This is a genomic window from Nocardioides sp. Z38_18 (genome assembly GCF_058215695.1).
In genome coordinates this window covers 846,190-902,971 of the sequence record NZ_JBZAJE010000001.1, presented here as the reverse complement: position 1 = coordinate 902,971, position 56,782 = coordinate 846,190, and the positions used below count along the sequence as shown (strand labels likewise).

Genomic DNA, 56,782 nt, shown 5'->3' with positions numbered 1-56,782 from the left:
TCCCGGCTGCGCTCGGTGCTGGTGGCGTTCGCGGCGCTGGTCGGAGCGACGGTGCTGCTCAGCGCGGCCGGGCTCACCGCCGCGGACGTGGCCGCCAACCCGTACCGCTACTCCGACCGCGGGATGATCTGGCTGGCCGCGGCCCTGGTGATGGGGGTCGGGGTGCCGGTGCTGGTGCTGGCCGCCACCGTCGGGCGGCTGTCCGCCGGGTTGCGCGGCCGACGCCTGGCCAACCTCCGCCTGCTCGGTCTCTCCCCCGCGCAGACTCGCGCGGTCGCCACGGCCGAGACCGGGGTCGCGGCCCTCGCAGGATCCTTGGCCGCCTTGGTCGTCTCCGTCGCGCTGAGACCACTGCTGACGCTGGTGCCGGTGTGGGGTGCGTCCTACCCAGCAGGGGCGATCGCTCCCCCGGCGGCCGTCACCGCCACGATCGTGCTCGGCGTCCCCCTCGTGGTGGTGGCGGTCGCCGCGCTGCCCGAGCGGCTGGGACGCGCACAGCTGTTGGCCGGCGTACGCCGGGCCGAAGCGCGGCGACCTTCATTGTGGCGGCTGCTGCCACTGACAGCCGGGATCGCCTGGTGCGCCGGGTTCTCGTGGCTGCTCCGGTTGACGGGCATCGAGAGCGACGCCTGGCTGTCGGTGAACCTGATCGGCTCGATCACGACGCTGGGCCTCGGGGTGCTGCTCGTGGTGCCGGTCGCCGTCCGCCTGGTCGGCGACGTCCTGCATCTGTTCGGTCGGTCCCCGGCGGTGTTGCTGGCGGCGCGCCGCATCCAGGCACAGCCGGCGACGATGACGCGGGTGGTCTCCGGGCTGCTGATCGGGCTGTTCGTGGTGACCGGCGCGCGGTGCGTGGTGGTGGCTTTCGAGTCGACGCCGCAGTACCAGGCCGCCGAGAAGAACATCCAGTTCCAGCAGGTCGCCAGCCTCCCGGTCGACGGAGCCGACCGCGCAGCGGTGCGGCAGCGGATCGAAGACCTGCCGGGCGTGCGCGCGGCCATCGCGACGTACGTCGCCGAAGCCGGCGACTGCCAGACCGGTCCCACCTGCTTCCAAGGGCAGGTGCTGTCGTGCGGCGACCTCGCCCGGCTCGCACCGTCCGCGCAGGGCTGCCGCGACGACGAGCCGATGTGGCTGGGCAGGCCCCTCGAGGCACCGGACGAGCTGGCCTGGAACGCAGCGGACCGTGGCACCCTGCGGCTGCCGGCGCCCACGCGCCAGGTCGCCGGGCTCACCGACGCCGACTACGGCAGCCTCAGTGGCGAGATCCTGCTGCCTCCGGGCCTTCCCGGGGTGGAGCGGCTCACCGACGAGACCGTCACGATGATCGTGCTCGCCGATCCCGGGCGCGACCTCATCGAGGTCCTGCTGAGGTCCGGCCTCGCCGAGGACGGAGTGAGTGGCTTCGGCGTGGAGGACTACGACTACGTCGCGACGCTGCGGGCCCTGGTGTGGTCGATGGGGGCGCTGGTGATCTCCCTGGGTCTGCTGTCCTTCGGCATCGCGGCGATCGACCGTGCGGTGGAACGACGGCGCGAGGTCACCGCGCTGCAGCTCGTGGGCGTGCCCGCCTCGGTGCTGCGCAAAGGCCAGTGGATCGAGGTCGCAGCCCCCCTGGTGATCGGTTCGTTGCTCGCGATCGGGGCTGGCCTCGCGGCGGGGGCCACCTACCTCACCCTTGACGAGTCCCGGGATCTCCCGTGGAACGCGGTGCTGCTGCTGGCGGCCCTGGGGTGCGCCGGGGGCGTACTGCTCGCCGGCATCACCGTGATCGCCTCCGCGCCGCGCATCCGCCCCGAGCTGATCCGGGCGGAGTAACCGTCCGGGTAGCGGTCCGCAGAACCGGGCCGCGCTTACCAGGGAGCTGGGGCGCTGCTAGTTTCGAGGCGTCCGTCACGTCGCAACTCAGGAGATCTCGTGAGCACCCAGCCCCCTCTGAAGGTCGCCGTCACCGGCGCCGCCGGCCAGATCGGCTACAGCCTGCTGTTCCGCCTCGCGAGCGGAGGCCTGTTCGGGCCCAACCAGCCGATCGAGCTGCGGCTCCTCGAGATCGAGCCCGCGCTCAAGACGCTCGAGGGCGTCGTGATGGAGCTCGACGACTGCGCGTTCCCGACGCTCGCCGGCGTCCAGATCGGCGCTGACGCCACCAAGGTCTTCGACGGCGTCAACCTCGCCCTGCTCGTCGGCGCCCGCCCCCGCGGCCCCGGCATGGAGCGCGGTGACCTCCTCGAGGCCAACGGCGCGATCTTCACCGCCCAGGGCAAGGCGCTCAACGACGTGGCGGCCGACGACGTACGCATCGGCGTGACCGGCAACCCCGCGAACACCAACGCGCTGATCGCGATGACCAACGCGCCCGACATCCCCCAGGAGCGGTTCTCCGCGCTCACCCGCCTCGACCACAACCGGGCGATCTCCCAGCTCGCGGCGAAGACCGGCGCCTCGGTGACCGACATCAAGAAGATGACGATCTGGGGCAACCACTCCGCCACCCAGTACCCCGACATCTTCCACGCCGAGATCGCCGGCAAGAACGCCGCCGAGACCGTCAACGACCAGGGCTGGCTGGAGAACGACTTCATCCCGACCGTGGCCAAGCGCGGTGCCGCGATCATCGAGGCCCGCGGGTCCTCCTCGGCCGCCTCCGCGGCCTCGGCGACGATCGACGCCGCCCACGACTGGCTCGCCGGCTCCGCCGAGGGCGACTGGGTCTCCATGGCCGTGCGCTCCGACGGCTCCTACGGCGTCCCGGAGGGCCTGATCTCCTCCTTCCCCGTCACCACGAAGAACGGTGACTGGGAGATCGTCCAGGGCCTGGAGATCAACGACTTCTCGCGCGGCCGCATCGACGCCTCCACCAAGGAGCTCGCCGAGGAGCGCGACGCCGTCAAGGAGCTCGGTCTGATCTGACCCGGCCCGGCAACAGGCACCCAGCGATGCCGCCCACGCCGATCGTCCTCGACGTCGACACCGGGGTGGACGACGCCTGCGCGCTCCTGCTCGCAGCGCTGCACCCGGAGCTCGACCTCAAGGCCGTCACCTGCGTGGGCGGCAACGCTCCCCTGCCCGACGTGGTCCGCAACACCCTGACCGTGCTGGACACGTGCGGCCGCGCCGACGTGCCGGTCGGCGCGGGGGCGGCCCGGCCCCTGCTCGAGGAGCCGTCCGATGCTCGCCACGTGCACGGCGACGACGGGATGGGCGACCTCGACTGGCCGGTGTCGGTGCGTACGCCGGACCCGCGGCACGCCGTGGAGCTGCTCCGCGACGTGCTCCTGCAGGCGGCCGAGGCCGGCGCACCCGTCACGCTGGTGCCGCTCGCACCGATGACCAACATCGCGCTGCTCCTGCGCACCTACCCCGAGGTGGCGCCCGGGATCGAGCGGATCCTGTTCATGGGCGGTGCCGCCAACGTCGGCAACGCCACCGCCTCCGCGGAGTTCAACGTCTTCCACGACCCGGAGGCGGCCGCGATCACCCTGGACGCGTGCGCCGACCTGGACATCGAGCTGGTGATGTACGGCCTCGACGTGTTCTACGGTCCCCGGGTCCACCTCGAGGACGCCGAGGCGCTCGTCGCCGCCCACGACACCGGGCCGGCGGGACTGGGCGGCCGGCTGATCTCCTTCCAGTGCGGCCGCTTCGGGACGAGGTCCGCCACCATCGGCGACGCCGGCGCGGTGTGCGCCGTGATCGACCCCGGCGGCCTGGAGACCCAGCGGCTGCCCGTACGCGTCGAGCTGGCCGGCACCTGGTCGCGGGGACGCACGATCGTGGACCGCCGCGACTGGGACGGCGACCTCGCGCACGACCCGCACGGCCAGGCGCCCACGACGATCGAGGTCGCCCTCGAGGTCGACGGCGAGCGCTACGCGCGGCTGTGGCTGGACACGGTCAGCGCGTCCCGATGACGGACCTGCGCGGGGACGCCTGATGGGACGGGTGCTGGTGCTCGGCTCGCTCAACGTCGACCTCGTCACCCACGTGGAGCGACACCCCGCGCCCGGCGAGACCGTGCTCGGCCGGGGACTCGACCGGCTGGCCGGGGGCAAGGGCGCCAACCAGGCCGTGGCCGCCGCTGCCGCGGGCGCCGAGGTGGTGATGGTCGGCGCCGTGGGCGACGACGAGGCGGGCCGCTCCTACCTCGCCCGGTTGCGGGACCGTGGCGTGGACGTCACCGGGGTCGGCGTACTCCCGGACTCGCCGACGGGCACCGCCCTGATCGTGGTCGACGAGGCGGGCGAGAACACGATCGTGGTGGCCCCTGGCGCCAACGCCCACGTCGGGTCGGATGCCCTGGCCCTGATCGACACGATCGCCCCCGGTGACGTGCTGCTCACCCAGCTCGAGGTGCCGGTCGACACCGTTGCCGCCGCGTGCTCGCTGGCCCGGGAGCGGGGCGCTCGGGTGGTGCTGAACATCGCGCCGTACGCCGACCTCCCGGCCGGCCTGGTCGCGCTCTGCGACCCGGTGATCGCCAACGAGCACGAGGCCGCCCTGCTGGCAGCGACCGGAGCGACCCCCGGCTCGCTGCTCGTCACCCTGGGCGCCCAGGGCGCCGACTGGGACGGGCGACGGCTGCCGGCCGTCGAGGTCCCGGACGCCGAGGTGCTCGACACCACCGGTGCCGGGGACGCGTTCTGCGGAGCGCTGGCCGCCGCCCTCGCGCGCGGCGAGGACCGCGAGCAGGCGCTCGCCTCGGCACTACAGGCAGGCGCGAGAGCCGTCCGCCACCACGGCGCCCAACCCGACCCCGCCCTGGACTGAGGGGTCAGGCTGGCTGGTTCGGGATCACGCTGGCTGGTTTGGGATCACGCTGGCCAGCACGATCAGCGTCGTACCCACCCCACCGAGCATGATCACGTCGACCCACCGGTTGCGGCGCACGCGCAGCATCCCGGCGTCACGGTCGGAGAGCACCGCCCGCATCACCGCCCCGAGCAGCAGGGCCGCACCGATCAGCAGCACGCCGCGCCGCCACGGGCCCAGCGCCACCACCAGCACGCCCAACGCGCTGACCGCGACCACGATCAGGTAGACGAGGCCACCCGGCGTGGACGGGATCTGGCGCGGTTCCTGCGAGGGGGTCACGAGCCGACGCGCTGCCCGTCACTGGTCTGGCCGTCATCGAGCTTCAGGCCGGCCTCGGCACGCTCGACCACGTTGGAGAGCAGCATCGCGCGGGTCATCGGGCCGACGCCGCCGGGGTTCGGGGACACCCAGTCCGCGACGTCCCACACCGAGGCGTCCACGTCGCCGGCGAGCTTGCCGTCGACCCGGGAGACACCGACGTCGAGCACGGCCGCACCGGGCTTGACCATGTCGCCGGTGATGATGCCGGGCACCCCGGCCGCGGCGACCACGATGTCGGCCTGGCGCACGTGCGCGGCGAGGTCACGGGTGCCGGTGTGGCACAGGGTCACAGTGGCGTTCTCCGAACGCCGGGTGAGCAGCAGCCCGAGGGGCCGCCCCACGGTGACGCCACGTCCCACGACCACGACCTCGGCGCCGCCCAGCTCCACGCCGTGACGACGCAGCAGCGTCACGATGCCGAACGGCGTGCACGGCAGCGGCGCCGGCTTGCCCAGCACCAGCCAGCCGAGGTTGGTCGGGTGCAGCCCGTCGGCGTCCTTTTCCGGGTCGATCTCACCCAGGACGGCGTTCTCGTCGATCCCCTTCGGCAACGGCAGCTGCACGATGTAGCCGGTGCAGGCAGGGTTCTCGTTGAGGCGTCGTACGGCGGCCAGGATCTCGTCCTGGGTCGCGGTGGCGGGCAGGTCCTCGCGGATGGACTCGATGCCGACCTCGGCGCAGTCCTTGTGCTTGCCGTTGACGTACCAGGTCGAGCCCGGGTCCTCCCCCACCAGCACGGTGCCCAGCCCGGGAGTGACACCGCGCTCGCGCAGCTTGGCCACGCGCTCGGTCAGCTCTGCCTTGATCGCCTTGGCGGTGGCGGTCCCGTCGAGCCTCTGTGCAGTCATGTGGTCATCCTGTCATCGGGAGGTTGTGCGCGTCGTGCGTGTTCGTTGTCGCCTCTGCTTGTCCGTCGCCGTGCCGGCTGTGGCGCCCTCTGCTTTGCGCCTCAGCGGTGTCTCGACACGCTCCACCACCCTCATCAGGTCCGCTGGCGCGTCCCTGATCAGTGCGCGAAATGGCGCGTGGCGGTGAAGTACATCGTCACGCCGGCCTTCTTGGCTGCCTCGATGGTGAGCTCGTCGCGCACCGAGCCGCCCGGCTGCACGATCGCGGAGACACCGGCGTCGATGAGGATCTGCGGGCCGTCCTCGAACGGGAAGAACGCGTCCGAGGCGGCCACGGAGCCGGCGGCCCGGTCGCCGGCGCGGGTGACCGCGAGCCGGCAGGAGTCCACCCGGTTGACCTGGCCCATGCCGATGCCGACCGAGGCGCCACCGGAGGCCAGCAGGATCGCGTTGGACTTGACGTAGCGGCACGCCTTCCACGCGAACGCGAGGTCGGCGAGCACCTCCGGGGAGGCGGCCTCGCCGGTGGCCAGCGTCCAGTTCGCCGGGTCGTCGCCCTCGGCGTCGACGTGGTCGACACGCTGGACGAGCACCCCGCCGCTGATCGCGCGGAACTCGACCGGGTCCGGGTTCTGGTCCACCGGGCAGCGCAGGATCCGGATGTTCTTCTTGCCCTGGAGCACCTCCACGGCGCCGTCCTCGTAGTCGGGGGCCACGATCACCTCGGTGAACACCTCGGCCACCTGGCGCGCCATCTCCACCGAGACCGGACGGTTCACCGCGATCACGCCGCCGAACGCGGAGACCGGGTCGCACTCGTGGGCCCGGCGGTGCGCCTCGGCGACGTCGGCACCGACCGCGATGCCGCACGGGTTGGCGTGCTTGATGATCGCGACCGCCGGGGCCTCGAAGTCACCGGCGGCCCGGCGGGCCGCGTCGGTGTCGACGTAGTTGTTGTAGGACATCTCCTTGCCGTGCAGCTGCTCGGCCGAGGCGAGGCCGCCGCGCCAGTGCCGGTAGAGCGCGGCCGGCTGGTGCGGGTTCTCCCCGTAGCGCAGCACGGCCGCCTTCTCCCAGGTCGCGCCGGTGAACTCCGGGAAGCCGGTGCCGTCGCTGGTGTCGGTGAGCACGCTGCCCATCCAGCTCGCCACGGCCACGTCGTAGGCGGCCGTGTGGGCGAACGCCTCGGCGGCCAGCCGCTTGCGCTGCTCGAGGGTGAAACCGCCCTCGGCGAGAGCGGCGAGCACGTCGGCGTACCGCTGCGGCGAGGTGACGATGGCGACCGAGGGGTGGTTCTTGGCGGCGGCGCGCACCATCGACGGTCCGCCGATGTCGATCTGCTCGACGCACTCGTCCGGGCCCGCGCCCGAGGCCACCGTGTCGGTGAACGGGTAGAGGTTGGAGACCACCAGGTCGAACGGCTCCACGCCGAGCTCGGTGAGCTGGGCGACGTGGTCCGGCAGGCGCCGGTCCGCGAGGATCCCGGCGTGCACCCGCGGGTGCAGCGTCTTGACCCGCCCGTCGAGGCACTCGGGGAACCCGGTCAGGTCCTCCACCTTGGTGACCGGCAGCCCGAGGTCGGCGATCAGCTTCGCCGAGCCGCCCGTGGAGACCAGCTCCACACCGGCGTCGTGCAGCCCGCGGACGAGCTCCTCGAGCCCGGACTTGTCGTAGACCGAGACCAGGGCACGCCTGATCCCGACCCGGTCGGGGGTGTTCTGGGGGCTGTGAGTGTCGGGCTGTGTGGGGTGGCTCATGAGCCGATCCGCACCTTCCTGTCGGTGATGGTGATGCCTTCACGGGCGATGCGCCCCACGCTGTCGACGAGCATGGTGCGCTCGGCGACCTTGATCCGGTCGTGCAGGGACTCGACGTCGTCGCCGTCCTCAACGGGCACGGTCGTCTGGGCGATGATCGGTCCGGTGTCCACGCCCTCGTCGACGACGAACAAGGTGGCGCCGGTGACCTTCACGCCATAGGCGAGCGCGTCGGCCGGCCCCGTCGTACCGGGGAAGGAGGGGCACAGCGCCGGGTGCGTGTTGACCACCCGGCCGGCGAACCGGCGCAGGAACTGCGGCCCGACCAGCTTCATGAACCCCGCCAGGACCACCAGGTCCGGCTCGTAGGCGGCCACGGTCTCGCTCAGGGCGGTGTCCCACTGCTCACGGGACTCGAAGTCGCCCACCTTCGCCACGAAGGTGGGTACGCCGGCGCGGTCGGCGCGCTCCAGGCCCTCGATGCCCCCGCGGTCGGCGCCGACGGCAACCACTTCAGCGCCGTACGCCGGGTCCTGCGTCGCGTCCAGCAGCGCCTGGAGGTTGGTGCCGGCGCCGGAGACGAGAACGACTAGGCGGGTGACAGGCACCGGCACAGGCTACCGAGGCCGGTCACGAGTCCGCTCCCCGGCGCTGCCACCAGGCCGTCGCCGACCCGGCGAGGAGCCCGCCGAGGCCCATCGCCATCAACGCGGCGACCAGTACCTCCGCCGCCGGGGCTCCGATGTCGGCCATCCGGCCGGTGCCCATCGGCCCTCCGGCCAGGGTGATCGCCACGGTCGTCAGCAGGGCTGCCCCGGTGCCGACGCCGAAGCCGCGCAGGGCGGCGGAGTCGTACGCCGCGACGCCGTAGGCGCGCTGGGCACGGAAGGCGCCGACCACCGCGGCCAGCACCGGCACCGCCAGCACCGCCATCATCCAGGGCGGCGTCGGACCGCTCTCGGGCAATGCGGCCAGGAGCGGGAAGGCCGGCACCGGCCCCAGCGCCACCACCGACGGCGAGACCACGGTGCCGGTGCCCACGGCGAACCCGGGCCCGAGCAGGTAGGCCGCACCGAGCAGGACGGCGTTCGGCGCGACCGCGAGCATCACCACGGCGTACATCACGTAGTCGCCCGGGCTCAGCTGCAGGCCGGACATCACCGTGGCGGCCTCGCTGAGGCCCAGCGCGAGCGCGACCAGGACCAGCAGCGCCGCGGCCGCGCACAGCACCAGGAAGGAGATGAGGGCTCCGTGGAGGACCGACCGGACCCAGCCCGGGACCAGGTCCACCCAGACCCGCAACCGGCCGGTGCCGGCAGCCATCCCCAGGGTGCCCACGAGACCGGAGAGCAGCAGTGAGCCGACGATCGTGCGGCCCAGTCCCGGGCTGGCGGCCTCGCTGGCCACCAGCACGCAGGTGATCACCGCGACCACGACGTAGAGGCCGGTGAAGATCGTCGCCGCGACGGCCAGCGTGCGGTCGTCCTCGACCGGCTGCGAGGTCGCGGCCGCCCACCGGCCGCAACGCAGGACGACCATCGCGATCAGCGCCGTGACGGCCAGCGGCACGATCCCCAGGGGGGTGCCGCCCACCGTGAGCTGGGAGCCGTGCCCGACCAGCCACACGTCGGCGCCGACGCGCAGCGCGTCGGTGGTCTCCCCGTGGGCGCCCGCGTCGGCCAGGAACCAGCCGATCACCGCGAGGCCCATGCAGGTCGCCATCGTCGTCGCCGCGGCGCCCAGGGCGGCCAGTCCGGCCGACACCGTCAGCGGCCGGCCCTCGGGCGCTCCGCTGCCCTCGGCGGGGCGACCGGTGAGCGCCCGGTACAGGCGCCCCGCAGGTCCCCCGAGGGAACGCCCCCCGGTACGTCGGGAGGAGCTCGCGGCCGATGGTCGGTTCAGCAGGTCAGTCATCGCACTCCATCCTGACCCAGGACTCCAGGGAGCCGCGTGAGGCACGCGGGTAACCTCGGCCTGTCATGCCTACGCCCACCCCGCCCGGATCGCCAGCCCGCGACTTCGAGGACTTCTACCTCGAGAGCCGTCGCCGACTGGTCCTCGAGGCCTACGCGCTGACCGGCGACATCTCGGCGGCTAGCAACGCCGTGCGCGACGCCTTCGTGGCCGCGAGCCAGCACTGGGACAAGGTCAGCGCCTTCGCCGACCCCGAGGAGTGGGTGCGTCCCCGCGCCTGGGCGATGGCCCAGCGGCGGCACGTGGGCCGCCTGTGGCGTCGCGACCGGGGCCTGACCCCCGAGCAGACGAGCGTGCTCGACGCCCTGCACGGGCTCACGGTCCAGCAGCGCAAGGTGCTGCTGCTGACCCACCTCGCACAGCTCCCCGCCGACCGGATCGGCCGCGAGCTCGGCGAGTCGCCCGACGCGGTGCGGGACCTGATCGACAGCGCCACCGAGGCCCTGGACCGTGACGTGCCCGCAGCCCTGGAGTCCCTGGTCCCGGTCGCCGAGGCCAGGACGCTCCCGCCGCCACCGGCCATCGCGAGCGGAGGGCGGCAACGCCGCCGGCTGCAGCTCGTCACCGCTGTCGTCATCCTGATGGCGCTGACGCTGGCCACCGGGACCTTCGTCACCGGAGGCAGCCAGGAGAGGGCCTCCGCGAGCGCCGGACAGGCGCCAGTGGACCCGGTCACCGAGGACATGCTGATCACCCCGGCGCAGGTGCAGGTCCTGGCGCCGCCGCAGCGCTGGCAGGTCGTGGAGACCTCGGACAACACCTCCGGGTCCGGCATCAACACGGTCTGCCAGGAGACCCGGTTCGCCGACCCCGAGGGCCGCGGGACGTTCGTGCGCACCTTCGCCACCCAGAGCTCCCCGGCGAAACCGTCGAACGGCAAGTACCTCCAGACCGTGGAGATCTCCCGGTCCCCCGCGGCGGCGGCCGCCGCCTACCGGACCACCCTGGGCTGGTTCGCGGGGTGCGGCCGGGTCCGGATGCAGCTGCTGAACACCTACCAGGTGCGCGGCCTCGGCGAGGAGGCGCAGATGCTGAAGCTGCGCAGCCCGGGACCCACCGGCCGGACCTACGTCGTCGGCCTGGCCCGCACCGGGTCGCTGACCGTCTCCACGGTGCTGGAGAGCCTCGGTGGCCGGCAGGTGCGCCTGAAGCCGGCGATGGGCCTGCTCACCACGGCGCTGCGCAACCTGTGCTCGGCCGGCCCGTCCGGGCCGTGCCCGGTCACGGTGACCGCGGCACCGGTGCTGCCCCCGCCCTCCGGGGAGACCCCCGGCACGCTCGCCGCGGGTGACCTCCCCCTGGTGGGCAGCATCGACCGCCCCTGGGTGGGGACCCGGCCGGTACCGGCCCGGCCCAACCTCGCCGCCACCACCTGCGACCGGACCAACTTCGTCAGGAACGGGTCACCCACCGCGATGACCCGCACGTTCCTGATCCCGAAGGCAGGCCTGCCCCGGCGGTTCGGGATCACCGAGACCTACGGCGGCTTCCCGACCCCCCAGCGCGCGGCCGCCCTGGTCCGGAAGGTCAGCGAGGCCATGCGCACGTGTGAGGACCGCGACCTCGGCGCCGAGGTGAGCAGCGAGGTCGCCCTCACCAAGGGCTACCGCGGGTCGGAGTACGCGCTGTGGCGCCTCGACAGCGAGATCGACAAGGGCAGCACGGTGGGCTTCTGGATGGGGGTGGCCCGGGTCGGCAGCTATGTTGCCCAGGTGACCTTCACCCCCACCGGCAAGAACGACGTCGACGAGCTCGCGTTCCAGACGCTGATGACCCGGGCACGCGACCGGCTCTTCGAGCTCCCGGCCAGCCGGTGAGCGCCTTCTCGCTGCCCCCCGGGCTGGTCTACCTCGACGGGAACTCGCTCGGCGCCCTTCCCGTCGGCGTGGCCGAGCGGGTCGAGGACGTCGTACGCCGCGAATGGGGACAGGGCCTGATCCGCTCCTGGAACGACGCCCACTGGATGGAGCTGCGGCGCCGGGTCGCCGGCCGGATCGCCCCGCTGATCGGGGTCGGGCCCGACGACGTGCACCTCGGCGAGAGCACCAGCGTGAGCCTGTTCAAGACCACGGTCGCCGCCGCGCGCCTGCGTCCCGACCGCCGCGTGCTGGTCGTGGAGCCCTCCACCTTCCCCACCGACGGCTACATCACCGCCGGGGTGGCCGAGTTGATGGGCCTCGAGCTGCGCTGGTGCGACCCGGCGGATCCGCTCGCCTCGGTGGACGAGGACGTCGCACTGCTCAGCCTGACCCACGTCGACTTCCGCACCGGCGCGATGTTCGACATGGCCGAGATCACCGCGCAGGCCCAGGCCCGTGGCGCCCTGGTCCAGTGGGACCTGTGCCACTCCGCGGGCGCCGTGCCGGTCGACCTCACCGGCGCCGGCGCCGACCTCGCCGTGGGGTGCACCTACAAGTATCTCAACGGCGGACCCGGGGCCCCCGCGTTCCTGTGGGTGGCCCCAGAGCACCAGGCCGCCGCCCGGCAGCCGATCACCGGTTGGATGGGGCACGCCAGCCCGTTCGCGATGGCGCGCGACTACGAGCCGGTCGCGGGCATCGGCAGCTTCGCCTCCGGCACCCCGCCGGTGCTGGCGCTCTCCGCCCTGGACGCTGCGCTGGAGGCCTTCGACGGCGTCGACCTCGGCGACCTGCGGGCCCGGTCGCTGGAGCTGACCGACCTGTTCATCGCGCTCGTCGAGGAGCGCCTGCCCGGGGTCTTCGAGATCGCCACCCCCCGCGAGCACGAGCGCCGTGGCAGTCAGGTCTCGCTGCGCCACCCGCACGCCTACGGCGTGGTGCAGGCGCTGATCGCCCGCGAGGTGATCGGCGACTTCCGCGACCCCGACATCGCCCGGTTCGGGTTCGCCCCGCTCTACAACACCCTCGAGGACGTGCGGACCGCCGTGGAGCGCCTCGAGCTGGTGATGCAGCGAGAGGAGTACGCCGACCCGGCGTACTCCTCTCGCAATGCCGTGACCTGAGCAGCCGGATTCCGGATAGTCCGAGACGTTTCCGTCGTCAAAACCCCCGATCGGGGACGGAATCGTCTCGGACTATCCGGCGGTGGGGTCAGCTGAGCCGGGCGCAAAAGACAGCGGGAGGAGTACGCCGGACCGGCGTGCTCCTCCCGCTGTGCTGTGTCTGGCTGGCCTAGAGACCCTTCAGGATCTCCCGCATCAGGTCCGCGGTCTCCGACGGCGTCTTGCCGACCTTGACCCCGGCGGCCTCGAGGGCCTCCTTCTTGCCCTGCGCGGTGCCCGCTCCGTCGGAGACGATGGCGCCGGCGTGGCCCATCGTCTTGCCCTCGGGTGCGGTGAAACCGGCGACGTAGCCCACGACCGGCTTGGTCACGTGCTCCTTGATGTACGCCGCGGCCTTCTCCTCCGCGTCGCCACCGATCTCGCCGATCATCACGATCGCCTTGGTGTCGGGGTCGTTCTCGAACGCCTCGAGGGCGTCGATGTGGGTGGTCCCGATGATCGGGTCACCGCCGATGCCGATCGCGGTCGAGAAGCCGTAGTCCTTGAGCTCGAACATCATCTGGTAGGTCAGCGTGCCCGACTTGGAGACCAGGCCGACCGGGCCGGAGCCGGAGATCGTGGCCGGCGTGATGCCGGCGAGCGCCTCGCCCGGGGTGATGATGCCGGGGCAGTTCGGCCCGATGATCCGCGTGGTCGAGCCCTCGGCGGCCTTCTTCTGCGCGTAGGCCCAGAACTCCGCGGAGTCCTGCACCGGCACGCCCTCGGTGATGATCACCAGCAGGCCGATGCCGGCGTCGATCGCCTCGATCACGGCGTCCTTGGTGAACGCCGGGGGCACGAAGGCCACCGACACGTCGGCGCCGGTCTCCTTCATCGCCTCGGCGACCGAGCCGAACACGGGCAGCTCGATGTCGTTGCCGTCAGGGTCCTGGTGGGTCACCGTGGTGCCGGCCTTGCGGGCGTTGACCCCGCCGACCACGTTGGTGCCCGCCTTGACCATCAAGCGGGTGTGCTTGGTGCCCTCGCCGCCGGTGATGCCCTGGACGATGACCTTGGAATCTTTGTTCAGGAAGATCGACATGTTCAGGCCCCTGCCGCGTCGTTGGTGGCTGCGTGTGCGAGCTCAGCCGCCTTGGCGGCCGCGCCGTCCATGGTCTCCTCGATGACGACCAGCGGGTGGTCGGCCTCGGCGAGGATCCGCCGGCCCTCCTCCACGTTGTTGCCGTCGAGGCGTACGACGAGGGGCTTGTTCGCCTCGTCGCCGAGGATCTCCAGCGCGCTCACGATGCCGTTGGCGACCGCGTCGCACGAGGTGATCCCGCCGAAGACGTTCACGAAGACGGACTTGACCTGCTCGTCGCCCAGGATCACGTCGAGACCGTTGGCCATCACCTCCGCGGAGGCACCGCCGCCGATGTCGAGGAAGTTGGCCGGCTTCACGTTGCCGTGCTTCTCGCCGGCGTACGCGACGACGTCCAGGGTCGACATGACCAGGCCGGCGCCGTTGCCGATGATGCCCACCGAGCCGTCGAGCTTGACGTAGTTGAGCCCCTTCGCCTTGGCCTTGGCCTCGAGCGGGTCGGCGGCGTCCTTGTCCTCGAAGGCAGCGTGGTCCTCGTGGCGGAAGTCGGCGTTCTCGTCGAGCGAGACCTTGCCGTCGAGCGCCTCGAGCACGTCGCCCTCGAGCCGCGCGAGCGGGTTGACCTCGACCAGGGTGGCGTCCTCCTCGACGAAGACGGTCCACAGCTGCTGCACCATGGTGATCGCCTGGTCACGCAGCTCGGCGGGGAAGCCGACCTCCTCGACGATCGCGGTGGCCTTGGCCTCGTCGACACCGGTGCCGGGGTCGATCGGGATCTTCTTCACCGCGTCGGGGTTGGTCTTGGCGACCTCCTCGATCTCCACACCACCCTCGACCGAGGCGATGCACAGGTAGGACCTGTTGGAGCGGTCCAGCAGGAAGGAGAAGTAGTACTCCTCCACCGGCGGGGTCGCCGGGGTGACCAGCACCCGGTTGACCGGGAGGTCCTTGATGGTCAGTGCGAGGATCGCCTCGGCGTGCTGCTGCGCCTCGTCGGGGGTCTTGGCGATCTTGACGCCGCCGGCCTTCCCGCGGCCACCGGCCTTGACCTGCGCCTTGATCACGGTGACTCCACCGATCTCCTCGGCGGCCGCCTTGGCCTCCTCGGCGGTCTGCACGACCGTGCCGAGTGTCGCCTTCACACCATGCTTGGCGAAGAGTTCCTTCGCTTGGTACTCCATCAGGTCCACGGGTCAACCGCTCCTTTGTGGCATCGTTGGCATCGAGCATTGGGTCTTGCTGAGACTCGATGGGCGCCCGGGATCGACCCGGCGTCCGCTCCGCCCGACCTTAGACCCCGAGAAGGCCACACGGCCACGTCGGGGCGCGGGCGTGGAACCCATAGAGACGCAGGTCACGTTGATGACGCGGCTGCGACCCCGGCGGCCGGCCGCTCGTGACCGGCGGCTCCCCCGCTCGTTGACCGGGCATGCCTCGCCCCACCGCGCTCGCCACGCTCCTGACCTGCAGCCTCCTGCTGGTCGCGGGCGTCCCCGGGCCCGCAACTGCCGCAGCCGCCGCGCTCCCCACCGGGACGGACCTCGCCTTCACCACCGAGGCGATCGAGATCTCGACGCTGGTCGGTCCTGGCTCGGACGTCCCGTGCACCGTGGAGGCCGACCTCTACCGCCCCGAGGGGGTGGACGCGGCCCACCCGGCGCCGGCGATCCTGACCACCCACGGCTTCGGCGGCACCAAGGACGACGACGGCCAGGTGGGCGCCGCGAGCGCGTTCGCGAAGCGTGGCTACGTGGTGATCTCCTACTCCGGGCTCGGCTTCGGCGGGTCCCAGTGCAAGATCACCCTCGACGACCGCGACCACGACGGCCAGGCGGGCAAGCAGGTCGTCGACGTGCTCGCGGGGAAGAAGACCTACACCCTGGACGGCGGCAGCGAGCCGCGCACGATCGACTACGTGGAGACCGAGGCGCAGGGCGACCCGAAGGTCGGGATGGTCGGCGGCTCCTACGGCGGCCAGATCCAGTTCGCCGTGGCCGCGCTCGACCCCAGGATCGACGCGCTGATCCCCACGATCACCTGGAACGACCTCTCCTACTCCCTGGCCCCGAACAACACCGACCAGGCCGATGGCGTCAGCTACGCCACCCCGGGCGTGGCCAAGAAGCAGTGGATCGGCCTGTTCTTCGCCCTCGGGATCGTGGCCGGGCTGGAGTACGGCGGCGCCGATCCGGCCCGCAACGTGGGCTGCCCCAACTTCACCGACCAGGCCTGCCTGGCCGCCGCACAGCTGCAGACCCTGGGCTACCCCGACCAGCCGACCCTGGACCTGGCCCGGGGCGCGTCGGTGTCCGACTACCTGGCCGACATCAAGGTCCCGACCCTGCTGGTCCAGGGGCAGCGCGACACCCTGTTCAACCTCCAGGAGGCCGTGGCCACCTACCGTGCCCTGAAGAAGCAGGGCACCCCGGTGGCGATGTCGTGGTTCTCCGGCGGCCACTCCGGCGACGGGGTGCCCGACGACCTGGACCTCTCCGGCGGGGTCGAGGGCAGCCACCAGGGACGCCGCTGGATCCAGTGGATGGACCGCTACGTCCGTGGCGACGACTCCGCCGACCCGGGCCCGGAGTTCGAGTACTTCCGGGACTGGGTCGACCGCACCCAGAAGGGCGTCGACGGGGCCTACGCCGAGGCGGAGACGTTCACCGGCGCACCGACCTCGACCCTCTACCTCGACGGCACGAACTCCTTGACCTCCTCACCGGCCGCGGTGAGGACCGGCACCGCCAGGTTCGCGGTCTCGCCGGTGGGCAGCTCCTACTCCGAGCTCTCCGGGATCGGCGGGATGCTCCCCAGCGAGCCGCCCCCCTCGGACACGCCGGGCACCTTCGCGGCGTACACCACCGCGCCGCTCCAGCGCGACGCTGTGCTCGTCGGCTCCCCCCGGCTCACAGTGCGCATCGACGCGCCCGTCGCCGCCACGGCCCAGGGAAGCGGAGCCGCCGGCAAGCTCGTCGTGTTCGCCAAGCTCTACGACCTCGCCCCGGACGGCACCCGGACCCTGCAGCACCGGCTCGTGTCCCCTGCTCGGGTCCGCGACGTCACCCGACCGGTGCAGATCGAGCTCCCCGCGGTGGCCCAGCGGTTCCCGGCAGGCCACCGGATCCAGCTCGTGGTCGCCGGCGGCGACAGCGCCTACGCCAACAACCTCACCGCCGGGCCGGTGACGATCAGCACGAGCCGGCAGAGCCCCGGGGTCCTGGAGCTCCCGCTGGTGGGAGCAGGTCCCGGCGCGGTGCCTGGCAATCCCGGACCGGAGACTCCGGGACCAGAGACTCCGGGGCCGGGAACGGGCGAACCTGCCGGCCCCAGCAGTGGCCACGGGCAGGCAGCCCCGGAGGAACCGGGCGGGCAGCAGGGCCAGCACGGACAAGCCGCCCAGGGCGCTGCGGTCGCAGCCGCCGGCGCGCTCCCCAGCACCGGTGGCTCCGGGGCCTCGGCGCTCGCAGAGACCGGCGCCGCCCGGGGCCTCACCGGTGTGGCGGCCCTGGGTCTGATGCTGCTGCTGTCGGGCCTGGTGCTGGTACGGCGCCGGACGCACCCGGACGTCTGAGACGGCCGGTCTGGGGCTCAGTTCAGTCGGGGAACCGCTGGCTCACCCAGCCGGTGATCTCGCCGGTGGTGGCGCCGGGGGTGAAGATCTTGGCCACGCCGAGCGCCTCCAGCGCGGGGAAGTCCTCCTCGGGCACGATCCCGCCGCCGAAGACCGCGATGTCGCCGGCGTCGCGCTCCTTGAGCAGCTCGATGATCCTGCGGAACAGCGTCATGTGCGCCCCGGAGAGCACCGAGAGCCCGACGAGGTCGGCGTCCTCCTGGATCGCGGTCTCCACGATCTGCTCGGGGGTCTGGTGCAGCCCCGTGTAGATGACCTCGTGACCGGCGTCGCGCAGGGCGCGAGCGACGACCTTGGCTCCCCGGTCGTGGCCGTCGAGCCCGGGCTTGGCCACCACAATGCGCAACATGGCTGCAGGTTAGCGGGTCACCACCGCCGCGTGAGCGGGGCCACAGGCGAACCAGCGTCGCCTCTGGGCGCCTTCATCGTTGACGTGCGTGAAAAGCAACCGCATTTCGCATGTCGTGACATGACCGTTATCGTGTTCGTCGCCTCCCACAAGGCCTAATGACGGGTATCACATGGCTAATCACCGCGCAGACCGCAGCCACCGGCCGCGACCTGCAGCCGGGCGACCCCAAGTGGCATCCGCGGGAGCAGGCGGGCGCCGTCGCGCCGACAAGCCGAAGCTCCTCTCGACGATCGTCCCGCTCCCCCTGCAGCTGCCGTCCGTGCCTGCGGTGGTGGGACTGATCAGCCTGGTCGCAGCCGGCGCCGGCGCGGTGCTCGTCGACGAGCAGCCCGCTGCGCCCCGCACCTTCCAGCTGTCCTCGGCCGGCCACCAGCACTCCGGCACCGACGCCGTCTCGGTGAACCTCGGTTCCCGCGAGCGGGCGATCAGCCGCGACTCCGAGCGCCAGGCGATGCAGGACGCCGCCCAGGCCGACCTCGAGGCCGCCGCCGAGCAGGACGCCGCCGAGCGCAACGCCGCCCTGAAGTCCCTCGGCAAGGCTGCCGAGGCCCGTGCGGGCGAGATCGCGAAGAACCAGTGGCAGCTGCCCACCACCGGCTACCGGTTGACCGGCCGGTTCGGCAGTTCCGGGAGCCTGTGGTCCAGCAACCACACCGGCCTCGACTTCGCCACTGCCTCCGGGACCCCCATCGTGGCCGTCGCCAACGGCGTGATCACCGAGACCGGGTCGGCGGGCGCCTACGGCAACCGCACCATCCAGACCCTCGCCGACGGCACCGAGATCTGGTACTGCCACCAGACCACCATCGGCGTCACCGTGGGGCAGCAGGTCGTCGGCGGCGCCCAGATCGGCACCGTCGGCTCCACCGGCAACAGCACCGGCCCTCACCTGCACCTCGAGGTCCGCCCCGGCGGCGGCGACCCGGTCGACCCGGCCCAGGCGCTGGCCTTCCACGGCGTCACCCCGTAGTCAGAAGGCCCGTAGTTCGTAGGCCCGTAGTCAGGAGGCCCGTAGTTCGCAGCCGGGCCAGCCGCTAGAGCTTTTCCACCGGGGCGTAGCGCAGCAGCAGCCGCTTGACGCCGTCGGTGCCGAAGTCGATCGAGGCGACCGCGTTGTCCCCCACGCCCTCCAGCGCCACCACCGTGCCCAGCCCGAAGCTGTCGTGCTGCACCCGGTCGCCGGGGTCCAGGGACGGGATCGGACGGCCGGCCTTGGCCTTCTTCGAGGCGTCCGAGCGGGCGGCCGCCGTACCGAACCGGCGCTGGATGCCGGAGGCGAACCCCGAGCCGACCGCTGCCCCGGACTGGCCGAAGGAGGGCCGGTTCCAGGAGGTCATCGCGTCCGCCGTACGCCGCCAGTCGACGAGGTCGACCGGGAGCTCGTCGAGGAACCGCGACGCCGGGTTGTGCTGGGGCGCGCCCCAGGCCGAGCGCACCACGGCACGGGAGACGTAGAGCCGCTCGCGGGCGCGGGTGAGGCCGACGTAGGCGAGGCGACGCTCCTCCTCGAGCTCGGGCTTGTCACCCAGCGAGCGCATGTGCGGGAAGATGCCGTCCTCGAGGCCGGTGAGGAACACCACCGGGAACTCCAGGCCCTTCGCCGTGTGCAGCGTCATCAGGGTGACCACGCCCGGGGAGGCGCCGTCCTCCTCCTCGGGAGCATCCGGGATCTGGTCGGAGTCGGCGACCAGCGCGACCCGCTCCAGGAAGTCGACCAGCCCGGGCGGATCGGCCGGGGCCTCGACCGGGTCGCCCTCCTCGTCGTAGACCGCGGCAGGGTCGGCGGACGGCCCCGCCTGCGGGTCCTCGGCGAACTCGCGGGCCACCGCCACCAGCTCGGCGAGGTTCTCCACCCGGGTCTCGTCCTGGGGGTCGTTGAGCTCGGCGATCCGGTCCTCGAGCTCCTTGAGGTAGCCGCTGCGGGTCAGCGCCTGCTCCAGCACGACGTCGACCCGCTCACCGGCGGCGACCATCGACTGCAGCTGCTCGATCAGCTCAACGAACCCGCGGATCGCGTTCAGCGAGCGGGTGGCCAGGCCGGGAGCGTCCTCGGCGCGCTGCAGCGCCTCCCAGAACGTGATGCCGTCGCGCTGTGCCAGCCCGCCGATGCAGGCCTCGGCCCGCTCGCCGATGCCGCGCTTGGGGGTGTTCAGCACCCGGCGCAGGGACACCGAGTCGGCCGGGTTGGCGAGCACCCGCAGGTAGGCCAGGGCGTCGCGCACCTCGCGGCGCTCGTAGAACCGGACGCCGCCGACCACGCGGTAGGGCAGGCCTACCCGGATGAAGACCTCCTCGAAGACGCGCGACTGGGCGTTGGTCCGGTAGAACACGGCGACGTCGCCCGCACGCGCGTCTCCCGCGTCGGTGAGCTTGTCGACCTCCTCGGCCACGAACCGGGCCTCGTCGCGCTCGTCGTCACCGACGTAGCCGACGATCCGCTCCCCCGAGCCGGCGTCGGACCAGAGGTTCTTCGGCTTGCGGCTCTCGTTGCGGCTGATCACGGCGTTGGCCGCGGTCAGGATGGTCTGGGTGGAGCGGTAGTTCTGCTCCAGCAGCACCGTGCGCGCGTTCGGGAAGTCCTGCTCGAAGTCCATGATGTTGCGGATGTTCGCGCCGCGGAACGCGTAGATCGACTGGTCCGCGTCACCGACGACCATCAGCTCGGCGGGAGCCACGGCCTCGCCGGTTGAGCCGCCCTCGTCGGTCGAGCCTGTCGAGACCATCGACGCCGACGTGTCCTCCAGCCTGTCCGCGCACAGCTCGTGGATCAGGGCGTACTGCGCGTGGTTGGTGTCCTGGTACTCGTCGACGAGCACGTGGCGGAACCGGCGCCGCCAGTTCTCCCGCACCGCCGGGAACGCCCGGAACAGGTGCACGGTGAGCATCAGCAGGTCGTCGAAGTCGAGGGCGTTGGCCTGGCGGAGGCGGCGCTGGTACTCGCCGTACGCCGAGGCGAACACCTCCTCCTGGCCGTTGGCGGCGTTGCGGGCGGCGTCCTCGTGGTCCTGCAGCTCGTTCTTGGCGTTGCTGACCCAGTTGAGGATCGACCGGGGCGGGTAGCGCTTCACGTCGAGGTCGAGGTCACGACAGACCTGGGTCATCAGTCGCTTGGAGTCCGCGGCGTCATAGATCGAGAAGCTGGACTTGAAGCCGAATTTGTCGATCTCCTTGCGCAGGATCCGCACGCAGGCGGAGTGGAACGTGCTCACCCACATGATCCGGGCACGGCCACCGACCAGCTCCTCGACGCGCTCGCGCATCTCCGCCGCGGCCTTGTTGGTGAACGTGATCGCCAGGATCGACCCGGGGTGGGCACCGCGCTCGGAGATCAGCCAGGCGATCCGCCGGGTGAGCACCCGCGTCTTGCCGGAGCCGGCGCCGGCGACCACGAGCAGGGGCGCGCCCTCGTGGGTCACCGCCTCGCGCTGTGGCTCGTTGAGGCCCTCGAGCAGCTGCTCCCGGGTGGGGCGTCCGGGGCGCGCCGGGCGCCGCCCTTCGCCCTCCGGAGTCGGGTCGGCGGCAGGAAGACCGGGGAGGGGAAACTGCGTCGTCATTTGTCCCCAACCCTACGTGCGAGCGGGGACATCCCCCACCTCGGCGGGAGCAGTGGTGGACCCGCCCGCTGGAGGAACCACTCAGCTGTTGGCGACCTGGCGGCGGTCGTCAGGCAGCCGCTGGGTGCGGCCGGTGCGGTCGAGGTGCTCCAGCAGCGGGAGTACGACGCGCCGGCTGGTGCCCAGACGCGACCTGGCCTCGCTGGCGGTGAACGGCTGGGCCAACTCCTGGAGCCGCTCCACCGCCGCTCGGTCGGCCCCTGCGAGGAGCACGACGCCGGGGGCGAGGCGCAGCAGCCGGCCCGCCCTGGCGGCGGCCGCGACCTGTGCCTGGTCGAGCCCGAGCTCGCGGAGCCGGTCGGCCGTCGGTGCCGCGAACGGGTTCTCGGCCAGGTCCTCCGCCAGCGCGGCAAGGGCCTGCTCCAGCGGAGCCGGAAGCGCCGTCGCCGCCTCGGCCGAGGGATGCACCCGACCGTCGACGACTCGAAGCGGCGCAGGCACGACTGCGGCCACGAGAGCGGGGCTGGGCAACCCGGTCCGTTCTGCCAGCGTGGTCAGCGGCAGGCCGCGGTCCAGGGGCCGGGACCGCTCGTGCTCCGCGACCTCCGCCGCGACCCGGCGTGCCGCCTCGTGCGCCCGTCCGGCGCTCATCAACCAGGGCCCGGCGGAGACGATCCCCGGCGGGACCGGTGAGGTGGCGACGCCGATCCGGCGCAGCGTCGCGTTGTCGACGACCCCCCGCCGCTCCACCTCGACGGCCAGGTCGGGCTCACCGCTGGAGCCGGCCAGCGCCTCGGCGCGGGCCAGCGCCGCCCCGCGCCGCCGCAGCGCCGGTGGCAGGGGGTCGAGCACCCGGATCCCCCAGAGCTGCCTGCTCCCGGGGTCGCGCAGCAGCGCGCGGTCTCCCACCCGCAGCGGCAGCGGTCGCTCCAGGGTCAGCCGCACGAGGTCGTCGGCCAGTGGACGGCACCGGGCGGTCATGGACAGCGCCCCCACGTGCAGCATCGGCAGGGTGGGCAGCGTGCTCGCCTCGAACCCGCCTGTCTCCGGTCCGTCCGGGCCGAGCACCCGCACGTCGACGACCTCGGTCGACTCGTAGGCGTCCGGGGTGGTCAGGGTGCCGAGGTCGGTGTCCTCGAGGTCGCCGGTGAGGTTCAGCGCGACCCGGGCGACTCCGGAGGCGGACGCGACCGGCTCCCCCAGCGACTGCACGCCGCGCACCCGGACCAGGCCCGCCCCGGTGCTCAACGTGTCGCCGCGCGCGATGGTCCCGGCCGGCAGGGTGCCGGTGACGACCGTCCCCGCACCCCGGATCGTGAACCGCCGGTCCACCCACAGCCGCACGTCGGCAGCCGGGTCGGGGCTCGGCAGCGCCCGCACCATCTCGACCAGCCGGGCACGCAGCTCCTCGAGTCCCGCGCCGGTCACGCTGCTCACCGCCACAACCGGGGCGCCGGCCATCGCGGTGCGGCCCACCTCCGCGTGCGCCCGGGCCGCAGCGGGAGCCGGGTCGGCGAGGTCGCTCCTGGTCACGGCCACCACCGCGTGCCGCACCCCGAGCGCGTCGAGAGCCGCGAGGTGCTCGGCCGCCTGCGGCATCCACGGGTCGTCGGCGGCGACGACCAGCAGGACGGCCGGCACCGGGCCGACGCCGGCCAGCATCGTGGAGACGAACCGCTCGTGACCGGGTACGTCGACGAAGGCCACCTCGCCGGAGCCGTCCAGCCCGGAGCCGTCCAGCCCGGAGCCGTCCAGCCCGGGCAGGGTGGTCCAGGCATAGCCGAGCCGGATCGAGAGCCCGCGGCGATGCTCCTCCTCGAGCCGGTCCGGGTCGGTGCCGGTGAGCGCTTCGACGAGCGCGGACTTCCCGTGGTCCACGTGGCCCGCGGTGGCGATGACGTGCACTAGCGGCCCGTGAGCGTGTTCAGGGACCGTCGTACCGCCTCGACGAGGAGGTGGTCGTCCTCGGGGGACACCGCGACCAGGTCGAGCAGCAGCTGACCGCGCTCGACCCGGCCGACGACCGGGAGCTCGTCGTCGAGCCGCAGCGGCTCGGCGAGCTCGGCCGGGAGTGCCACCGCCGCGCTCTCCAGGGGCACCTCGGGTGCTCCGCCGCCACCCACCGCTGCCGCCGAGCGGACCGCGGTGGCCGTGAGCGCCCCGTCGGTGCGGACGCCGATCTCCTCCGCGACGCGGCCGGCCCGCTCCAGCAGCTCCCTCGGGGTGGCCGCAAGCGCCGCCGCCACCGGGGACGTCGGGCCGGTGAGCGTGGCCTCCAGCGCGGCCAGGGTGAGCTTGTCCACCCGCAGCGCGCGGGCGAACGGGTGTCGGCGCAACGACTCCACCAGGTCGGCGCGGCCGAGCATCAGTCCGCACTGCGGCCCGCCGAGGAGCTTGTCCCCCGAGGCCGTGACCAGGTCGGCGCCCGCCCGCAGCGCGGCCGAGGCGCTCGGCTCGTCGGGCAGCCGCGGGTGCGGGGCCAGCAGCCCCGAGCCGATGTCGACCACGACGGTCGCGTCCAGGGTGGCCAGGTGCTCGACCGGGACCGAGGCGGTGAACCCGCGGACCACGAAGTTCGAGGGATGCACCTTGAGCACGAAGCCGGTCCGCTCGTCGATCGCGTCGGCGTAGTCGGCCAGGCGCACCTTGTTCGTCGTACCCACCTCGCGCAGGCGCGCCCCGACAGACTCGAGCAGCTCGTGGATCCGGAAGCCGTCACCGATCTCCACCATCTCGCCGCGGGCGACCACGACGTCGCGGCCCGACGCCAGCGCGCAGGTGACCAGGGCGAGTGCCGCTGCCCCGTTGTTCACCACGTGCACCCCTCCGGCGTCGGGGACTGCTGCGGCGAGCGCGGCCAGCGCGGTGCGGCCGCGGCGTCCACGGCGCCCGGTGGCGAGGTCGAGCTCCACGTCGGTGGCACCGGCAGCCACCTGCAGCGCCTCCACGGCCGCCGCCGACAGCGGGGCCCGGCCGAGGTTGGTGTGCACCACGACGCCGGTGGCGTTCAGCACCCGGCGCAGCGACGACGCCGATGCCGGCAGCGCGGCCACCGCGGCGTCGGCCACCTCCTCGGGTGCGACCGCACCGGCGCGGCACCGCTCCAGGGCACTCGCCACCGCCTGCTTGACCAGGCCGGCACCGAGCCGCTCGCTCGCCGCGACCAGCCGCGGGTCGGCCAGCACGGCGTCGGTGCGGGGGGTGGCCCTTCTCGGGTCCGGCACTCCGACCTCCCGGCAGGAAACGACAGTGGCAAGCCATCGTATGCAGGCCGGAGCGGTCCCGGGTGCCCGATGATGACCACACGACGCCACTTGGACCGAGGAGCGATCAGCATGAGCAACCCCGACAACGGGCCGACCGGGTCTTACCGGGAGCTGGTCGCAGCCGTCCGGGCGCGCACCGAGGGCACGCCGTACGTCCTCACCGAGACCGCTGGCGGCTTCGACGTGCGCATCGACCTCGAGGACGCCTCCTGGTACGCCGCGCTCTACAAGGAGCACCTGTCGACGGCGTGGACCTACGAGGTGAAGGTGGACGCCGCGACCAGGACGCTCTCGATCACCGACGTCGGGAAGGCCGTGACGTGGCGTGCGGGCGCCGAGGCCCGAGGCGGCATCCCGACCCCCGTGCTCAGCGGCGCCGGGTCGGTGTTCAGGGGACGCGCCTCGGGCAGGACCTTCCGGAGGGTCTACGCCATCAATGAGCAGGGCAAGTACGCCAAGGTCGTGGACATCTCGTTCAACCCTTCGGAGGGCCGCGACCTCATCCGCGGACCCGCCCGTGAGCTGGGCTGGACGGAGAAACGCGGTGTGTCCGAGCGCATCGGCCTCTACTTCGCGGTGTTCACGCTCGTGGGACTCGTGCTGGGCGGCATCGCGACCGCGATCCTGCTCGCGGTGATGGCCCTGAACGGCGACCTGTGAGCTGTGGCGGAGGCGGACGGGAATCGAACCCGCCTGACCGAGATGCTCGGCCACTACGGTTTTGAGGACCGCGCCCGTCACCAGACGAGGAACGCCTCCGCGGACACTCTAGGGGAGACCGAGAGACGAGACACCGGTTACGCGAGCCTCTAGCCTCGGGACCATGACCACCCAGCCCACCCAGGTCCGTCTCACCCAGTACGCCGCCGGCGGCGGATGCGCCTGCAAGGTCCCGCCGGGCGAGCTGGAACGGGTCCTCGCGGACCTCCCCGGCGGACGCGCCGGCACCAGCACCCCAGGCGGCTACGGGGAGCTGCTCGTCGGCCTCGAGCACGGCGACGACGGTGCCGCCGTACGCATCGATGAGGGGCCGGACGGACGAGCGGTCATCGTCACCGCCGACTTCTTCACCCCCGTGGTCGACGACGCCTACGACTGGGGCCGGATCGCCGCGGCCAACGCGCTCTCCGACGTCTACGCGATGGGCGGCGAGCCCCTGCTGGCGATCAACCTGCTCGGGTGGCCGCGGGACCGGATCCCGTTCGAGCTCGCCGCCGAGGTGCTCCGCGGCGGGGCGGACGTGTGCCTGGAGGCCGGGACCCACCTCGCCGGCGGGCACAGCATCGACGACCCGGAGCCGAAGTACGGCCTGTCCGTCACCGGCTTCGCCCGCGCCGACCGCCTGCTCCGCAACGACGCCGCGAGCCCCGGCTCCGCGCTGACGCTGACCAAGCCGATCGGGGTGGGGGTGCTGAACAACCGGCACAAGGCCACCGGGGAGCGCTTCGAGCAGGCGATCAGCGCGATGACCACGCTGAACCGCGAGGCCTCACGCGCGGCCGTCGCGGCCGGGATCCGGGCGGCCACCGACGTGACCGGGTTCGGGCTGCTGGGCCACCTCTACAAGATGGCCCGCGCCAGCGGCGTGACCGCGGTCGTGGACTCCGCCGCGGTCCCCTACCTCGAGGGCGCCCGCGAGTCCTACGCCGAGGGGTTCGTCCCGGGGGGCAGCCGCCGCAACCTCGACTGGGTGCGGCCCCACCTCGACGCCGGGGTCGGCGAGGACGAGCTGGTCCTGCTCGCCGACGCGCAGACCTCCGGCGGCCTGCTCGTGGCCGGCGAGCTCCCGGGGCACCCGGTCATCGGTGAGATCATCCCGGCGGGCAAGTTCCCTCTCGTCGTACGCTGAGGTCCTGAGAGCATGGCCCCCCGGTTGCGGGGTACACGTGCCCAGACGGAAGGAGACGGGGTGACGGACGAGCACAGCGAGAACAGCCAGGCATCTGGCCAGGACTCTGGTCCGGCATCTGGTCTGGCATCCGGTCTGGGCGCCCGTCTCGGCAAGACCTTCCTGTCCTGGCCCGTCGTCCGCCAGCTCAGCGGCTCGGACTTCCTGGGCCGTGGTGTCGCCGCCCGGTCGCAGCACACCGAGGAGATCACCGCCCGCACCGAGACCGCGGACCGGGTCGCCAAGAGCGTGTGCCCCTACTGTGCGGTCGGCTGTGGCCAGAACGTGTTCGTCAAGGACGAGAAGGTCATCCAGATCGAAGGCGACCCCGACAGCCCGGTCTCGCGTGGGCGCCTGTGCCCCAAGGGATCGGCCAGCAAGAACCTCGTCACCAGCCCGATGCGCCAGACCAAGGTCCGCTACCGCCGTCCCTACGGCACCGAGTGGGAGGACCTCGAGCTCGACGTCGCGATGGAGATGATCGCCGACCGGGTGGTCAAAGCCCGGGACGACTCCTGGCAGGACCTCGACGACGACAAGACCGTCCGCCGCACGTTGGGCATCGCCAGCCTCGGAGGGGCCACCCTCGACAACGAGGAGAACTACCTCATCAAGAAGCTGTTCACCGCGATGGGTGCCATCCAGATCGAGAACCAGGCGCGTATTTGACACTCCGCCACGGTCCCCGGTCTGGGGACCTCGTTCGGGCGCGGCGGCGCCACCGGGTTCCTCCAGGACCTGGCCAACGCTGACTGCATCGTGATCCAGGGCTCCAACATGGCCGAGGCCCACCCCGTGGGCTTCCAGTGGGTGATGGAGGCCAAGGCGCGCGGCGCCAAGGTGATCCACGTGGACCCCCGGTTCACCCGCACCAGCGCGCTCGCGGACACCTTCGTGCCGCTGCGCGTCGGCACCGACATCGCCTTCCTCGGTGGCGTCATCAACTATGTGCTGGAGAACGAGCTCGACTTCCGCGAGTACGTCGTGGCCTACACCAACGCCGCGGTGATCGTGGGCGAGGACTTCCAGGACACCGACGACCTCGACGGCCTGTTCTCCGGGTTCGACGCCGACACCCGCACCTACGACCCCACCAGCTGGCAGTACGCCGGGGAGGGTGCCTCGGGCGACGACAGCCAGGAGCAGGACCCGGTCACCCAGCGCGAGACCGCCAGCGGCCTCCAGCACGAGACCCACGGTGCCGGGATGCAGAGCGACCCGCAGCGCGACGAGACGCTGCAGGACCCGCGGTGCGTCTACCAGATCCTCAAGCGGCACTTCGCGCGCTACACCCCCGAGGTGGTCTCCCAGACCTGCGGCGTCTCGACCGAGGCGTTCCTCGAGGTCGCCCGGGCGTTCGCCGAGAACTCCGGCCGCGAGCGCACCACCGCGCTGGTCTACAGCGTCGGCTGGACCCAGCACAGCGTGGGCGTGCAGTACATCCGCACCGGCGCCATCCTCCAGCTGCTGCTGGGCAACATGGGCCGCCCCGGCGGCGGCATCATGGCCCTGCGCGGGCACGCCAGCATCCAGGGGTCCACCGACATCCCCACCCTGTTCAACCTGCTCCCCGGCTACCTCCCGATGCCGACCGCGGGCAAGGACGACTCCCTCGACGACTGGCTCGAGGGCGTGAGCCATCCCGGCTCCAAGGGGTTCTGGGCCAACGCGCGTGCCTACGGCGTGAACCTGCTCAAGGCCTACTGGGGCGAGGCCGCCACCGCCGAGAACGACTTCTGCTTCGACTACCTGCCCAAGATCACCGGGGACCACGGCACCTACCGCACCGTGCTCGACATGATCGACGGCAAGGTGAAGGGCTACTTCCTGCTCGGCCAGAACCCCGCAGTCGGGTCCGCGCACGGCAAGGCGCAGCGACTCGGGATGGCCAACCTGGACTTCCTGGTGGTGCGCGACCTCTTCGAGATCGAGAGCGCGACGTTCTGGAAGAACTCCCCCGAGATCGAGACCGGGGAGATCGTCACGGAGGAGTGCCGGACCGAGGTCTTCTTGATGCCGGCCGCCTCGCACGTGGAGAAGGAGGGCACCTTCACCCAGACCCACCGGATGCTGCAGTGGCGCGAGAAGGCCGTCGAGCCACCGGGCGACTGCCGCTCCGAGCTGTGGTTCTTCTACCACCTGGGCCGGATGATCCGATCGCGCCTCGAGTCGTCCACCGCGGAGAAGGACCGTCCGCTGCTCGACCTCGCGTGGGACTACCCGATGATCGGTCAGACCGACGACCCCGACGCCGAGGCCATCTTGAAGGAGATCAACGGCTTCGAGGTCGCGACCGGGCGGCCCCTCTCGACGTTCACCGAGATGAAGGAGGACGGCTCCACGCTGGGCGGCTGCTGGATCTACACCGGTGTCTACAAGGACGGGGTGAACCAGGCGGCGCGACGCAAGCCCGGCAAGGACCAGGACTACGTGGCTCCCGAGTGGGGCTGGGCCTGGCCGGCCAATCGCCGCACGCTCTACAACCGCGCCTCCGCCGACCCCGAGGGAAAGCCGTGGAGCGAGCGCAAGGCCTACGTGTGGTGGGATCCCGAGGCGGGCGAGGCCGGTGAGTGGACCGGGCACGACGTGCCGGACTTCGAGGTCACCAAGCCGCCGTCGTACCGCGCGCCGGAGGGAGCCGACGGCGTCGCGGGCATCGAGGGCATCGACCCGTTCATCATGCAGGGCGACGGGAAGGGCTCGCTCTACGTGCCGAAGGGGCTCATCGACGGGCCGATGCCGACCCACTACGAGCCGGTGGAGTCGCCGTTCCGCAACCAGATCTACGCCCAGCAGGCCAACCCCACGCGCAAGGAGTACAGCCGCGCGGAGAACCGGATCAACCCGAGCCCGCCCGAGGAGCACAGCGAGGTCTTCCCGTTCGTGTTCACCACCAGCCGGCTCACCGAGCACCACACCGCCGGCGGGATGAGTCGCTACGTCGCGAGGCTCGCGGAGCTGCAGCCGGAGATGTTCATCGAGGTCTCCCCCGAGCTGGCAGCGCTGCGCGGCCTGGAGAACGGCGAGTGGTGCCACGTGGTCACCGCCCGCTCCGCGGTCGAAGGCCGGGTGCTGGTGACCGAACGGCTCTCGCCGCTCCGGGTGGAGGGGCGCACGATCCACCAGGTGTGGTTGCCCTACCACTGGGGCACTGGTGGGATGGTGACCGGCGACTCGGCCAACGACCTGTTCGGGATCGCCCTCGATCCCAACGTCCTCATCCAGGAGAGCAAGGTGGGCACCTGTGACGTCCAGCCCGGACGCCGCCCCTCCGGCCGCGAGCTCCTCATCTTCGTCGAGGGCTACCAGCGCCGCGCGGGCGTGCTGCACGACCAGAGCAGACCGATCGTGACCGCAGGTCCCGGCGCGCAGGTGGACGACGCCGGCGACGAGACACCCGAGCCCACTGAGACACCCGAGCCCACCGAAGGATCCTGATGGCCGGCCCGCACAGCCTGTTCGGTCCCGTTGACCCCGCCTCCGACGCGGGCTACGAGGACAACCCCAAACGCAAGGGGTTCTTCACCGACACCAGCATCTGCATCGGCTGCAAGGCCTGCGAGGTGGCCTGCAAGGAGTGGAACGACGTCCCCGCAGACCACTTCGACATGCTCGGCTCCTCCTATGACAACAGCTTCTCGCTGAACGCCAACCAGTGGCGTCACGTCGCCTTCATCGAGCAGCCCAAGAAGCTCGGCCAGCAGGAGTCGGGGCTGCGTCGCCAGATCAAGGAGGACGCGCACCAGCAGGCGGTGAACCTCGGCATGCCCGCGATGTCTCCGCCCCGAGGCGAGAACGGGGTGGTGCTGCCCGACTCGGGCACCGACGTGCAGGCCGGCGAGTCCGACGCGGTGGACCGCCCGGACTTCCGCTGGCTGATGTCCTCCGACGTGTGCAAGCACTGCACCCACGCCGCGTGCCTCGACGTGTGCCCCACCGGCTCGCTGTTCCGCTCCGAGTTCGGGACCGTGGTCGTCCAGGACGACATCTGCAACGGGTGCGGGTACTGCGTCGCCGCCTGCCCCTACGGCGTGATCGAGCGTCGCAAGGGTCCCGAGGGCGCCAAGAACGTGGGCATCGCCCAGAAGTGCACGCTGTGCTACGACCGCCTCGACGCAGGCAAGCAGCCGGCGTGCTCGCAGGCCTGCCCCACCCAGTCGATCCAGTTCGGCGACGTCGAGGAGCTGCGCGAGCGGGCCAACGCCCGCGTGGAGATGCTGCACGAGGCCGGGATCATGGACGCCCGGCTCTACGGCAACGACCCCGACGACGGCGTCGGTGGGACCGGCGCGTTCTTCCTGTTGATGGACGAGCCCGAGGTCTACGGGTTCCCGCCGGACCCGGTAGTCACCACCAAGGACCTGCCGGACATGTTCCGCAAGGCGGGGATGGCGGCGGTGGCCCTGCTCGCAGGCGCCGCGGTCTCGTTCGTGGGAGCCCGAAAGTGACCCCGGACGGGAACCCCGAATCCGGCCCGGACCGGAGCAGGTCCCCGCAGGAGCTGGTCGAGCCGGTCGGCCACCAGGCCACCCCGGGATCCCGGGGGCGTAGGCGCCGTCGGCGCAAGGGGGGCGGGGCGGAGCAGTCGATGGTCCCGGACCCGACGTTCACCTCCTACTACGGTCGGCCGATCGTCAAGGCCTCGCCGTGGGAGGCCGACATCCCGGCGTACCTCTTCGCGGGCGGGCTCGCCGCCGGGTCCTCGCTGATCGCCGCCGGCGCCGACCTCACCGGCCGCCCGACGCTGCGCAGGTCGGCCCGGCTCGGCGCCATCAGCGCCCTGGGGTTCTCGATGGTGGCCCTGGTGCACGACCTGGGCAAGCCGTCCCGGTTCCTGAACATGCTGCGGGTCGTGAAGCTCACCTCCCCGATGTCGGTCGGCACCTGGATCCTGTCGATCTACGGCCCGTTCGCGGGTGCGGTGGCCGCTACCGAGGTCGTCGGGATGCTCCCGGAGCGCTACCGCGTCGGACCGCTGCGGCTCGCGGCGTACGCCGACCGGCCCGCCGGTCTGCTCGCCGCCCTGTTCGCGCCTCCGGTGGCGTCCTACACCGCCGTGCTGCTGGCCGACACCGCGACGCCGTCGTGGCACTCGGCCTACAAGGAGCTGCCGTTCGTCTTCGTGGGTTCCGCGGCGGCCGCCTCGGCAGGCCTCGGGATGATCACCGCTCCCCTGGAGGAGACCGGTCCCGTGCGTCGGCTGGCGCTCGGCGGCGCCGTGCTCGAGCTGGTGATGGAACGCCGGATGGAACACACGATGGGGATCACGGCCGAGCCGCTGCACCAGGGCAAGGCCGGGCGGCTGATGACGGCTGCCAGGAACCTGACCCTCGCCGGCGCCGCGGGGTCCCTGCTCGCGGGGCGCAGCCGCACCGTCGCGGTGCTCTCCGGCGCAGCCCTGCTGGCCGGCTCGGCGTGCACCCGGTTCGGGATCTTCGAGGCCGGCCAGGCCTCGGCGAAGGACCCCAAGTACACCGTGGTCCCCCAACGCGAGCGCGTGCAGCGCGGCGAACCGGTCCGCTTCGAGCACCCCACGTCCCCCAGCCCCGAGAACTAGACCAGAGCCCCGAGAACTAGACCGACGCGCGCCACCACGGCTCGGTGGGCAGGGCGCCGTCGAGCTCGAACCGCCCGCCCGGCGCGGGCAGCGCCAAGGCGACCCCCGCGCCCGCGGCCTCCTCGAGCAACCGCTCGACCGGCTCCGACCACTCGTGGAAGGCGAGGTCGAAGGTGGCCCAGTGGATCGGGAGCAGCGCCGCCCCGCCGACCTCGCGGTGGGCCCGGACCGCCTCCGCGGGATTCATGTGCACGTCGGGCCAGCGGGGGTCGTAGGCACCGATCGGCATGATCGTGAGGGCGAACGGGCCGTGCCGCTCGCCGATCTCGGCGAACGCCGGCGTGTAGCCGGTGTCGCCGCCGAAGAAGACCCGCTGCCGCTGCCCGGCCAGCACCCAGCTGGCCCAGAGCGTGGTGTTGCTGCCCAGGCTGCGTCCGGAGAAGTGCCGGGCCTCGGTGCAGGTGAAGGTGAGCCCGCGCACCTCGTGGGACTGCTCCCAGTCGAGCTCGACGATGCGGTCCTCGGGGACACCCCAGCCGCGCAGGTGCTCACCGATCCCGAGCGGCACCACGAAGGGGAAGCGGTTCCCCGCCGCCGCGCTGCTCGCGACCAGGGTGTCGATCGTGGCGGTGTCCAGGTGGTCGTAGTGGTCGTGGGAGATCAGCACCGCGTCCAGCCGGGGCAGGTCCGCCAGGGCCATCGGCACCGGGTGGTTGCGCCGGGGGCCGACCTTGCGCGAGGGCGAGACCCGGTCGCTCCACACCGGGTCGGTGAGCACCCAGTGGCCCTCGATCTCCAGCAGCACCCCGGCGTGCCCCAGCCAGGTCGCCGCGAGATCGGCGGCCTCGGCGGGGAGGTCGGGGGTCGCGAGCCGAACCGGCCGTCGTGGCTTGCCGCGCGAGCCCTTGGTGGCGAACTCAGCAGCGAGCCCGGCCGTGCCCCCCTCGGGCGCCTCGGTCGCGGGCAGCCGGTTGTGGAACAGCCCGTCCCGGAACTGGGGCGAGTCGGCGTAGTCGAGGCGGCGGTTGCCCGCGCCCAGCGAGCGGCGTACGCCCCGGGCCGCCGTGAGCAGCGTGGGAGCCGACACCAGGGCGGCCAGGAGCGGGAGACGGGAACGGATCACCGGAACAGTCTTCAGGGTGACCCCAACACGAGTGCGACCAGGTCTCGTGACTCACCTCTCGTGACATCCGTGACAGATCCGGGGCATGACCAGGCACCCGCTAGCGTTGGAACTTATGATTGGAACGATCCAATCAGCATCAGAAACCGGCGCGACCCCTCGCGCACAACCCCCCGAGGAGGAACCTTGAGCATCCTGAAACGCACGCTTCACACCCTCAACCGCCACACGCTGTGGTCGTTCAACACCCAGGCTCCGCTGTTCCGGCGCCACTGAGGCTCCGCTGTTCCCGGCGCCACTGAGGCTCCGCTGGCCGGGCGGGGATCAGCCGGTCTTGCTCCGGCTACGCCGGGACAGGTGGCCGTGCATGACCCCCACCAGGCGCGGACCCGCGAGACGCCCCTCGATGCGCCTGGCGTTGCGCTTGAGCGGCTGGGCGATGTACTCCCCCAGGATCACGCCGGCCGCGAGCGCGATCGTCGTCGCCGCCGCGGCGGAGATCTGCAGGATCCCCTGCGAGCTGCCCTCGGACATCGAGCTCAACCCGCGGTAGATCAGCAGCCCGGGCAGCATCGGCACCAGGGCCGGGACGATCACCACCAGCGGGGGTGCCCCGACCCGGCCTGCGACCGTGTAGCTGACCACGCCGATCACGACGGCGGCACAGGCCGGCGCCCACGGCATCGCCACCGCCGGGTCGCGCACGGCCAGGAACGCGAGGTGCCCCAGCAGCGTGGTCATCGCCACGGCCGGTAGCGCCCGCACGGGCGCATAGCTGGTCAGCGCGAACGCACAGGCCGCGACGATGGCGCCGATGAGCACCAGCGGCGTCTCGGCCAGGCCCGACTCCCCCGGGCGTACGTCGGTCAGGCTGAGCCCGAGCGTCTGGGCGAGTGCCAGCCCTGCCGAGACACCGGCGATCAGTCCGGCCGTGGCGAGCAGCGCCTCGATGATCCGGGCTCCTGCGGTGATGTAGAACCCGGACAGGGCATCCTGGATCGCGCCCATGAACCCGATCCCGGACAGCAGCAGCACGATGCTGGCGGTGATCACCAGCGAGGGGTCCACGTCCAGCCCGAGCCAGTCCCTGCCGAGGGCGCCGGTGCCGACTGCCAGCAGCGTGGCCAGCAGTCCGCCGGCGATCTGCTGGTAGAACATCGGCCACCGCTGCCGGTTCATCGTCCGGGTGAGCATGGTGATCAGCGCCGCGGCGATCGCCGCGACGACGGTGATCACCACACCGCTGCCCAGGACGAGCGCGATCCCGGCGCCCACCGCAGCGGAGCCGAGCACCACCGCCCATCGCGGCAGCCAGTGACCCGTGGAGTTCACCCGGGCCACCTTGGCGCGCGCCTCGATCAGGGTGACCCGGTCCAGCAGCACGTCCCGCACGAGGTGGTGGGTACGGGTCAGGTCGTCGTAGTCGATCTCGCGCTGGCTGATGGTCCGCGTCAGCAGCACCGGCACTTCGTCCGGGTCGTTCTGGTAGCCCATCCGCAGCATCGTGAACGTGACGTCCACGTCGGCGTTGCGCAGACCGTAGTGACGGGTGATGGCAAGCATGGTCGCGGTCACGTCGGCGGCACCGGCGCCGGACGAGAGCAGGATCTCGCCGACCCGGAGCGCGAGGTCCAGGACCTTGTAGGTCTCGCGGGAGTCGGTCATCACACGGGAATGTTGAGGCTTGTCGCAGGGCTCGTCGTACCGCTCACGCTGCCGGGGTGAGGGGACTCACACGAGGCCGGCGACACTCAGATCCAGCCCATCCGGCGAGCGGTCGCCGCGGCCTCGTGACGGTTGCCGGCACCCAGCTTGGCCGCCGCGCTGGAGAGGTAGTTGCGCACGGTCCCCGGGGACAGGTGCACCCGCCGGGCGATGTCGTCGACCGGCGCCCCGCCCGCCGCCGCCTCCAGCACGTCGGCCTCCCGCGGGGTCAGCGGCGAGTCCCCCGCCGCGATCGCCTCGGCAGCGAGCTCCGCGTCGACGTGGCGTCCTCCGGCGTGCACGATCCGCACCACCTGGGCCAACGTCGCCGCCGAGGTCGTCTTCGGCAGGAACCCCTTCACCCCACTGGCGAGTGCCCGCTTCAGGTAGCCGGGGCGGCCGTGGCTGGTGACGATCAGGCACCCGCACGACGGCAGCACCCGCCCGAGCTCCTCGGCGACCGTGATCCCGTCCTGGTCGGGCATCTGCAGGTCGAGGACGGCCACGTCGGGCGCGGTGGCTCGTGCTGCCGCCAACGCCTCGGCGCCGGTGGCGGCCTCCGCGACGACCTCGAGGTCGTCCTCGAGGGAGAGCATCTGGGCCAGCGCGCTCCGGATGAGGTTCTCGTCGTCGGCGAGCAGCACCCGGATCACGGGACCACCCCGGCACGGGAGCCGGTCGCGGGCAGCTCCACCCGTACGACGAACTCCTCACCTTCGCGCCCGGCGCGGAGCGCGGCGCCGGACGGAGCCAGCTGCTCGGTGAGACCGGCCAGTCCGCTTCCTGCGGTGCTTCCCGGATGCTCGGTGCCGGGTGGGTTCTCGAGCCCGTCGTTGCGGATCACGACCGCCCCGCCGACGTAGGACATCTCCACCCGGGTCGCGCCGGAGTGACGCAGCACGTTGGTGACCGCCTCCCGGACCACCCTGGCCACGGGCTCGTGCCAGGCCGAGGGAAGGCCGTCGAGATCGGCGGTGGCGGCGATCCCGGCTGCCTTGAGCAGCGAGACCGCGCCGTCGAGCTCGGCACTCAGGTCCAGCGGCCGGTAGCCACGAGCCAGCTCGCGCGCCTCGCGCAGCGCCTCGTGCGCGGTCTCCCGCACCTGCAGGATGCGGTCGGCGGCGCGATCATCCCCCCGCGCTGCCAGCGTCGCTGCGAGCTCGGCCTGGACCGCGATCGTGGAGAGCTGTCGCCCCATCACGTCGTGGACGTCCCGGGAGAACCGGAGCCGTTCCTCGGCCACGGCCAGGGCCGCCTGATTGGTGCGGGCCCGTTCCAGCTCGATCACCACCCCCATCAGCCACAGCGAGCTCTGCACCGTGAACGTGAAGAACAGGCCGACCACCGCGCCGCCGATGGCGAGGCCGAGGTGACCGGTGGGCACCAGGACCAACGCCGGGTAGGCCAGGAACAGGCCCCACTGGAAGGCTCGGTCCCGCAAGCCACCCATCCCCCAGGACAGTGCCATCACCACGATCAACGCGCCCGCGAACTGCGACTTCTCCGGCAGCAGCAGGACGAGCCCCTCGGCCAGGAGCGCCGCGGCGACGAGCGGAACCAGCCGGGACCAGGGCACGGGAGAGGTGGCCGGGTGGAGACTGATCGCCGCTCGCATCGCCAGCGTGCTGGTGACGCCGAGGACGATGGTGCCCAGGACCAGCCCGAGCACCTCAGCACGCGCCATGGGGTATGCCAGGGCACTCACGGCGCCGCTGAGCAGCACGAACCACAAGATCACGTAGAGCGAGCCGAGGGTGTAGAGCCGGACGCGCTGCACCTCGCTGCGGCGGGCCCACCCCCACGGGTCCATCGCCCGACCAAGAGACCGGCCCAATGACCGGCCCGATGATCGGCCCGATGATCGGCCCGTCATCGCGACACCCGTTCGTCCGCTCGTCCGCCCACGGGCAGATCCTGTCAGGTCGGTCAGGACCGTGGCTCCCACGTCATCGAGCGCCGCGCCAGCACTCCGGCGATGACGGTCCACGCGACGAGCGCCCCGACGGCCGGAGCCGCCTCGACCCAGGTCTGCGCGAAGCTCACGGTGGCCGGGTCGACCATGTCGGTGGTGCGCCCGAACCAGGCGACCCGGACGAGGTCGTTGACCGCTGCCCCGGGGGTGAGCGCGACCCAGGCGTGAGCGGCCTCGGGAAGCGCCGGCTTGAGCAGTCCCCCGGTCGCCAGGAGGATCACCGGCAGGCTGGTCAGCTGGGCGGCCTCCGCCGTACGGGTCCACGCCGCGGTCCAGAACGCCAGCGCCGCGAACGCGACGCACGCCAGGAGCACCCCGACGAGCACGAGCAGCGGGTTCGCCGGGAGGTCCAGGCCGGAGGCCATCGAGATCGGCACCGTCACCAGCGTCACCACCAGGGTGATCGCCAGGCCGGGCAGGGCCAGCGACGCCAGGATCTCCGGGTCGGTCGCCTCACCGGTGCGCAACCGCTTCAGCACCAGCTCGTCGCGCCGGGTCACCGTCATCGAGAGCAGGTTGTAGTAGACCGGGAACAGCAGCGCCATCAGCAGCACCGTGCTCACCCCGGCCATCCCGGCCATCATGTCGCCGCGGTCGCCGAGGAAAAGCAGCGCCAGCGGGAGCAGGGGCATCACGAACGCGTAGGCGAGGGTCAGCCGGTTGCGGACGATCGTGATGACGTTGGTGCGCGCCAGCCCGGCGACGCGCTGGGCAGCAGGGGCGAGGGTGCTCATCGCGAGCTTCCTTCCGTGACGGTGCGGAGATGGTCGTCCGGTGCCGCGGCAGCCGACTCGTGCTGGTCGTCCCCGTGCTGGTCGTCCCCGTGCTGGTCGTCCCCGTGTTGGGCGATCGCCAGGAAGACCGACTCGAGGCTGGCGCTGCGGGCACTGATCCGCTCGAGGCGTACGCCGTCGCGCTCGGCCCAGAGCAGCACCGCGGTCAGCACCCGCTGCAGGTCGTGGGTCTCGATGGTGGTCAGGTCACCGTGGCGGGAGACCTGCACGTCGGTGAGGTCCGGGAGCGCCCGGTCAAGGGTCGCGAGGTCAAGGGTCGCGAGGTCGGGAGTCGCGAAGGAGATGGTCGCCGGGTGGTCGGCGACGATCGAGTCGGCCGTGCCCTCCTTGACGATCCGGCCGGCGCGCATGATCGAGATCCCGTCGGCCAGCGTCTCGGCCTCCTCGAGGTAGTGCGTGGTGAGCAGCACCGTCGCCCCCGACTCCTTGAGGTCCTGCACCAGCCGCCACACCTGCCGGCGGCTCTCGGGGTCCAGCCCGGTGGTCGGCTCGTCGAGCATCACCACGTCCGGGCGTCCCGACAGCGTGCAGGCCAGGTCGACCCGGCGCTGCTCACCTCCGGAGAGCGCGCGCATCGGGGTACCGGCCTTGTCCGCCAGGCCCAGCATCTCCAGCGACTCAGCGACCGGGCGGGCGTCGGTGACGGTGGCGGCCCACATCCGCACGGTCTCGGCGACGGTGAGGTCAGCGACGAAGCCGCTGCGCTGGAGCAGCACGCCGGTACGACGTCGTACGGCGGCCCGGTCCGCGATCGGGTCCAGGCCCAGCACTCGCACCTCCCCCGCGGTGGGCGAGGCGAGCCCTTCGATCACCTCCAGGGTGGAGGTCTTGCCGGCGCCGTTGACGCCGAGCAGGGCATGGATCGTGCCGCGGCCGATGTTCAGGTCGATCCCGCGGACCGCCTCGAAGGCATCGTCGCCGGTGCCGTAGCGGCGCCGCAGGCCGCTGACCGTGATGGTGTGCTCGCTCATGCCTCCAGCATCAGCGATCCAGCGCACGGCCAGTAGTGCGTGATGTCACCGGTCCGGCGAGGATCCGCCCGCTGAGTACTGACAGATGTCATGGGCGCACTTGTCGTGCCCGCACCGGGAGGGTTGCAGGGCCACCAGCGGCAGCGGCATCGGCCCGAGCAGCGACGCGGTCCGGTGCACCACTTGCGCGGACAGGACCTCGGGGCCGGAGGTGATCTCCTCCACCAGGTGCCCGGGCGAGCAGACCAGCACCGTCCCGGCGCGGGCCGCGAACGCCAGCGAACCGGTGACGCACACCACCGGCACGACCACGCTGTTCCTGCCGCTGCTCGGGCCCGCATCCAGCGAGGGCACCAGCGCGCGTACCGCCTTCGCCGACCGCACGGCGTTCGCGGTGGCCCGGGGGTGCCGGCGACCGTTCTTGAGCACCATCCCCCCGCGGACACCCACCTCGCCGAAGACCTCCAGGGTGTCCACCACGAAGACTCCCTGGGGACCGACCAGCACCCGGTCGATGTTCTCCTTGCCGCGTCCGGGCCGGGGGACGTCGGCGAAGACGTGCCACCGATGCGACAGCCGGGTCAGGGCCTCGGGAAGGGTCTCCTCGGGACCCGCGTTGTCGCGGGACACCGCAACGCGCACCGGCATCGACGTCCCCCCTGTCCTGATAGGGCATCAGGATATGGGTGAAACATCCGATTTGTTAGATATTCAGGCGGTTCATCCGGTGAGCTGCTGCTCGGCTTCGGCTGGCAACCGTCCCGACGCGACCACGAGCGCCCGCATCCGCTGGGCGATCGCATCGCTGAACGCACCCCTGGGGGCGCGCCAGGCCCAGTTGCCCTCGTCGGTCCCCGGGGTGTTCATCCGTGCCTCCGCGCCGAGCTCGAGCAGGTCCTGGGCCGGCACCACCGCGAGCCGGGCCGTGGAGGACAGCGCCAGCCGGATCAGCGCCCACGGCATCTCCTCATCCCCCGGCACCTGGGCCTGCACCGACTCCAGCACCCGTCTACGGGTCGGCTCGTCGAGCGCGCTCCACCACCCGAGCGTCGTGTCGTTGTCGTGGGTGCCGGTGTAGACGACGCTCTCCTCACCGTGCAGGTGCGGCAGGTAGGGGTTGTCACTCTCCCCGTCGAAGGCGAACTGGAGCACCTTCATCCCTGGCAGCCCGAACTCCAGCCGCAGCTCGTTCACCTCGTCGGTGATCACGCCGAGGTCCTCGGCGACCAGGGTGCCGGGACCGGCGGCCTCCACCAACGCGGCGAGCACCTCCCGGGCAGGACCCTTGACCCAGTGGCCGTCCTTGGCGGTCTCCGCCTCGGCCGGTACGTGCCAGGCGGCCTCGAAGCCGCGGAAGTGGTCGATCCGGACCAGGTCGAAGAGCTCCCGCTGGCGGGCGATCCGCTGCCGCCACCAGGCGAACCCGTCCGCGGCCATCGCCGCCCAGTCGTAGTGCGGGTTGTTCCACCGCTGCCCGTCCGCCGCGAAGTAGTCCGGCGGCACGCCGGTCACCGTCGTCGGGTTGCCCTCCTCGTCGAGCAGGAACAGCTCGCGATGGGCCCAGACGTCGGCGCTGTCGTGGGAGACGAAGATCGGCAGGTCACCGAACAGCAGCACCCCCTTGGAGGCTGCGTAGGCGTGCAGCTCGGCCCACTGGATCGCGAAGACCCACTGCTCGAAGCGCAGCCGCTCCACGTCGGAGGCCCGCGACTCCAGCACCTGGGCCACCCGCACGGGGTCCCGGTCGCGCAGTCCCGGCTCCCACGTCGTCCACGGGATGCCACCGAGCGCCTGGCGCAGCACCGTGAACTGCACGAACGGCTCCAGCCAGGAGGCGTTCTGCTCGCACCATCGCGCGCACGCCAGGCGCTGCTCGGCGGTCATCGAGCCCGGCGAGACCAGGCCGCGCTCCTCGCGCAGCTCGGGGCTGAGCAGGTCGGGGTTGCCGGCCATCGCCGAGATCGCGTTGTACGGCGAGCCGTCCCCCTGGTGCGTCGGCACGAGCGGGAGCACCTGCCAGACCGTGCAGCCTGCGGCGGCGAGGAAGTCCACGAACCGGTAGGCCTGCGGCCCGAGGTCACCCGAGGTCAGCGAGGTGATGTGGAGCAGCACTCCGGCCCGGCGTACCCCGAGCGGACCCCGAGCGAGACCCCCGTTGAGAGCAGGGTCGAGGAGGTCAGCCATGGGCCTCGGTCACCACATCGCGCAGCTGGTCGATCATCCACTCGAGCTCTTCGGTCTCGATCGTCAGCGGCGGCGCCAGCCGGATCGTCGACCCGTGGGTGTCCTTGACGAGCACGCCCTTGGCCAGCATTCGCTCGGAGGTCTCCCGGCCGCTCATCAGCCCGGGCTCGATGTCGACCCCGGCCCACAGGCCCCGGGTGCGCACCGCGACGATCCCGTCGCCGACCAGCTTCTCCAGGCCCGTCTCGAGGACCACCGCCAGCTCGCGCACGCGCTCCTGGATCTCGCCGGTCTCGAGCAGCTTGACCACGGCGTGGCCGACGGCGGCTCCCAGCGGGTTGCCGCCGAAGGTGGACCCGTGGTTGCCGGGGTGGAGCACACCGAGGACCTCGTCGGAGGAGACGACCGCAGAGACGGGAATGATCCCGCCGCCGAGAGCCTTGCCGAGCACGTACATGTCCGGGACCACGCCCTCGACCTCGCAGGCGAAGGTGGTGCCGGTGCGGCCGAGACCGGACTGGATCTCGTCGGCGATGAAGAGCACGTCGAGCTCGGTGCACATGTCCCGGACGGCCTGCAGGTAACCGGCCGGGGGGATGATCACGCCCGCCTCACCCTGGATCGGCTCGATCAGCACGGCGACCGTCTCGGCGTCGATCGCGTCGCGCATCGCGGCGGCGTCGCCGTACGGGACGACCCGGAAGCCAGGGGTGAACGGGCCGAAGCCCTCCCGCGCCAGCGGGTCGGTGGAGAAGCTGACGATCGTGGTGGTGCGCCCGTGGAAGTTGTCGCCGGCGACGACGATGTTGGCCTGGTTCGCGGGCAGCCCCTTGAGGTCGTAGCCCCACTTGCGCGCGACCTTGATCGCGGTCTCCACGGCCTCGGCGCCGGTGTTCATCGGCAGCACCCGGTCCATTCCGGCCAGAGCGGCGAGGTCGCGGCAGAACGGCCCGAGCTGGTCGTTGTGGAAGGCCCGGCTGGTCAGGGTCACCCGGTCGAGCTGGTCACGCGCCGCCTGGATCAGGCCGGGGTGGCGGTGGCCGAAGTTCAGCGCGGAGTAACCGGCCAGGCAGTCGAGGTAGCGGCGCCCGTCGACATCGGTCACCCAGGAACCCTCCGCCTCGGCCAGCACGACCTGGAGGGGGTAGTAGTTGTGCGCGACGAAGCGGTCTGCGAGGTGCAGGTGCTCCTCGGTCTGCGGTGCTGGTGCGGTCTTCCCACGGCTGAGGTTCGTCATCGGGTCCCTTCGCGTCGCGCCGCACCCGGGCGGCGGCTGACTTTCTGGTCGCTTCGCACAGTCTTCTTGGTCGCTTCGAACTGTACGGGTGGCTCGGAGACTGCCGAAACGCCGATCGCCCCGTGGGCTTGCCCGCCTCAGGAGGCTGCGCCTAAGGTGACGCGTCCCGGAGGACCGGGACGCCCCCGTCGTCGCCGAGTCCTGTCCGCGCGGAGGGCCCTCTACCAATCAGCGGACAAGAGCGGGGAACCCACTTTCCCGGGTCGTGGAGACACGACCCTCTGGGGTGAAGCCATCACCTTTGGCCGGGCACCTTCAGCCCGAACCCGACAGCTAACCTCGCAGGCGCACGGAGGAACCACCCATGCGCATGCGCACGCTCTCAGCGACCCTCCTGGTCGCGTTCACCACCGCCATCCTCATCGGGGGAAGCCTGGTCGCGCCGGCCGAGGCCGCCACGATGAAGACCTGGACCCGGCTGGCCAAGTGCGAGTCCGGCGGCCGCTGGCACGTCAACACCGGCAACGGCTACTACGGCGGGCTCCAGATCAGCCCGCGCACCTGGCGCGGGCACGGCGGCAAGAAGTACGCCTCCAACGCCCACAAGGCCACCAAGCGCCAGCAGGTCCGCGTCGCCAAGCGGATCAAGAACAACCAGGGCTGGCGCGCCTGGCCGTCCTGCTCCAAGCGCATCGGGGTGCGCTGAGCCGGCGGGACCGGCTCGATCGATCGTCAGTACGTCGTCTGGTGTAGCGCTCTGGACAATGGTGTGTGAGACACACTAATGTTCAGCACATGCCAGACGACGTCCTCGCCGCACACCTGCAGGAGCTGCGCCGCGGCACCGTGGTGATGGCCGCACTCGCGACGCTGCGGCGTCCGACGTACGGCTATGCCCTGCTGGAGTCCCTCGCCGAGGCGGGGTTCGGGGTGGACGGGAACACGCTGTACCCGCTGCTGCGACGCCTCGAGAAGCAGGGACTGCTCACCAGTGAGTGGAACACCGAGGAGTCGCGGCCGCGCAAGTTCTACCGGGTCAGCGCGGAGGGAGAGGCCCTGCTGCAGGACCTACTCGACGAGTGGCAGGCCCTGCACACATCGATCGAGAAGCTGAGGTGACCCAGATGCAGACCCAGGACCAGTCCCCCGGGCGTTCCGACCTCACCGAGAGGTACGTCCACGCCGTCACCCGCACCCTGCCCGAGGACCAGCGCGCCGACGTGGCCGAGGAGCTGCGCGCGAGCATCACCGACCGGGTGGAGTCGCTGCAGCTCACCTCGGGACTGCCGGCGAGCCGGGCGGAGTACGCCGCACTCGAGGAGCTCGGCGACCCTGACCGGCTGACGGCCGGCTACACCGGGAGGCGGCTGTACCTGATCGGGCCGGAGCTCTACCCGGCCTACGTACGGGTGCTCAAGCCACTGCTCTCCTCGATCGTCCCCGTCGTGGCGGTCGTCATCGCGGTCATCGCGACCATCGACGGCAGCTCCATCGGCGGGGTCATCGGCGAAACCGTCTGGGTGTCCCTCACTGTCGCCCTGCACGTCTTCTTCTGGGTCACCCTGGCCTTCGTGCTCACCGAACGAGGCATCTCGACCGACGACCTGCGCGACACGATGAAGGTCGACTGGGAGCCCGAGCAGCTGCCCGAGCTCCCCCGCGGAGCGCACGGCTCGTTGGGTGAGCTGGTCTCCACCCTGGTGTGGATCGGGCTCCTCGGAGCCGCACTGGTCTGGCAGCACTTCGGGTCGCACATCGGCGACGACATCCCCGTGCTCGATCCCGACCTGTGGACCTTCTGGCTCCCGTTGATCTTCGTGCTCCTCGCTGCCGAGGCCGTCTTCGAGGTCCTGAAGTACCGCCTCTCCGGCTGGTCCCCGGCGCTCGCGACCGTCAACGTCGTGCTGGGCGCCGTCTTCGCGGCCCCGTTCGTCTACCTCGCGGCCACCGACCGGCTGCTGAACCCGGCGATGGTCGCCGAGGTCCAGAGCAGCTGGCCCGAGTTCGACCCCGGCCTGGTCAATGCCGGAGTCGTGGTCGGGGCCCTCGGGATCTGGGTGTGGGACAGCATCGACGGCTGGATCAAGACGCGAAGGGAGCTGAGCGTCGCCGCTTAGTTCCGCGACTTCTGCCGGTCTGACTGTCGACGACTCGCGCTTCGTCGTGTAGTCAGGCATCAGACACCGCTCAGGAGGAAATCGTGCGCCAGATCTTCGTCACCGCCTTCATCTCCCTCGACGGCGTGATGGAGGCGCCCGGAGGCGAGGAGGGCTACCGCAACACCGGCTGGACCTTCCGCGACATCGAGCACGTGGACGAGGCCTACGAGATCAAGGGCCGCGAGCAGGACGAGGCCGCGGCGATGATGATGGGCCGGGTCAGCTACGAGGCGTTCGCGCCGGTGTGGCCCTCGCTGGACTACTTCCCGCAGTACAACGCGATGCCGAAGTACGTCGTGTCCACCACCCTGCGCGAGGAGGACCTGGTCACCAACTGGGGCGAGACCACCATCCTGCGCTCGACCGACGACGTCGCCGCGGTCAAGGAGACCGACGGCGGCCCGATCAGCATCCACGGCAGCGCGAAGCTCGGCGCCAGCCTGGCCGACGCCGGCCTGGTCGACCGCTACCACCTGCTGGTCTTCCCGGTCCTGCTCGGCGCCGGGAAGCGGCTGTTCAGCACCGCCGACAAGGACAAGCAGCTGCTGTCGCTGGCCGAGAGCGAGTCCTACCGCAACGGCATCCAGAAGCTGGTCTACGACGTCGTCAGGTGAACGTGACCCCCGGCTGAACGCCGGCTGACTGCTGCCCCGCTCCCGCGTGCGCTCCCTTGTGCCGGGCTCTCTACGGTCTTATCTTGCCATGACTGTGACCCACATCACACAGTCCGCAGGAGGCTCGCATGACGCAGCTCGACCGGCACGGTCCGTCGGATCCTGTTCCTGACCCGCTCGCCGCGCCCTTCACCCCCGGAATGCGCGACAACCCCGCCGAGCTCGAGGTGATCCCGGAGGAGATCGCCCGCGAGCACCTCCTCCCCCTCGAGCCAACCCCCACCGAGGAGTTCACCGAGCAGTGGCGCAACGCGTCCTACAACTGCTTCTCCTCGGGCCACAAGTTCTGCCGCGAGGTCTGCCCGGTCACTCAGGTGACCCGCAACGAGTCGTGGACCCCCACCGCCTTCCACGCCAACGTCGTGGCGATGGACAAGGGCGAGATGACCATCGAGGAGGTCGCCTCCGACTACGTGAACTGCACCCAGTGCGGTGCCTGCGAGCTGCGCTGCCCCAACACCTTGTTCACCGGCGACTTCTACCGCTTCCGCACCCGCACGGTCGACGTGGTCAAGGCCGTGCGCGCGTTCGCCGTGGAGAGCGGCGTGCACCAGCCGGGGTGGAAGTCGTGGAACGCACGCACCGACGAGCTCACCCACGAACCCGTGCTGGGTGTGTCGAGTCTGGGCGAGACCCCGGTCAGCCAGGAGCACGTCCGGGACTGGTCCGAGGGCCTCGCCCTCCCGATCGGTGGCGAGACGGTGCTGTTCGTGGACTGCGAGGCGGCCTTCTACCGCACCTCGGTGCCACGCGCGGTCGCCCAGATCCTGCAGCAGGCGGGGTACGAGTTCGGGCTGATGGGCGAGCAGTGGTGCTGCGGCGGCCCCGCCGCCGAGATGGGGTACGTCGACCAGGCGAAGCGGTTCGCCCAGCACAACCTGGACAACTGGCACGCCACCGGCACCCGGCGGGTGCTCGTGCTCGACCCGCACGACTACATCTCGTTCACCGAGGACTACCCGAAGTACTTCGGGGCCGACTTCGACATCGAGGTCGTGCTCGTCGTGGAGCTGTTCGCGGAGCTGATCCGGGAGGGCAGGTTGACGCCGTCGGTGCCGATCGAGCGGGCGATCACCTACCACGACCCCTGTCGGCTCAACAAGCGCAAGGGCATCTGGAAGGAGCCGCGGGAGGTGCTCCGGTCGATCCCGGGCCTCGACTTCACCGACGTCGACCGGGTGACCCAGTGGTCCTACTGCTCGGGCGGAGGTGGCGGGCTCCCCGTGGAGAAGCCCGAGCTCACCGCGGCCATCTCGGCCGGCCGGGTCGAGAAGGCAGCGGCCCTCGAGGTGGACACCCTGGTCAGCGCCTGCCCCTGGTCAGAGCGGCCACTGACCGAGGCCGGGCAGGCAGCGAACATCGACGTCGTCGACATCCACGAGCTGCTCGCGGAGTCGCTGGGCATCACCGTCGGCGGCTCCACCGACGGCACGGTCCACGGGCCGGTCGACCGGACACTCGACGGGACACTCGACGGGGACGGGGACGGGGCGTCATGACCATCGCGGTGGAGCGTCTCGACGAGCTGGTCACCGCGCTGCGCACCGTCCTGCGTGACGAGCAGATCCTCACCTCCAAGCCCGACCGCTACAACCGGGCGCGGGTGCCGGCGCCGTTCCCGGTGCACCGCTGGGCCGAGCGGTTGCCCGACCTCGCCGTGCTGCCCACGAGCACCGCGGAGGTCGCGGGCGTCGTACGCATCGCCAACGACCTGCGCGTGCCGGTGGTGCCCCGCGACGGCGGCACCGGCCTGACCGACGGCGCCGTCCCCCTGCACGGCGGGATCGTGGTCGACGTCAAGCGGATGAACGCGATCACCGAGCTCGATCTCGAGAACCGCACGGTGACCGTCGGCACCGGCATCAACATGCTCAAGCTCAACGAGGAGCTGGCGAGGCACGGCTTGTTCTACCCCGACGACCCGGCGTCGTACCCCTGCTCCCTGGTCGGTGGCCGGATCGGCACCAGCGGGTGGTCGTTGATCGGCTCGCGCTACGGGCACACCCGCGACCTGGTGCTCAGCTTCGACCACGTCCTGCCCACCGGGGAGGTGATGCACGTCGGGGACGGCATCGGCCACAAGGTCACCAAGTCCTCCAGCGGCTACCAGCTCAAGCACCTGTTCATGGGCCACCAGGGCACGCTCGGGATCGCCACCGAAGCCACCCTCAAGCTGTTCCCCAAGCCGGAGGCGGAGCTCTCCCCGTTCTGGGCGTTCGACAACTACGACGACGCCTACCGGTGCGTCGGGGCGCTGGCCCGCGCAGGGGTGGCGACCTTCGCCGGCGCCGTGCTCTTCGACGAGTGGAAGGTCGCCTACCTGCGCCGCGACGACGAGGCCTACATCCCCCAGCCCGGCGACGTGCGCGCCCTGGTGTGCGCAGTGATGTACGGCTACGAGGACGAGGTGCGCCCCGCAGGCAAGCGGCTCTTCCGGATCGCGAAGGAGCATGGGGCGCGCTACCTCGGCGACGAGATCTCCGAGGGCGACTGGGCCGCGCGCCACGACCGCTACGCCACTCCCCTGCACGGCCGCACCAAGGCCGGCCAGGTGGTGCCGATGAGCTGGCACTGCGAGGACGCCGCGATCAACTACACGAACCTGCCGTCGGTCTCGAAGGCCTGGCACGAGATCGTCGCGGACCTGCGTCGTCGTACCGACGTCTTCGACGACTGGGGCATGTTCGCCTACACCTCGGGCAACACCGGCGTGGACTACCTGACCGAGATCGACGTCGGCATCTGGGAGCAACAGCTCGACGACCGCGCGTGGGAGATGTGGGCCAAGGCCAAGCGCGACATCGCCGCCGTTTCCCTGGCGCACAACGGCTCGATCAGCGCCTGCCACGGGTCCTGCCGCGCAGGTGAGGTCGACCTCGTCCCCGACGAGCTCGGCCGGGGGTACGACGTGATGCTCGACCTGAAACGGACGCTGGACCCGAACAACATCATGAACCCCGGGAAGTACCTCCTCGACCGGGCCTACGAGTCAGGAGACCCGCGATGAACGACTCGTCCCCCGCCGATGAGGACCGGCCCCCGAACCGGCCGATCGGCTACCGCTACGCCGAGCAGTTCGCGCCTCCCGAGCCCACCCGGGTCTCCGACGTCGCGATCACCACCCACGAGCACGTCTACGAGGTCGACCCACGACTGATGGAGCGCTGGGTGCTCCAGCAGGAGTTCCCCAACTGGGACTCGCTGCGGATCATGAACAGCCGGGGCGACCACCTCACCTGGATGCACCGTCACTTCGCCGAGAAGGTGGTCACCGGCTCGGAGCTGCTCGCCGAGGTGGAGGCGCAGGAGGGCTCGCCGTGACGGCAGACGCCATCCCCACCGACTCGGACCGACTTCCCCAGTAGTCAGGCCCAGTAGTGCATGTCCACAAGGAGGAAGAGATGAAGTTCAGCTATGTGATGCTCCCCGACTACCCGCTCACGGAGTCGTTGGCATCGATCAAGAAGGCCGACGAGCTCGGGTTCCACGCCGTGTACGCCGCAGACGAGACCTGGCACAAGGACCTGTGGCTGCTCTTCGCCGCCGCTGCGGCCCAGACCTCCCAGATCCGGATGGGACCCAGTGTGTCCGGGGTGGTGCTGCGCGAGCCGACGCTGATCGCCCAGGCCGCCGCCACCCTCGACGAGCTCACCGGGGGCCGTGCCGAGGTGGTGCTCTCCAGCGGCAACTTCGGACTGCTCGCGCAGTACGGCATCGACTGGACGCAGACCAAGCCGCTCTCCCGCGTGAAGGAGGGCGTCGAGGTGATCCGGAAGTTTCTCGATGACGGGACGATCACCCACGAAGGCGAGTTCTTCAACTACTCCGGCCTGTTCACCTTCGCGCGCCCGGTGCAGGAGCACCTGCCGGTGAAGATGGGCGCCATGAAGGGACCGAAGTCGTTCGAGGTGTCCGCGGAGTTCTCCGACGGGTGCCACCACGCGTTGAGCTACACCCGCGAGGCCTACGACTACATGATGGAGCACTGCGCCATCGGCGCCGAGCGTGCCGGCAAGGACGTGCAGGACCTCGACCTCGGTGCCTGGGTGGTGTTCTCGTGCGGCGAGGACTCCGCCAAGGCCAAGGACGCGGCCCGCAGCATGGTCGGCCTCTACGCCTCCTCGATGCCGCACGACCAGCTGCGCCGCAACGGCGTCGACCCCGAGGAGATGGCTCCGATCATCGAGGCCATCGGCGCCGGGGACATGGCTAAGGGCATCGAGCTCACCACCCCGGAGATCGCCGAGCGCCTCTCCATCGCCGGGACCCCCGAGGAGTGCGCCCAGAAGCTGAAGAGCGAGATCACCTCCGCCGGCATCAACCACCTGATCCTGGCGATCACCGACAAGGCCCTGGTCAAGGCGCTGATGGGCCGCGAGGTCGAGGGCGTGCCCGACGTCGACACCCAGCTGCAGCTGATCCACGACCGGGTGATGCCTGCGTTCGCCTGAGAGCCCTTCACCAGCCCCTCAGCGGGCGCGCAGGAACTGACCGGTCCGCTCCCGGCCCAGGCTCGCCGCGGCCTCCCCGTTGCCGAACACGTGCCGGCCGTTGACGAGCACGGCGGTCACGGCGGCGTCGTTGCGGTTCACCATCCGGGGCAGGTTGTCGTAGGCCGGGACGGGCGCCTCGGCGTACGCGTCGAGCGATTCGTCGAGGTGTGCGGGGTCGATCACCACGAGGTCGGCGCGGTCGCCCACGCGCAGGTGACCCGCGTCGATGGAGTACCACTCCCCCAGCTCGCCGGTGAGCCGGTGCACCGCGTGCTCCAGCGTCATGAACGGGCGGCCGGCACGCTCGGCGTCCCGGACGTGCCGCAGGAATCGCAGCCCGAAGTTGTAGAACGCCATGTTGCGCAGGTGGGCGCCCGCGTCGGAGAACCCGATCTGCACACCGGGGCTCTTGCCGAGCTTCTTCAGCAGCTTCGGCCGGTGGTTGGAGATCGTCGTACGCCAGCGGACCTTGGTGCCGTGCTCCACCACGAGGTCGAGGAACGCGTCCACGGGGTGCAGCCCGCCGCGGTCGAGGCCGACCTGGCCGAAGGTCTTGCCGATCACGGTGTCGTCGGGGCAGTCCACGATCTCGGCGTCGAAGAAGTCGCGGTGCCAGACCCGCATCCCGAACTTCGCGTCGTAGTCCTTGCGGAACTGGCGCCGGTAGGCCTCGTCCTGGAGCAGTGCGTTGCGCTCCACCGCGTCGGCCAGGTGCAGCGCAGCGGCGCCGGAGCCGAACTCCTCGAAGATCACCAGGTCGATGCCGTCGGCGTACACCTCGAACGGGACCGGCAGGTGCTGCCACCTGAAGTCCCCGCCGAGCGAGTTCATGATCGCCGCGATCGGCCCCATGATCTGCACCAGCGCGGGGTTGGCCTTGATGTCGGCCGCCGAGAGCAGGCTGGTCTTGAGGTTCCGACGGCCCCGCTTCGAGCCGCCCCGGCCCAGGGGCAGGGTGTTCAGCGTCATCGTGGCGATGCTCTTCACCGAGGTGATGTCCGGCCCGCCCTGGAGCACCCGGCCGCGCTCGCGCAGCAGCGCGTTCAGGCGGCGACGCTCCCGGCCCTTGGTGTACGTCGAGGGCAGCGTGCGCGAGCGACAGGTGTCGCCGTCGAGCTTGTCGAACATCAGCTCCTGCGCCGACATCCCGACGAAGCCCTCGTCGAGCGCCTCCTTCAGGTGCGCCGCCATGTTGGTCAGCTCCGACCCGGTCGGCCGCACGTCGTCGCGGGTGGCCCGGTCCAGGCCCATCTCGGCGGCGCGCAGGTCGGAGTGCCCGATGAACGCGGCGAGGTTGGGACCGAGCGGCAGGGCCTCCAGGGCCGCGACGTACTCCCGAGCGTTGCTCCAGTTCTTGTGGGTCTCGAGCGTCTCGATCACGTGCCGGCGCGGGATCGCCTCCACCCGCCCGAACAGGTCCCCCGCGGTCGTTGGGTCGACGTGGATGGTCGACAGCGAGCAGGACCCGATCAGGATCGTGGTCACCCCGTGCCGCAGCGACTCCACGAGATCCGGGTGCTCGAGCACCTCGATGTCGTAGTGCGTGTGGATGTCGACCATCCCCGGGAGCACCCACTGCCCGACCGCGTCGACCACGCGGTCGCACCCGGTCTCGTCGAGCGGCGTCTCGGAGACCACCTCGACGCGCCCGTCGGTGATCCCCAGGTGGCGAACGCCGGACGGCCCGCCGGTCCCGTCGAACCAGCGGCCACCCTTGATGATCACGTCGAATGCCATGTGGATCATCAACGCACGGGCCACCCCATCTGACAAGAGGTTCCGCCAGATGGGTCCGCAGCGCCCGCGGTCGCCCTAGAGTGCGCGCATGAAGGTGGTGCTGGCGCTGTGGGACGCGGACCGGACGGCGCTGGCGAGCGCCGAGCTGCGGGAGCGGCTCCACGCCGCGGGTGCCACGCGGCTACAGCTGAACCTCGACGACGACCACGTCCCGGAGACCGTGCTGCGGCTGCAGCACTTCGATGCCCCGCTGGAGTGCGTGGTCTCGGTGTGGACGTCGGCTGTGGCAGAGCCGGCGGGTGTCGTCTCCCTCCTGCGCCCGTACGCCGGCCGCCTGGCTGCGTGGGAGGTCGAGGAACGAGTGCCCCTGGACCCACCATCGGTCCCTTACGGCGTCCGCCTCGACGGCCTCGCGCAGGTGGCCTTCCTGCGCCGCCCCGCCGACCTGCCGTACGCCGATTGGCTGGCGCACTGGCACGGCCCGCACACCCAGATCGCGATCGAGACCCAGGCGACGTTCGGCTACGTGCAGAACCGAGTGCTCACCAGGCTCACCGAGGACACCCCCGACATCGACGCCGTCGTCGAGGAGCTGTTCCCGACCGAGGCGATGCACGACATCCACGCCTTCTACGGCAGCGCCGGCGACCAGGCCGAGCTCGACCGGCGGTTGACCCGGTTGATGGGCAGCGTCGCCACGATGGGCGCCGACCGCGACCTCGACGTCGTGGCGACCAGTCGCTACACGTGGGACCTGAGGCCTCACCCGAAACCTTGACTTATCGTTAGTCGTTGTTATCGTTTTTCGTTACGGAGCTCGCCGCAGCGAGCTCGGACTCGATGAACTGCCTCACGATGAACGGGAGCCCCCGATGCGCCTACCGACCTACGACCGGGCGGACTTCTGGCTGACCAGGGCCCTGCTCCTCCTCATCGCCGCGGGGGTGGCGGTCTCCTCGGTCGGCGTCCCGCTCGTCCGATGGGCGACTGGAGGATCGCTTCGATGGGAGCTGGACGGGCTCGGGCCCACGGACGTGCCGGAAAGCCTGAGCCCCGCAGGCGGGGTCTCGCTGAGAGGCGGCGACGCGATCTCGGTCCGGATCCCCGACGCGGGCACGGGCACCTGGCTGGCCGTCCTGCTGCCCGGCGTACTGCTCTCGATCGCGGTCTGCCTCGCCACCTGGCAGGTGCTGCGGGTCCTGCGCAACCTCCAGCGGGGCACGCCGTTCGTCGCCACGAGCGCTGCCTCACTGCGGGTCCTCGCCGTGGTGATCCTGCTGGGCAGCGTGGGCTTCGCCCTCGTCTCGGGGTTCGCCGACGACGTCGTGGCGCAACGTGCCCTCGAGGCAGGGAGCACGAGCGTGACGTTCGACATCTCCGGGCTCACCTTCCTCGGCCTGATGCTGGCGGCTGCCCTGTCCGAGGCGTTCGCGCACGGATCGCGCCTGCAGCACGATGTCGAGGGTCTTGTCTGATGCCGGTGGAGGAACCACACCGAGTGGTGTGTCACCTCGACGAGCTGCTGGAGCAGCGTGGACTCACCCTGACGGCCCTGGCCGAGATCATCGGAGTCTCGATCGTGAACCTCAGCGTGCTGAAGAACCAGCGCGCCAAGGCCGTCCGGTTCTCCACACTGACGGCCCTGTGCGATGCCCTGGACTGCAGTCCGGGCGACCTGTTCACCGTCGCTGAGGCTTGACCGCAGCTACTCCCGACGACGCAGCGCCAGCACGATCGGCACCACCAGCGCGAGGGCGGCGACCGCCCACAGCACGATGCTCAGCGTGGTCGAGAACAGGCCGGTCACGCTGCCGCCGTCGAGCAGCACCGCGCGCAGCGCCTGCTCCTCGAACATCGGGCCGAGGATCAGCCCCACGATCGCGGGCGCGACCGGCACCTTGGCCAGCGCCATCAGCACGCCCAGCAGGCTGAGCACGTAGAGGAGCAGCAGGTCGGCGATGTTGCCCCCGGTCGCGAACGTGCCCAACGTCGCGAACACCATGATCCCCGCGTAGATCCCGTAGGCCGGGATCTGCAGCAGCTTGGCCCACACGCGCGCCAGCGGCAGGTTGAGCACGAGCAGCATCACGTTGCCGACGTACAGGCTGGCCAGCAGCGCGTAGACGAGCGGCCCGGACTCGCTGAACAGCTGCGGACCCGGTTGCAGGCCGTAGGACTGGAACGCGGTCAGGATCACCGCTGCGGTGGCGGAGGTGGGCAGGCCGATCGTCAGCAGCGGGACGAGCACGCCGGCGGCAGCGGCGTTGTTGGCGGCCTCCGGCCCCGCGACGCCCTCGATGGCGCCGTGCCCGAACTCCTCGGGGTGCTTGGAGAGCTTCCGCTCGGCCGCGTAGGACAGGAAGGTCGGGATCTCGGCGCCACCTGCGGGCAGCGCACCGATCGGGAACCCGAACGCGGTCCCACGCAGCCACGCGGGCCAGGAGCGTCGCCAGTCCTCGCGGGTCATCACCGCCCGTCCTTCCAGCGGGGTCACCGTGCCGCCACCACCGCCCTTGAGCGCGTGCTGGAAGACCTCCCCGATCGCGAACAGCGCGACCACGACGATCACGACGTCGATGCCGTCGAGCAGGGTCGGGATCCCGAAGGTGAGCCGAGACTGACCGCTCTGGGTCTCGATGCCGACCAGCCCGATCGTCAGCCCGATCAGCAGGCTGGCCGCGCCCTTGAGCGGCGAGGTGCCCAGCAGGGTCGCGACCGTGACGAAGGCGATCGCCATCAGCGCCGCGTAGTCGGCCGCGGTGAACTTCACCGCCACGTCGGCCAGGGGCTGGGCCAGGAAGGTCAGCAGGATCGTGGCGATGGTGCCGGCCACGAACGAGCCGATGGCGGCGGTGGCCAGGGCCGAGGCCGCGCGCCCCGACTTCGCCATCTTGTTGCCCTCCAGGGCCGCCACCATCGAGGCGCTCTCCCCGGGGGTGTTCAGCAGGATCGCGGTGGTGGAGCCGCCGTACATCCCGCCGTAGTAGACGCCCGCGAACAGGATCAGCGCCCCGGTCGGCTCCAGGGTGAACGTGATCGGCAGCAGCAGCGCCACGGTCAGGGCGGGCCCGATGCCGGGAAGCACCCCGACCAGTGTGCCCAGCGTGACCCCGACCAGCGCCAGCAGCAGGTTGGTCGGGGTGAGCGCGTCCCCGAACCCGTCCATCAGCAAGGAGAAGGAGTCCATCCCCTAGAACCCCCAGACCGCGGCCGGCAGCGAGATCCCGATGACCACGTCGAAGACGAGGTAGATGCCCGCGGCCACGATGAACCCGTAGGCGAACGCCTTGCCGCGGTGCGGGGCGCCGAGCACGATCGCCGTCACCCCGAAGAGCAGGGTCCCCGAGACGACGTACCCAAGGAAGGAGTTCACCAGCGCGAACACCACGAGCGCGGCCAGCAGGACGCCGAGGCGCTTCCAGTCCTGCACCTCGGTCTGGTGACCGGGCTCCTCGGGGGTGGCCGTCGCCAGCTCTCGCCACCCGCGCAGGCACATCAGGACCGAGACCACGAGCATCAGCGCGCCGATCACCCACGGTGCCGTGGCCGGACCGACCGCGTTGCCGTTGTTGCTCAGCCGGGTCGCCTGGGTGATCGTCGCGATCGCGGCCAGCACCAGGACTCCGCCGAGGACGAGGGTCGCCAGCGCCGTGGCCCGCTCGTCCTCGATGTGCAGCTCCTCCGCACCCTCGTGACCGACGAGGTCGCCGCGGACGTTCAGCGGCGCTCGCTCTGTCCCATGTCCTCTGTGGTGTTCCTGGGCCATCACGACACCTTCCCGATCCCGAGCTCGTCGACCACGGCGTTGACCCGCGTCACCTCGTCGATGAGGAACTCGTCGAAGTCCGGTCCGATCTTCACCACCGACTTCCAGCCCTCGCGCTCGAGCGTCTCCTTCCAGGAGGTCGTGGTGGTCATCTCCTCGACGATCTCCTGCAGGCCCTCACGCTGGGTGTCGGTGATCCCCGGCGGTGCGACCACTCCGCGCCAGTTGGTCACCTCCACGTCGATGCCGCTCTCCTTGAGCGTGGGGGTGTCCGCGAGCTGGTCGACGCGCTCCGCGCTCGCTACGGCGATCGGCCGGAGCTTGCCGGCCTCGATCTGCGGACGGAACTCCGAGACGCTGGAGACCCCCACCGTGTCCTTGCGCGCCAGCAGGGTCGCGATCGCTTCCCCGCCGCCGGCGTGGGCGATGTAGTTCACCTGCCCCGGTTCCTGGTCCAGCGCCTTGGCGATCAACCCCGCGAGGATCTGCTCCGCTCCCCCGGCCGAGCCACCGGCCCAGGCGACCTTGGTGACGTCGCGCCGCATCGCCGCCTCGAGGTCGCCGACGTCCTTGATCGGCGAGTCGGTGGGTACGACGACCAGCTGCTCCTCGTTGACCAGCTCGGCGATCGGGGTGACCTCGTCGAGCTGCACCTTGGGGTCGTTGGCCGCGATCGCGCCGACCATCACCAGCCCCATCACCATCAGCTGGTTGGACTGCCCGTCGAAGTTCACCAGCTGGCTCAGGCCGATCGTCCCGCCCGCACCGGTCACGTTGTAGACCTCGCTGCGTCCGACGATCCCCTCCAGCGCCGCCTGCATCGCCCGCGCGGTGGAGTCCCAGCCACCGCCGGGATCCGCAGGAGCCATGATCTTCAGCTGCTTGCCGCCGAGGGTGTCCTTCGCCGCGTCCGAGGGACCTCCGCGACTCACCGTCACCACGACCAGGATCACGGCCATCATCACCGCGAGCACGTAGGGCAACACGTCACCGAGACGGCGAGATCTCCCAGCCGCAGGTTCCGAGTCCATGGGCCCTCCTGGCTCTCCGTTATACGCCTCATTCGCCGTTCGTGGCGGAGTCGAGGAGTACCGGTCTCGCTGCCGAGACTCTTGCCAACCCCGCGGAAGCGGTCCTAGGTTGCCGAGGAGAGTTCTCGCAGGTACTGGGACCTTCGAGGCACTCGTCGCCTCGGGAGGCAGCCATGTCCAGTGACCACGTCCGCCCCACCCGCGCAGCACGTCCCCCTCGTCGGGGCCGTCTCGCGACCGTCGCCGGACTCGGCGCCCTGACCCTGGTGGCGACGGCGCTGTCGTCCACGCAGGCGAGCGCGGCACCGGACGACCCACTGGTCGGCTCCAGCCGCAACCAGACCGGCAAGGTCCAGGTCGTCCACGTCGAGGCGCGAACCCCGGCGGCGCGGACCAAGGTCAGCAAGCTCGGGCTGGACATGACCGAGCACGGCGACGCCACCGGCGTCGAGGTCGTGCTGCACGGCCGCAAGGACGCGGCCCGTCTCCGCGGGGCCGGCTTCGACTGGACCGTGAAGATCCCCGACCTGCAGGCCCGGTTGAAGTCCAACCAGGCCAAGGACCGGCGCTACGACGCGGCAACCGCGCAGTCCCCGCTTCCGAGCGGACGCACCGCCTACCGCAACCTGGACGACTACAACCGCGAGATGACCCAGCTGGCCCGCCGCTATCGCAACCTGGTGAAGCCGTTGACCCTGCGCAACCGCTCGATCGAGGGCCGCGCCGTCCGTGGCATCGAGATCACTGCCAACGCCCGTCAGGTCAACGACGGCAAGCCGGTGTTCCTGATGCTCGGTGCGCACCACGCGCGGGAGTGGCCATCCGCGGAGCACGCGATGGAGTTCGCCTACGA

General features: G+C 71.3%; 49 protein-coding genes, 1 tRNA gene, 1 pseudogene and 1 riboswitch (2 of these 52 running past the window's edge). Of the genes and pseudogenes, 26 read left to right on the top strand and 25 right to left on the bottom strand.

Annotated elements, in window-relative coordinates; all coding sequences use genetic code 11:
- From AC4BGC_RS04285 to AC4BGC_RS04270, 4 genes are all read left to right on the top strand, one after another.
- Positions 1-1,818, top strand: partial view of an FtsX-like permease family protein gene (locus AC4BGC_RS04285; RefSeq protein WP_490554511.1) — the 3' portion only. It extends 54 nt beyond the left edge of the window; the window shows 1,818 of its 1,872 coding nt (coding positions 55-1,872); the start codon falls outside the window, past its left edge; it ends in the stop codon at positions 1,816-1,818.
- 99 nt (positions 1,819-1,917) lie between these two features.
- Complete coding sequence (locus tag AC4BGC_RS04280) at positions 1,918-2,910, top strand: malate dehydrogenase (RefSeq protein ID WP_490554509.1); 993 nt, start codon at positions 1,918-1,920, stop codon at positions 2,908-2,910.
- Positions 2,911-2,936: 26 nt separating this feature from the next.
- The gene (locus tag AC4BGC_RS04275; RefSeq protein WP_490554507.1) at positions 2,937-3,911 is read left to right on the top strand and encodes a nucleoside hydrolase; all 975 of its coding nucleotides are present in this window, start codon (positions 2,937-2,939) and stop codon (positions 3,909-3,911) included.
- 22 nt (positions 3,912-3,933) lie between these two features.
- Positions 3,934-4,767: a ribokinase gene (locus AC4BGC_RS04270; protein WP_490545851.1), complete on the top strand. Its 834-nt coding sequence runs from the start codon at positions 3,934-3,936 to the stop codon at positions 4,765-4,767.
- A gap of 24 nt (positions 4,768-4,791) precedes the next feature.
- Here AC4BGC_RS04270 and AC4BGC_RS04265 read toward each other — a convergent pair whose 3' ends face one another.
- The 5 genes from AC4BGC_RS04265 to AC4BGC_RS04245 all read right to left on the bottom strand — a co-directional run bounded on the left by AC4BGC_RS04265 (position 4,792) and on the right by AC4BGC_RS04245 (position 9,652).
- The gene (locus AC4BGC_RS04265) at positions 4,792-5,091 is read right to left on the bottom strand and encodes a DUF3017 domain-containing protein (RefSeq protein WP_490545852.1); all 300 of its coding nucleotides are present in this window, start codon (positions 5,089-5,091) and stop codon (positions 4,792-4,794) included.
- Entirely contained in the window at positions 5,088-5,981 is an 894-nt protein-coding gene (locus AC4BGC_RS04260; protein ID WP_490554506.1) for a bifunctional methylenetetrahydrofolate dehydrogenase/methenyltetrahydrofolate cyclohydrolase, read from the bottom strand. Before AC4BGC_RS04260 ends, AC4BGC_RS04265 begins: the two co-directional genes overlap by 4 nt.
- A gap of 158 nt (positions 5,982-6,139) precedes the next feature.
- Positions 6,140-7,738, bottom strand: a complete 1,599-nt coding sequence (gene purH / locus AC4BGC_RS04255) for a bifunctional phosphoribosylaminoimidazolecarboxamide formyltransferase/IMP cyclohydrolase (RefSeq protein WP_490554504.1) — start codon at positions 7,736-7,738, stop codon at positions 6,140-6,142.
- Entirely contained in the window at positions 7,735-8,346 is a 612-nt protein-coding gene (gene purN, locus AC4BGC_RS04250) for a phosphoribosylglycinamide formyltransferase (RefSeq protein ID WP_490554503.1), read from the bottom strand. The genes purH and purN overlap by 4 nt, the downstream gene beginning before the upstream one ends.
- A gap of 22 nt (positions 8,347-8,368) precedes the next feature.
- Positions 8,369-9,652, bottom strand: a complete 1,284-nt coding sequence (locus AC4BGC_RS04245) for a cell division protein PerM (RefSeq protein WP_490554502.1) — start codon at positions 9,650-9,652, stop codon at positions 8,369-8,371.
- Positions 9,653-9,717: 65 nt separating this feature from the next.
- On the opposite strand from AC4BGC_RS04245, the gene AC4BGC_RS04240 reads away from it, so the two are divergent.
- Positions 9,718-11,529 carry a hypothetical protein gene (locus AC4BGC_RS04240; RefSeq protein WP_490554501.1) on the top strand — a complete coding sequence of 604 codons (1,812 nt, stop codon included), beginning with the start codon at positions 9,718-9,720 and terminating at the stop codon, positions 11,527-11,529.
- On the top strand, positions 11,526-12,695 hold the full coding sequence (gene kynU, locus AC4BGC_RS04235; RefSeq protein ID WP_490554500.1) for a kynureninase: 1,170 nt from the start codon (positions 11,526-11,528) through the stop codon (positions 12,693-12,695). Before AC4BGC_RS04240 ends, kynU begins: the two co-directional genes overlap by 4 nt.
- Before the next feature lie 169 nt (positions 12,696-12,864).
- Here the strand turns inward: kynU and sucD are convergent, their stop codons facing one another.
- A complete protein-coding gene (gene sucD / locus AC4BGC_RS04230) occupies positions 12,865-13,776 on the bottom strand; it encodes a succinate--CoA ligase subunit alpha (protein ID WP_490545864.1) in 912 nt (303 codons plus the stop codon).
- Positions 13,777-13,778: 2 nt separating this feature from the next.
- A complete protein-coding gene (gene sucC / locus AC4BGC_RS04225; protein WP_490554498.1) occupies positions 13,779-14,966 on the bottom strand; it encodes an ADP-forming succinate--CoA ligase subunit beta in 1,188 nt (395 codons plus the stop codon).
- Between the two features lie 239 nt (positions 14,967-15,205).
- On the opposite strand from sucC, the gene AC4BGC_RS04220 reads away from it, so the two are divergent.
- Positions 15,206-17,347 carry an alpha/beta fold hydrolase gene (locus AC4BGC_RS04220; protein WP_490554497.1) on the top strand — a complete coding sequence of 714 codons (2,142 nt, stop codon included), beginning with the start codon at positions 15,206-15,208 and terminating at the stop codon, positions 17,345-17,347.
- Positions 17,348-17,369: 22 nt separating this feature from the next.
- Here AC4BGC_RS04220 and AC4BGC_RS04215 read toward each other — a convergent pair whose 3' ends face one another.
- Entirely contained in the window at positions 17,370-17,756 is a 387-nt protein-coding gene (locus AC4BGC_RS04215) for a cobalamin B12-binding domain-containing protein (protein ID WP_490545869.1), read from the bottom strand.
- A gap of 232 nt (positions 17,757-17,988) precedes the next feature.
- Between AC4BGC_RS04215 and AC4BGC_RS04210 the strand changes: the two genes are divergently transcribed.
- Positions 17,989-18,789, top strand: coding sequence for a M23 family metallopeptidase (locus tag AC4BGC_RS04210; RefSeq protein WP_490554495.1), 801 nt, complete (start codon positions 17,989-17,991; stop codon positions 18,787-18,789).
- Positions 18,790-18,853: 64 nt separating this feature from the next.
- On the opposite strand, the gene pcrA is transcribed toward AC4BGC_RS04210, so the two are convergent.
- The 3 genes from pcrA to selA all read right to left on the bottom strand — a co-directional run bounded on the left by pcrA (position 18,854) and on the right by selA (position 24,597).
- Entirely contained in the window at positions 18,854-21,373 is a 2,520-nt protein-coding gene (pcrA, locus tag AC4BGC_RS04205) for a DNA helicase PcrA (RefSeq protein ID WP_490554494.1), read from the bottom strand.
- 81 nt (positions 21,374-21,454) lie between these two features.
- Positions 21,455-23,278 carry a SelB domain-containing protein gene (locus AC4BGC_RS04200; protein ID WP_490554492.1) on the bottom strand — a complete coding sequence of 608 codons (1,824 nt, stop codon included), beginning with the start codon at positions 23,276-23,278 and terminating at the stop codon, positions 21,455-21,457.
- A complete protein-coding gene (selA, locus tag AC4BGC_RS04195; RefSeq protein WP_490554490.1) occupies positions 23,278-24,597 on the bottom strand; it encodes an L-seryl-tRNA(Sec) selenium transferase in 1,320 nt (439 codons plus the stop codon). Before selA ends, AC4BGC_RS04200 begins: the two co-directional genes overlap by 1 nt.
- Positions 24,598-24,708: 111 nt before the next feature.
- On the opposite strand from selA, the gene AC4BGC_RS04190 reads away from it, so the two are divergent.
- A complete protein-coding gene (locus AC4BGC_RS04190; protein ID WP_490554488.1) occupies positions 24,709-25,299 on the top strand; it encodes a hypothetical protein in 591 nt (196 codons plus the stop codon).
- A gap of 4 nt (positions 25,300-25,303) precedes the next feature.
- Here the strand turns inward: AC4BGC_RS04190 and AC4BGC_RS04185 are convergent.
- Positions 25,304-25,398: transfer RNA gene (locus tag AC4BGC_RS04185), tRNA-Sec, on the bottom strand.
- 64 nt (positions 25,399-25,462) lie between these two features.
- Between AC4BGC_RS04185 and selD the strand changes: the two genes are divergently transcribed.
- From selD to nrfD, 5 genes and pseudogenes are all read left to right on the top strand, one after another.
- Positions 25,463-26,488 carry a selenide, water dikinase SelD gene (gene selD / locus AC4BGC_RS04180; protein ID WP_490554487.1) on the top strand — a complete coding sequence of 342 codons (1,026 nt, stop codon included), beginning with the start codon at positions 25,463-25,465 and terminating at the stop codon, positions 26,486-26,488.
- Positions 26,489-26,548: 60 nt separating this feature from the next.
- Positions 26,549-27,196, top strand: coding sequence for a hypothetical protein (locus AC4BGC_RS04175; protein ID WP_490554485.1), 648 nt, complete (start codon positions 26,549-26,551; stop codon positions 27,194-27,196).
- Between the two features lie 12 nt (positions 27,197-27,208).
- Positions 27,209-29,965: pseudogene (gene fdh, locus AC4BGC_RS04170) on the top strand (formate dehydrogenase); the annotation flags it as partial.
- Positions 29,965-30,975, top strand: coding sequence for a 4Fe-4S dicluster domain-containing protein (locus tag AC4BGC_RS04165; RefSeq protein ID WP_490554484.1), 1,011 nt, complete (start codon positions 29,965-29,967; stop codon positions 30,973-30,975). The pseudogene fdh and the gene AC4BGC_RS04165, both read left to right, overlap by 1 nt.
- A complete protein-coding gene (nrfD, locus tag AC4BGC_RS04160) occupies positions 30,972-32,084 on the top strand; it encodes an NrfD/PsrC family molybdoenzyme membrane anchor subunit (RefSeq protein ID WP_490554483.1) in 1,113 nt (370 codons plus the stop codon). Before AC4BGC_RS04165 ends, nrfD begins: the two co-directional genes overlap by 4 nt.
- A 16-nt stretch (positions 32,085-32,100) precedes the next feature.
- Here the strand turns inward: nrfD and AC4BGC_RS04155 are convergent, their stop codons facing one another.
- The 9 genes from AC4BGC_RS04155 to rocD all read right to left on the bottom strand — a co-directional run bounded on the left by AC4BGC_RS04155 (position 32,101) and on the right by rocD (position 42,069).
- A complete protein-coding gene (locus AC4BGC_RS04155; protein WP_490554481.1) occupies positions 32,101-33,207 on the bottom strand; it encodes an MBL fold metallo-hydrolase in 1,107 nt (368 codons plus the stop codon).
- A 324-nt stretch (positions 33,208-33,531) separates the two neighbouring features.
- A complete protein-coding gene (locus AC4BGC_RS04150; RefSeq protein WP_490554480.1) occupies positions 33,532-34,872 on the bottom strand; it encodes a threonine/serine exporter family protein in 1,341 nt (446 codons plus the stop codon).
- Between the two features lie 86 nt (positions 34,873-34,958).
- The gene (locus tag AC4BGC_RS04145; RefSeq protein WP_490545890.1) at positions 34,959-35,564 is read right to left on the bottom strand and encodes a response regulator; all 606 of its coding nucleotides are present in this window, start codon (positions 35,562-35,564) and stop codon (positions 34,959-34,961) included.
- Positions 35,561-36,721 (bottom strand): sensor histidine kinase, encoded by a 1,161-nt coding sequence (locus AC4BGC_RS04140; protein WP_490554478.1) that lies wholly within the window; start codon positions 36,719-36,721, stop codon positions 35,561-35,563. The genes AC4BGC_RS04145 and AC4BGC_RS04140 overlap by 4 nt, the downstream gene beginning before the upstream one ends.
- Before the next feature lie 116 nt (positions 36,722-36,837).
- On the bottom strand, positions 36,838-37,617 hold the full coding sequence (locus AC4BGC_RS04135) for an ABC transporter permease (protein ID WP_490554477.1): 780 nt from the start codon (positions 37,615-37,617) through the stop codon (positions 36,838-36,840).
- A complete protein-coding gene (locus AC4BGC_RS04130) occupies positions 37,614-38,648 on the bottom strand; it encodes an ABC transporter ATP-binding protein (RefSeq protein WP_490545893.1) in 1,035 nt (344 codons plus the stop codon). Before AC4BGC_RS04130 ends, AC4BGC_RS04135 begins: the two co-directional genes overlap by 4 nt.
- Before the next feature lie 45 nt (positions 38,649-38,693).
- Positions 38,694-39,296, bottom strand: a complete 603-nt coding sequence (locus AC4BGC_RS04125; RefSeq protein ID WP_490554475.1) for a nuclease-related domain-containing protein — start codon at positions 39,294-39,296, stop codon at positions 38,694-38,696.
- Positions 39,297-39,368: 72 nt separating this feature from the next.
- The gene (malQ, locus tag AC4BGC_RS04120) at positions 39,369-40,832 is read right to left on the bottom strand and encodes a 4-alpha-glucanotransferase (protein ID WP_490554474.1); all 1,464 of its coding nucleotides are present in this window, start codon (positions 40,830-40,832) and stop codon (positions 39,369-39,371) included.
- On the bottom strand, positions 40,825-42,069 hold the full coding sequence (gene rocD, locus AC4BGC_RS04115) for an ornithine--oxo-acid transaminase (RefSeq protein WP_490554473.1): 1,245 nt from the start codon (positions 42,067-42,069) through the stop codon (positions 40,825-40,827). Before rocD ends, malQ begins: the two co-directional genes overlap by 8 nt.
- Before the next feature lie 212 nt (positions 42,070-42,281).
- Positions 42,282-42,429: riboswitch (cyclic di-AMP (ydaO/yuaA leader) on the top strand.
- 4 nt (positions 42,430-42,433) lie between these two features.
- On the opposite strand from rocD, the gene AC4BGC_RS04110 reads away from it, so the two are divergent.
- From AC4BGC_RS04110 to AC4BGC_RS04075, 8 genes are all read left to right on the top strand, one after another.
- Positions 42,434-42,775 (top strand): transglycosylase family protein, encoded by a 342-nt coding sequence (locus tag AC4BGC_RS04110; protein WP_490545900.1) that lies wholly within the window; start codon positions 42,434-42,436, stop codon positions 42,773-42,775.
- Between the two features lie 89 nt (positions 42,776-42,864).
- Positions 42,865-43,188, top strand: a complete 324-nt coding sequence (locus tag AC4BGC_RS04105; RefSeq protein WP_490554471.1) for a PadR family transcriptional regulator — start codon at positions 42,865-42,867, stop codon at positions 43,186-43,188.
- A gap of 5 nt (positions 43,189-43,193) precedes the next feature.
- Positions 43,194-44,186, top strand: coding sequence for a permease prefix domain 1-containing protein (locus AC4BGC_RS04100; RefSeq protein WP_490555712.1), 993 nt, complete (start codon positions 43,194-43,196; stop codon positions 44,184-44,186).
- An 83-nt stretch (positions 44,187-44,269) separates the two neighbouring features.
- Positions 44,270-44,842: a dihydrofolate reductase family protein gene (locus tag AC4BGC_RS04095; RefSeq protein WP_490554470.1), complete on the top strand. Its 573-nt coding sequence runs from the start codon at positions 44,270-44,272 to the stop codon at positions 44,840-44,842.
- A gap of 128 nt (positions 44,843-44,970) precedes the next feature.
- The gene (locus tag AC4BGC_RS04090) at positions 44,971-46,401 is read left to right on the top strand and encodes a (Fe-S)-binding protein (protein WP_490554469.1); all 1,431 of its coding nucleotides are present in this window, start codon (positions 44,971-44,973) and stop codon (positions 46,399-46,401) included.
- The gene (locus AC4BGC_RS04085) at positions 46,398-47,909 is read left to right on the top strand and encodes an FAD-binding oxidoreductase (RefSeq protein WP_490554467.1); all 1,512 of its coding nucleotides are present in this window, start codon (positions 46,398-46,400) and stop codon (positions 47,907-47,909) included. The genes AC4BGC_RS04090 and AC4BGC_RS04085 overlap by 4 nt, the downstream gene beginning before the upstream one ends.
- Positions 47,906-48,223 carry a hypothetical protein gene (locus AC4BGC_RS04080; protein ID WP_490554465.1) on the top strand — a complete coding sequence of 106 codons (318 nt, stop codon included), beginning with the start codon at positions 47,906-47,908 and terminating at the stop codon, positions 48,221-48,223. The genes AC4BGC_RS04085 and AC4BGC_RS04080 overlap by 4 nt, the downstream gene beginning before the upstream one ends.
- Before the next feature lie 80 nt (positions 48,224-48,303).
- Positions 48,304-49,353, top strand: a complete 1,050-nt coding sequence (locus AC4BGC_RS04075) for an LLM class flavin-dependent oxidoreductase (RefSeq protein WP_490554463.1) — start codon at positions 48,304-48,306, stop codon at positions 49,351-49,353.
- Between the two features lie 18 nt (positions 49,354-49,371).
- Here AC4BGC_RS04075 and AC4BGC_RS04070 read toward each other — a convergent pair whose 3' ends face one another.
- Entirely contained in the window at positions 49,372-51,132 is a 1,761-nt protein-coding gene (locus AC4BGC_RS04070) for an N-acyl-D-amino-acid deacylase family protein (protein WP_490554462.1), read from the bottom strand.
- A gap of 88 nt (positions 51,133-51,220) precedes the next feature.
- Here AC4BGC_RS04070 and AC4BGC_RS04065 point away from each other — a divergent pair, with 88 nt between their 5' ends.
- From AC4BGC_RS04065 to AC4BGC_RS04055, 3 genes are all read left to right on the top strand, one after another.
- Positions 51,221-51,910 carry a hypothetical protein gene (locus AC4BGC_RS04065; protein WP_490554461.1) on the top strand — a complete coding sequence of 230 codons (690 nt, stop codon included), beginning with the start codon at positions 51,221-51,223 and terminating at the stop codon, positions 51,908-51,910.
- 94 nt (positions 51,911-52,004) lie between these two features.
- A complete protein-coding gene (locus AC4BGC_RS04060) occupies positions 52,005-52,607 on the top strand; it encodes a DUF2975 domain-containing protein (protein WP_490554460.1) in 603 nt (200 codons plus the stop codon).
- On the top strand, positions 52,607-52,831 hold the full coding sequence (locus AC4BGC_RS04055) for a helix-turn-helix domain-containing protein (RefSeq protein WP_490545918.1): 225 nt from the start codon (positions 52,607-52,609) through the stop codon (positions 52,829-52,831). The genes AC4BGC_RS04060 and AC4BGC_RS04055 overlap by 1 nt, the downstream gene beginning before the upstream one ends.
- Positions 52,832-52,837: 6 nt before the next feature.
- Here AC4BGC_RS04055 and AC4BGC_RS04050 read toward each other — a convergent pair whose 3' ends face one another.
- Genes AC4BGC_RS04050 through AC4BGC_RS04040 form a run of 3 tightly spaced genes read right to left on the bottom strand, consistent with a single transcriptional unit; the run spans position 52,838 to position 55,929 of the window.
- Entirely contained in the window at positions 52,838-54,319 is a 1,482-nt protein-coding gene (locus AC4BGC_RS04050) for a tripartite tricarboxylate transporter permease (RefSeq protein WP_490545920.1), read from the bottom strand.
- Positions 54,320-54,322: 3 nt separating this feature from the next.
- Complete coding sequence (locus AC4BGC_RS04045; RefSeq protein ID WP_490554459.1) at positions 54,323-54,898, bottom strand: tripartite tricarboxylate transporter TctB family protein; 576 nt, start codon at positions 54,896-54,898, stop codon at positions 54,323-54,325.
- Entirely contained in the window at positions 54,898-55,929 is a 1,032-nt protein-coding gene (locus tag AC4BGC_RS04040) for a Bug family tripartite tricarboxylate transporter substrate binding protein (protein WP_490554457.1), read from the bottom strand. Before AC4BGC_RS04040 ends, AC4BGC_RS04045 begins: the two co-directional genes overlap by 1 nt.
- Positions 55,930-56,102: 173 nt before the next feature.
- Between AC4BGC_RS04040 and AC4BGC_RS04035 the strand changes: the two genes are divergently transcribed.
- Positions 56,103-56,782: the 5' portion of a M14 family metallopeptidase gene (locus AC4BGC_RS04035; protein ID WP_490554456.1), read on the top strand. 1,459 nt of this gene lie beyond the right edge of the window; the window shows 680 of its 2,139 coding nt (coding positions 1-680); the start codon lies at positions 56,103-56,105; its stop codon lies beyond the right edge, outside the window.

Coding starts and splice junctions, on each gene's coding strand:
- AC4BGC_RS04275 (WP_490554507.1), top strand. CDS start 2,937: ATGCCGCCCACGCCGATCGTCCTCGACGTCGACACCGGGGTGGACGAC.
- AC4BGC_RS04270 (WP_490545851.1), top strand. CDS start 3,934: ATGGGACGGGTGCTGGTGCTCGGCTCGCTCAACGTCGACCTCGTCACC.
- AC4BGC_RS04260 (WP_490554506.1), bottom strand. CDS start 5,981: ATGACTGCACAGAGGCTCGACGGGACCGCCACCGCCAAGGCGATCAAG.
- purH (WP_490554504.1), bottom strand. CDS start 7,738: ATGAGCCACCCCACACAGCCCGACACTCACAGCCCCCAGAACACCCCC.
- AC4BGC_RS04245 (WP_490554502.1), bottom strand. CDS start 9,652: ATGACTGACCTGCTGAACCGACCATCGGCCGCGAGCTCCTCCCGACGT.
- AC4BGC_RS04240 (WP_490554501.1), top strand. CDS start 9,718: ATGCCTACGCCCACCCCGCCCGGATCGCCAGCCCGCGACTTCGAGGAC.
- sucD (WP_490545864.1), bottom strand. CDS start 13,776: ATGTCGATCTTCCTGAACAAAGATTCCAAGGTCATCGTCCAGGGCATC.
- AC4BGC_RS04220 (WP_490554497.1), top strand. CDS start 15,206: ATGCCTCGCCCCACCGCGCTCGCCACGCTCCTGACCTGCAGCCTCCTG.
- AC4BGC_RS04215 (WP_490545869.1), bottom strand. CDS start 17,756: ATGTTGCGCATTGTGGTGGCCAAGCCCGGGCTCGACGGCCACGACCGG.
- pcrA (WP_490554494.1), bottom strand. CDS start 21,373: ATGACGACGCAGTTTCCCCTCCCCGGTCTTCCTGCCGCCGACCCGACT.
- AC4BGC_RS04190 (WP_490554488.1), top strand. CDS start 24,709: ATGAGCAACCCCGACAACGGGCCGACCGGGTCTTACCGGGAGCTGGTC.
- selD (WP_490554487.1), top strand. CDS start 25,463: ATGACCACCCAGCCCACCCAGGTCCGTCTCACCCAGTACGCCGCCGGC.
- AC4BGC_RS04165 (WP_490554484.1), top strand. CDS start 29,965: ATGGCCGGCCCGCACAGCCTGTTCGGTCCCGTTGACCCCGCCTCCGAC.
- AC4BGC_RS04150 (WP_490554480.1), bottom strand. CDS start 34,872: ATGACCGACTCCCGCGAGACCTACAAGGTCCTGGACCTCGCGCTCCGG.
- AC4BGC_RS04140 (WP_490554478.1), bottom strand. CDS start 36,721: ATGGACCCGTGGGGGTGGGCCCGCCGCAGCGAGGTGCAGCGCGTCCGG.
- AC4BGC_RS04135 (WP_490554477.1), bottom strand. CDS start 37,617: ATGAGCACCCTCGCCCCTGCTGCCCAGCGCGTCGCCGGGCTGGCGCGC.
- AC4BGC_RS04130 (WP_490545893.1), bottom strand. CDS start 38,648: ATGAGCGAGCACACCATCACGGTCAGCGGCCTGCGGCGCCGCTACGGC.
- AC4BGC_RS04125 (WP_490554475.1), bottom strand. CDS start 39,296: ATGCCGGTGCGCGTTGCGGTGTCCCGCGACAACGCGGGTCCCGAGGAG.
- malQ (WP_490554474.1), bottom strand. CDS start 40,832: ATGGCTGACCTCCTCGACCCTGCTCTCAACGGGGGTCTCGCTCGGGGT.
- rocD (WP_490554473.1), bottom strand. CDS start 42,069: ATGACGAACCTCAGCCGTGGGAAGACCGCACCAGCACCGCAGACCGAG.
- AC4BGC_RS04110 (WP_490545900.1), top strand. CDS start 42,434: ATGCGCATGCGCACGCTCTCAGCGACCCTCCTGGTCGCGTTCACCACC.
- AC4BGC_RS04105 (WP_490554471.1), top strand. CDS start 42,865: ATGCCAGACGACGTCCTCGCCGCACACCTGCAGGAGCTGCGCCGCGGC.
- AC4BGC_RS04100 (WP_490555712.1), top strand. CDS start 43,194: ATGCAGACCCAGGACCAGTCCCCCGGGCGTTCCGACCTCACCGAGAGG.
- AC4BGC_RS04090 (WP_490554469.1), top strand. CDS start 44,971: ATGACGCAGCTCGACCGGCACGGTCCGTCGGATCCTGTTCCTGACCCG.
- AC4BGC_RS04085 (WP_490554467.1), top strand. CDS start 46,398: ATGACCATCGCGGTGGAGCGTCTCGACGAGCTGGTCACCGCGCTGCGC.
- AC4BGC_RS04080 (WP_490554465.1), top strand. CDS start 47,906: ATGAACGACTCGTCCCCCGCCGATGAGGACCGGCCCCCGAACCGGCCG.
- AC4BGC_RS04075 (WP_490554463.1), top strand. CDS start 48,304: ATGAAGTTCAGCTATGTGATGCTCCCCGACTACCCGCTCACGGAGTCG.
- AC4BGC_RS04070 (WP_490554462.1), bottom strand. CDS start 51,132: ATGGCATTCGACGTGATCATCAAGGGTGGCCGCTGGTTCGACGGGACC.
- AC4BGC_RS04065 (WP_490554461.1), top strand. CDS start 51,221: ATGAAGGTGGTGCTGGCGCTGTGGGACGCGGACCGGACGGCGCTGGCG.
- AC4BGC_RS04060 (WP_490554460.1), top strand. CDS start 52,005: ATGCGCCTACCGACCTACGACCGGGCGGACTTCTGGCTGACCAGGGCC.
- AC4BGC_RS04055 (WP_490545918.1), top strand. CDS start 52,607: ATGCCGGTGGAGGAACCACACCGAGTGGTGTGTCACCTCGACGAGCTG.
- AC4BGC_RS04050 (WP_490545920.1), bottom strand. CDS start 54,319: ATGGACTCCTTCTCCTTGCTGATGGACGGGTTCGGGGACGCGCTCACC.
- AC4BGC_RS04045 (WP_490554459.1), bottom strand. CDS start 54,898: ATGGCCCAGGAACACCACAGAGGACATGGGACAGAGCGAGCGCCGCTG.
- AC4BGC_RS04040 (WP_490554457.1), bottom strand. CDS start 55,929: ATGGACTCGGAACCTGCGGCTGGGAGATCTCGCCGTCTCGGTGACGTG.